The following is a 57,671-nucleotide window of genomic DNA, read 5'->3' as shown; positions in this document are numbered from 1 at the left end:
TTCTGGATAAGCTTTTTGTAATTCTTTTAACATATTTGTAGCTATAATTTCTTTTTCATCCTTGAATCTTATGCCGATTACTGCGTTCACTTCCACTAGTTTCTCCCCCTTCTTTTTTTAAAAGTTTTATGTTTGTACACTTGTCCTATATTTCTATTTAAACAAACTGAAAGGAAAAAGAGAATTATTTTCTATTGAAAAAATATAAACATTTTATAAAGAATTTTAAAAATAAAGAAAACAGGCTAATTAAGAGGGCCTGTTTGTTAAAATTTTAATTGATTTTTATGTTTGTCTGTAAACTTTTTGAATACATCCGAAAGTAGCATTAATCCAATTAACCCAAAAATTAAGTAAGATAAGTTAAGGTAAAGAGCTGGATCAATTCGTATATGGTCTCCGCCGGCAGCTATTTTTATAATTTGGTAGGACTCAAAACCAACCTTTACAGTTACCAATACGAAAATTGCGATGATTACTTTCCAGAGTAATTTCATGAAACCCCCTCCAGTTATTGCAAAAAAATTATTTATACTTTATGTTTTTTTATTGAAAAATGGGTATAGAAAAGAAGAAAAACTTACATTACTATACCAAACTTTTAAAATAGATACAATACGAATAAGTTACCAATGACAAAAGTTGTAATATAACAGAAATGCGAATATTTAATCTATCGTAAAGCACTTTACATTATATTTTATAGAAATTAAAATAAAAAAGTCGCCTTTTGTCGCACATAATACTTAGAAAACTGTAACATACATACTTATACAAAAGGAGTTTACCTATGAAAAAACTATCATTAACGACACAAATACTAATCGGTCTTGGGTTAGGTATTCTAGTTGGATTAGTATTAAACCTATATGCACCAGGTCTGTTTAGTCGACTTGATCCACTCTTATTTACACCACTAGGACAAATCTTTTTAAATCTTATCACAATGTTAGTTGTCCCAATTGTTTTAATATCCATTACTTTAGGTGTAATCAATTTAGGGGATACGAAGAAATTAGGTAGAATTGGATTTAAAACCATTTTATTTTTCTTAATTACAACAAGTATTGCGATTACGATAGGGTTAACATTAGCTTCTCTTGTAAAACCAGGGGAATTTGGAACATTTGATACATCTGCATTAGAGTACGAAGGAACAAGAGAAGCGCCAGCAGTTGTGGACACTTTATTAAACATCATCCCGAAAAACCCGATAACTGCTATGGCAGAAGGAAATTTACTTCAAATCATTGCTTTTTCAGTGTTATTAGGTCTTGCTTTGAACGTTTTAGGGGATAAGGTAGCTGGTATAAGAAAACTATTCGAACAAGCGAACGAAGTTGTTATGTATCTTGTTCATTTAATTATTAAAACAGCACCATATGGAGCATTTGGTTTAATCGCATCTGCTATCGGTAAGATGGGCTTTGATGCTTTTAAAGCGATGTTTGCTTATTTCCTTGTTGTTGCTGCAGCACTGATCATTCACTTATTTGTAACTTATGGTGGAGCTGTTGCCATACTTGGAAAAACGAATCCGCTTCACTTCTTTAAAAAATTCTTACCAGCTATGAGTGTGGCATTCAGTACTTCAAGCAGTAATGCTACATTACCGATATCGATGGACATTGCACAAGAGCGTTTAGGTGTGCCAAAACATATTAGTAGCTTTGTTCAACCACTAGGTGCAACAATCAACATGGATGGTACAGCTATCATGCAAGGTGTAGCAACTGTGTTCATTGCTCAAGTATTTGCTGAAAGTCTAACTTTGTTTGAACTAATTACAGTTGTCGGGGTAGCTGTAGTAGCGAGTATAGGGACTGCAGGAGTACCAGGCGTAGGTCTAATCTTATTAGCAATGGTATTAGGCTCAGTAGGTTTACCTGTTGAAGGAATTGCATTAATTCTCGGGGTAGATCGATTACTTGATATGGCACGTACAGCAGTTAACATAACTGGTGATGCATCATGTGCATATATCGTTGCAAAATCAGAAGGCGAAGACATGACAGTAACAGAAAATCCTAATACCAATAACTTATAAAAAGCACTATATAAAGCACACAGAATCACACTAAAAAGGTTGCGATAACATAAATCGCAACCTTTTTGTTCTTTCGACAAAATTCGGGTGGTGCCTGGCACTTCTGTTATTCTTCTGTTATTTAATATGTACTTTCAGTTTTGGTTTTCTTTGTTTTTCCTCTTTTAATAAGTCGCGAATTTCCGTCAAGACGATCACTTCCTCAGAAGGTTTATTAGAAGAATCTTTCTTTTCCTTTGATCGTAATTTTTGGAGAAATCGAATACATAAAAATATAGAAAAAGCTATAATTAAAAAGTCTACAATTGTTTGTAAGAACAACCCATACTTCACAACAGCCTGACCAATTATTATTCTTTGGTTCGTTAAATTGATTCCACCTAACAATACCCCAAATAAAGGCATCATTATATCATTAACTAAAGAAGATACAATATTCCCGAAAGCACTACCAATGACAACTCCAAATGCCAAATCGATAACGTTCCCTTTTACAGCAAATTGTTTGAAATCTCTAAACATAATTAGTTAGCTCCTATAGCAGTATTCTTTATTCGATTGTATGAGATGAATGTCATATTTATGAGGACATGTTTAATAGGATAGAGTAGTGGGAAAAGAAAAGTAAGAGATGAGGGAGGAATGGATTGTGAAGAAACGTCTTAAGAAAAAAATAGAGAAACGACTTGCCTTATTTAAAGAAAACGCCGACAACCGAGCTATAGGTCATACACAGCGTCTTGTCGCTGCACGTCAACGTACACAAAGTAATACACATAGAAAAGAACAACGTAGCTAAAAGGGAGCGATTTGGATGAGTGATGGAACATTAAGAAAAAAGAACCAAAACCTAATGGAAAAGGCAAAGTATGCTCAAGATGGGACAGGTTTAAAGAAAGATGCTAAAAGTGTCCGCCGTATTAACCGTCACTTAGAACGTGAAAGAAGCAGGAAAGAAAAAAAGAATTTACAACCTGCGTTTGAAGTGTATGTAAATGACCATTCATTTCGAGTAACTGGTGTAACCAGCGAAGAAGAAGCAATCGATAAGTTATCGAAATGGAGCGCATTTCATAACATGGTGAACAAGATGAAAGAAAATGATCTTGAAGTGAAAATCGAAGCGAAGAAAATTCAATAGGCTCAGTCTAAAAAGCAAATGGTTAATATATACCATTTGCTTTTTAGTTGTTGAGATGAGATGCTGTTCTTTTTCTAAAACGACTATATTTTGAAGGTAGAGAGAACGAGATGTCCATAATACAAAATTTACGGACAACTTTCACGAAAAGAAAGAACGTGATGTTCTTAATAAACATTTAATGGACATTTGTCCAGAAAACATAGAACGAAATGTACATAATACTATTATTCAATGAGTCACGAAAACAAAAAAACCATCCTCAACTAGTGAAGATGGCAGCTGACTAAATTATATACCACATCGGAACATTCAACAAAAATAAAATAAGCCTTTTTAGTAAGATGCGGGATTAACCTCTATAAGAGTTAAACACATTGGAAAGAAGAAATTCTTCTTGTATCAATTCCAAAATACACCCAGCGGAAAGCAAACCAACGGTAACCAGCAACTGACGTTCTACCGATAAAAGTTGGATAGAACCAGAACGATTCCCCGTTTGTTAAACGGATGAATGTAAAGCGAAATAAACATCTATTTAATGCACCAGGGTCTACAGCAAATGTTTGCGGTCCTCCAGCAGAAAAAGATGCACTTGGTGGAGGAGGTGTTGCTGGAGGTGGACCAGGTGGTTGTTGCGGTCCTCCCATGCTTCCTCCTGATCCAGGAGGCATACCACCAGGTCCAAACGTACCACCAGATCCAGGAGGCATACCACCAGATCCAGGAGGCATACCACCAGGCCCCACAGGCGGAGGGAAGATTGGTGGGAATCCAATTAATTGACGATAATAATACATAACAATTGCTCCTTTCAAGCAACAAAGTCCATCAGATAATGGTTCTTACTAAAGTATGCATATTGATTAAAATAGGTGATTGTCTATTGTCATATTCGAATTCGACAATACTCAGGTGTCACTGACACGCTTTTTTAATGAAATTCATTTTGCTGTCAGTAAAAGAGGAATATGAACTTCATAAGGTCGATGAAGTTCAAATGGGTGAGAAAAAAGAAAAGAATGAACTTCATAAGCTCGATGAAGTTCAAATCGGCAAAAGAAAGAGAAGAGAATGAACTTCATAAGCTCGATAAAGTTCAAATTAGCCATAAAAAAAGAAGGAAATGAACTTCATAATCGAAATTCATTTCCCTCCAAAAAAGTAAGAATTAATTATTTTGCTACTAATACCGGACATTTGGCGGAATTTGTCACTTTATCACTTACACTACCTAAAATGAGCTTTTTAAGTCCACCATGGCCGCTACTGCCAATAATTATTAAGTCAATATCACTCGTTTCTTCATACTGGCAAATGGTTTTAGCTGGATCTCCTTCTATTACTTCTATAGGTGCTTCTACTCCTGCGTTGGCAAGCATCGCTTCCACTTCGTTCAATAATTCTTCTGTTTCGCTTTCATATGAGTAAGGAACGTGATTTTCTTCCGGTACTCTCTCCTGTGCAGTTGGTGTATACATGTTTAACCCTTCAATCCCATACCCAGCTGCTGGTAAAGATGAAGTTTTTTCCGTACGAATAGGTGTAACAGGTTCTGTTTTTTCAAGCACGTGTAAAATAGTTAAATCAGAACCTAATCTTCGCTTCATATCTAGTCCCATTTGAAGAGCTTTGTAACTTCCTTTTGATCCGTCATAAGGAATTAATATTTTTTGCATAATAATTTCTCCTTTCACTTGAGTGAGTTTCATAATGTACAATTACTAAATGAAAAACGAATATTAAACCTATTCTTTATTATAATTTACGTTTTTATATCGAACGTTTTTTATTATAATAAAGGGGACATTCGTTTTTCATTAAACGAACAGTAATTATGAAAATGATTCACTTAATAAAATAAATAGTATTTACAAATCAATACCCTTATTGAAAAGCACAAAACATCCCATTTTTACACTAAATAGGTTAAATATTCATGCAGATAGGGTATTAATCTTGTAGTAAAATAAACTAGCGTTTTACACGGAGAAAGGAAAAACTCCCCATAAAACTCCAACTCCCAACGAATTATATAGGTGTAGGATTGTATCTTCAGGAGGCAATATGACAAATAGATCTGAATACAAGAAGAGAAAAATGAAAAAGAATTATGGAAAAGTGACTTTGTTAGTTACTAGCTTGTTAATCTTAAACGTATTTATTTTTATGCAATTTTATATAAAAACAAGAGATGTTAGTGCGTTAACAGAGCCACTCCCAACGGCAACAGTTATTTATGATCGTGAAGGTGAACAAGTAAGTGTATTCCGCCCTAATAAAGTGGAAGGAATAGCTACAGAAGAAATACCAGACATTATGAAACTTGCAGTCGTCGCGGTAGAAGACCAAAGGTTTTATGAGCACGACGGTTTTGATATTGTTGGTACAGGAAGAGCGATGTTTACCAACCTAAAAGCAAGAAGAGTTGTTCAAGGTGGTAGTACTCTAACGCAACAAATGGTGAAAAATGTTTTCCTAACGCATGACCAAACATTTAAAAGAAAACTTGATGAATATTTCTTAGCTAAAAAAGTAGAACAACAGTATTCGAAAAATGAAATATTAGGAATATATTTGAATCAAGTGTATTTTGGTGAAGGTGCCTGGGGAATAAAGAGAGCAGCTGAAATTTATTACGGGAAAGAGCCAAAAGATCTTACGTTAAACGAAGTGGCAACACTTGCTGGATTACTGCCAGCCCCATCTGTGCTTAATCCGATTAAAAATGAAGAAAGAGCCAAAAACCGTAGAAACGTAGTTTTGCAGTTAATGTATGAACAGCAATTTATTTCAAGACAACAACTAGAAGAGACACGAGAAGAACCTATCGAACTTAATCCGAAAAGCAGTTCTTTGTTTAATGTACAATATCCATCCTATATGACCCATGTAATTCAAGAAGCTGTTACTATGTACGGTATATCAGAAAGCGAAGTCTTATCTGGTGGTTATCATATTTACACAGCATTAGATCAGCCAACACAATCAGCACTCGAAAATATTTATGCTGAACCATCTAATTTCCCAAAAGGTTCAGCTGATGAAATACCTCAAAGTAGCGGAATAATCATTCATCCGGAAACAGGGGGAATATTAGCTTTAATTGGTGGTAGAGAAAATAAATTTCAAGACTATAACCGAGTGTCTAGACTAACTAGGCAGCCAGGTTCAACTATTAAACCATTATTAGTTTATACTCCAGCTTTAGAAAATGGATATGACATGTTCGATATGTTAAATGATTCACCTGTTGAATTTGGAAACTATAAACCTCAAAACTTTTCTAGAACTTTCAAAGGGGAAGTTTCCATGTATGATGCAGTGTTGAATTCATATAATGTTCCAGCAGTATCTGTTTTACATGAAATGGGTCTAAGTACTGCGATAAATATGGCCAAAAAACTATATTTGCCGATTACAGAAAATGACCATAATCTAGCAGCACTTGCCCTAGGTGGTTTAGATAAAGGGGTAACTCTTCAACAAATGGCAGAAGCGTATACGATTTATCCAAACAAAGGGGAAATCATTGAATCACATACAATTAAGAAAATTGTTGACCGTAACGGTGACGAAGTAGCTACCTTTGATGGAGAAAAAGAACGAGTAGCATCAGAAGAAGTAGTGCAAAAAATGACGTATATGTTAAAAGGCGTAGTCGATAACGGAACAGGTAGAAACGCTCAAATTGCAGGAAGAGAAGTAGCTGGTAAAACTGGGTCTACGCAAGTTGTTGGTGCCCAAGTCAACGGTACATCGAACCAGTGGTTTATTGGCTATACGCCCGAATTAGTAGGGGCTTTTTGGATCGGTTATGATCGTCTATCACCTGATCAGTACATTCCAGCTGTTCAAGGCGCGGGGAATCCTGCTGCAAAACTATTCCAACAAGCTATGAGTGAAGCATTAATAGATTTACCAAAATCCTCTTTCGGTTTACCAGCATATAAGCAGCCAAAACCGAAAAGTGTGGAACCTTCTTCACAGGCAAAACCGAAAAAGGAAGAGAAAAAGCCTAAAAAAGAAGAGAAGAAACGTGGCAAAGAGAAAGCGCCAGGACAAAAAAAGAAACGCAGAGATGAATAATGTTCTCTGCGTTTCTTTATTTTTAGTATTCTATTTTAAAGGTTAGTGTTGATAATTTAATACTAATACCTGTTGATTTCCGTGCAAGGATGAGACTCCTCGAAAAGTTTGAAGCGGCTCGTTCAGCTCCGACAAGCATAAGACAGGGGCAGCTTGAGGGTGCTTTTCCCCTCGAGATGACCATGGCTAGACTTACGGAGCTAGCCGCTGAAACTAGACACGCCCGCGGAAAGCGAAGCCTTGCACGGAAATCAGCAGCGAACTAATACAGCCCTTTACTAAAACCTCCTGAACCATTCCACCTCATCCTCTAGACCGATATGCAAAAATTCCTCCGACCGTTACTTTCTACCCCAATTACTATATATGATATACATAAATAAGGGGTAACGTTAGGAGAGAAAACAATGCAAAATATCATTCAGATCTTCAAAAAAGAAAATTACTCAAAACTCTTTTTTGCTTCGTTTACATCTACTTTAGGAAGTATTATTGGAATTGCAGCATTCATGCTCTATTTATTAGACCGGTTCAGCGAGCAACCTGCCTACGCCGCTCTAACAGAAATGATGTATTCTTTGCCCACCCTAGCGGTGTTTTTTCTAGTAGGAGTATTAGCAGATAGACTAGATCGTCAAAAAATTGCAGCTTACTCAGACTATATATGTGCGGTATTAACGTTAGCATTATTTGGTGCTATATACCTTGATTCCATTCCATTAGTCTTCGCAATCCTTTTTTTACGTAGTGCGGTTTCGAAGTTTTTTCATCCTGCACAAGGAGCGATTATTCAAGGTATTTTATCAAAAGATGAATATACAGTTGCAGCAGGTTTAAACCAAATGACTAGTAGTATCTTTATGTTATTTGGAAATGCACTCGGAATATGGATTTATTGGACGATAGGATTAGAAGGAGCAATTATCGTTGGGGCAGTCACTTTCACTATTAGTGGATTACTCATTAACGCATGTAAAATTTCAGAAGAAGTTAGATTGCCTAATGGTAAACACTCCATGAAAGACATAAATATAAAGTTTGTATTAAAGGATTTTAAAGCAGGATTGACGTATATTTTACAACACAAACTTTTATTAAATATTATCGTTGGATTTTTTGTTTTCGGTATTGTAAATGGTGGTTTAACGGTTATGCCGGCTTATATTTTAAAATATAAAATATCTCCAGATAATTATGAGCAATTGATGATGTATCTTGGAATAGCTTTTGGACTATCTATCCTTCTAGGTAGTATTATTGCATCTATTTTTGTAAAAAAAATGAAATTATATCAAATGATTATCGTTGGTTTATTCATAACAGCACTATTTATTTCACTAACAGCTTATTCAACAAATTTCATAGTTTATTGTTCTTTAAGTGTTATAGTAGGATTAATTCTACCATTCATTAATATAGGAATAGGTGGCTGGTTACCAAGAATAGTTGACCCAAAAATGATGGGGCGGGTCCAAGGATGGATTAGTCCTCTTATGATGTTATCGCAAACTATTACATTAGGCTTTATTGCAGTAGCATTTCCGAAAATTTTATCTATCGAAGGACTACATTTAATTGTAGGTGGCTGTATGTTATTCGTTGCGATTTACTACAGCTTTACGTTACCAAAATACGCAAAAGAAGAAGAAACAGAAGAATTGCTACAACTACAAAAAGTTCCTTCCGCATAAAACTATTAGACAAGGAATAATGATTATAAAGATAGTGAGTTGATGTACGCTACAGGTGTGAGACTCCTGCGGGAAAAGTGTGACAAGTGAGACCCTGGAAGCGCTAGAGCGCTGAGGAGGCTCACGAGTCCACCCGCGGAAAGCGAGCACCTGTAGCGTACATCAACTGCTAGAACCCTTATCAGTTATTATAAAAGGAGACATACATGGAAAAAATAAAATCGCTACTATTATGGATCGTCACAGTAGGTCAGTTAGTAGGGGTAGGGCTATTCTTTGTAAACATCGTAGTAGCCATTTACTTTTATGCTTTTATTGTAATAGCTTTCATAACGTTAATGATATTATTAATCATAGAAAGAGTTAAAGAAAAGAAGGAGGATGACGAAAATGATTATCGTGACTACTGATTTTGTACCTGGAAAAGAAGTGAAAGAATTAAAAGGTTTTGTAAAAGGAAGTACTGTCCAATCAAAGCATGTTGGTAGAGACATTATGGCTGGACTAAAAACACTTGTAGGTGGAGAAATTAAAGGATATACCGACATGATGACGGAAGCTCGTCAAAAGGCAATTGGCAGAATGGTAGAAGATGCCCAAGCTAAAGGAGCAAATGCTATTATTGCAGTTCGTCTAGAAACATCGAACGTGATGCCAAATGCATCTGAAATCATTGCATATGGAACAGCAGTAACAGTAGAGTAAGTTTCAAGTGTATTATATTAATTCAATTGAGTGAGTTTCATAAAGTACAATTACTAAACGAAAAACGAATAGTAAACCTATTCTTTCATATAATTTACGTTTTATATCGAACGTTATTTAATTATAGGCTGTGTTAAAGCTTAGTGTTGATATTTATATACTTACCTGTTGATTTCCGTGCAAGGCTGAGACTCCTGCGGGAGAAGCGGGAAGCGGGAGACCCCACAGGCGCTTGCGCCGAGGAGTAGGTTTTTTCACGGCAGTGAAAATAACCTTCCTTTTTACCGCCCGCGGAAAGCGAAGCCTTGCACGGAAATCAACAGCAACCTTTAACATAGCCTAATTAAAAAAACGGAACATTCGTTTTTCACTAAACGAACAGTAATTATGAAATCGATTAAATTAAAAAAGTTTTGACAAATTTGTGAAAACTGTTATGATAATTATCAGAAAACAACATATAGTTTTAAAGGGCAAATTTTTTGTCCTTAACGATCAACCACTAGGGGTGCCTTCTTAAGGCTGAGATTAGAGTGTAACTCTAAGACTCTTAGAACCTGATCTCGTTAATACGAGCGTAGGGAAGTGGACGGATGAATGTTTGTACTACATAAAAGTGCGAGCAAACACGAATTTCTGTGTATTCAACCACCTTCTTTGCGCAAATGCGTAACGTAGGTGGTTTTTTATTTGCCGAAAATAGGCTAGGGAAACTAGAAAGTAGTCGTGCGCGCAACTACTTCTCAAGTTGAACTTCCATGTTAGTAGGCAACATTTATTTTTAGGAGGAATGAGAAATGAAATTTTCAGAACAAATTAGGCAAGAAGCAGACCATATTTGGGAAGCAAGCTTTAACCATCCGTTTGTAACAGGACTTGCTGATGGTCGTTTATCGCTAGAGTCATTCAAATATTATGTGATGCAAGATGCGTACTACTTAAGTCATTTCGCGAGAGTGCAAGCATATGCAGGTGCAAAAGCATTTGATTTATATACAACTTCCAGATTAGCAGCACACGCTCAAGGAACATATGAGGCAGAATTATCCCTACACGAAAACTTCTCAAAACGTCTAGGTATTACGGAGGATGAGAGAAAAAAATTTAAACCAGCACCAACGGCATACGCTTATACATCTCATATGTATCGGGCTGTATTATCTGGTGGTATTGGCGAGGTAATTGCTGCACTATTACCATGCTATTGGTTATATTACGAGATTGGTGAAAGATTAAGGGGCTCAACTCCTGAGGAACCAATTTACCAAGAGTGGATTGCAGCTTATGGTGGCGACTGGTTCCGCCAATTAGTAGAAGAGCAGATTGCAAGATTAGATGAATTAGCAGAAAAAGCATCTGTTGAAGAGCGTGAAAGAATGAAAGAACACTTTATGTTGAGCAGTCAATATGAGTATAGCTTTTGGGAAATGGCTTACACATTAGAGCAGTGGCCAGTTCGACCTAACAAAGTAAACGCGTAAGAGAGAGGACAAAGAAGATGAAAAATAAAGGCTTAAAACTAACCGATATTTTAGTAACTATCTTAATCGCAATTGTGTTCGGGATTATTTATAAACTATGGGGAACTGTCTATGACTTTGTCGGATTAACAGGTATGCAAGTACAGGAACTTACGTATGGAATGTGGTTTATCGCTGCAACAGTTGCCTATTTGATTATAAGAAAAGCTGGAGTAGCGTTTTTAGCGGAAGTTGCTGCTGCATCTGGTGAATTTATTGTTGGCTCTCAATTTGGTGTAGAAGTGTTAGTTTACGGAGTACTTCAAGGTTTATTTGCTGAGCTAGTGTTTATGGCATTCCGTTACAAACGTTTCGACTTACTAGTCGTTTCTCTTGCTGGAATTGGCTCTGCATTTGGCTCTTTTGTGATGGATATTTACAGAGGTTATCTATTCGATCTAGAAGCATGGAATTTAATGCTAAAGGTTACATTCCGCCTAATTGGCTCTGTCTTGTTCGCTGGCGTCCTAGCTTATGTCATTGTAAAAGCTCTAGAAAAGACAGGAGTTACAAACTTACTTCGCCCTGCAAGCAAAGAAGATTACGATTCTTTAAGTAAATAACTATAATAAAGTTTTGTGTTGATATTTAATTACGTTATAGCTGTTGATTTTCTTGCAGGGGGAGACTCCTCGAAAATGCATACGCATTTTCTTACGAAGGATGTATCGCTCTGTAGCCTTCCTTGTCCAGCGGGAGACGGGAGACCCCACAGGCGCTTGCGCCGAGGGAGTAGGTTTTTTCACGATAGTGAAAATAACCTTCCTTTTTACCGCCCGCGGAAAGCGAAGCCTTGCACGGAAATAAACAGCGGTCTTTCATAACATAGCCAAGTAAATAAATTGACTCAAATAAAGGAGTTATCATGATAAAAGCAAAAAACATACGATTGAAATATCCAGGTGGAGAAAGACTTTTTAATGACCTTTCCTTTACATGTGATGAAGGTGAAAAAATACTACTCCTAGGACCATCAGGATGTGGAAAGTCAACGCTTTTACAAGTATTGTCTGGTTTAATACCTGAAGCAATCGACGTACCTATGATTGCAGAAGAATTACAATTACCTGAATCTTGGGGCTATGTGTTCCAAGACCCAGATACACAATTTTGTATGCCATATGTCGATGAGGAACTTGCATTTGTGTTAGAAAATTTAGCTGTTCCTCGGGAGCAGATGGATGAAAAAATAACAGAGCTAATTCAGATAGTTGGCTTACACTTACAGTCACCACATACGAAAATTAATGAACTTTCTGGTGGTATGAAGCAAAGATTAGCGATAGCATCCGTTTTGGCTATGCAACCAGATGTATTGTTTTTAGATGAGCCAACCGCCATGCTCGACCCACAAGGAACAAAAGAATTATGGGAAACGATGAAAAAGGTTGGACAGGACAAAACGGTTATTATAGTAGAACACAAGCTAGATCATTTATTAGATTTTGTAAATAGAGTGGTCATATTTCAAGAAGATGGTACGATACTAGCGGATGGGAAAACAGATGTGATTTTTCATGATTATAAAGAAAAATTAAAAGAATTTGGTATATGGTACCCAGGTGTGTGGAAAGAATTTGCTGAAAACAATTCAAAACCAACTGCTAAGCCATTCCAAAAGGATGTACTAGTTTCGATCGATCAGCTACTAGGATTTAGAGGAAAAGTAGAAAAGATTAAAGTGGAACAAGCAAACATTCATAAAGGTGAATGGATCACGATTATTGGAGAGAATGGCGCTGGAAAAAGCACGTTGTTAGAATCTATCATGGGTTTATTGAAAACACAAGGGGATTGTATTATTCATTCAAATAACTCCAATCCGCAAGGTGGGTTAGCTTTTGTTTTTCAAAACCCGGAGTTTCAGTTTGTTACAAATACTGTGACTGAAGAGATTGCTTACACGTTAAAGATAAATAAAATAGCAGAGGGTGAAACAAAAGCGATAGTTGAGCAATTACTTAGTGAATTTCACTTAAAACATGTAGAAAATAATCATCCATATTCTTTATCAACGGGGCAAAAGAGAAGGTTAAGTGTTGCTTCATCTGTCGTCCATCATCCACAAATACTTTTGTTAGACGAACCGACCTTTGGGCAAGACAGCAAAAATACGTTTTCTATGCTTAAGTGGTTGCAAGAATTAAAAGAGCAAGGTGTTAGTATCGTTATGGTCACGCATGACGAACACATTGTGGAACATTTTGCTGACACTGTATGGGTTGTGGAGAATGGTGTGCTGTCAACGCAACTTCGTAAAGAGGAATATGTCAAAAAGCAAGAAAGGAGAGAACAACATGCAATGGTCGTTGGAAGTTAAAGAAACTTGGTTGCATCGAGTAAATCCAAGTTTCAAATTACTAGGTATGTTGCTATTGTTTTTCTTGGTGGTGTTCATACACAACATTAACATACTACTAAACATGACAATCTTCATGTTAGTTCTTTACTTTTTTGCTACAGGACATTTAACAAAAGTAAAACTTTTACTACTCATTCCTTTCCTATTAATATATCTTTCGGCTATGGCTCCAATGGCGATGTTCGGTAAGGGAGATACAACGTGGCTAAAATTTGGTTTAATACATGTCACGGAAGAAAGTTTTTATAGAGGGATACATTTAGGGTTACGCGCAACTGTATTTGGCGTTTTAGGGTTGCTTTTTGCCCTTACTACAAAACCAGTATTATTGTTTTATTCATTAATGCAGCAGTGTAAGCTACCACCTAAATATGCTTACAGTTTCTTAGCGGCAGTAAGGTTAATTCCCATTATGATAGAAGAGTTTTTAACATTACGTAAAGCGTTGGTCGTTAGAGGTGTAGAGAGTAAAAAAGGAGTAAAGGCAATGTTCTCCAAGTTGCAATTTTATAGTATCCCTTTACTATCACAAAGCATTCGTAGGGCACACAGAATTGCGGTTGCCATGGAAGCAAAAAGATTTTCAAAACAAAAAAAACGTACTTTTTACTACAACGTAACTTTATCAAAAAATGATCTTTTATATGTGTCGACATTTTTTATATTAATTTTTACTTCTTATTATTTGGCAGTTGCTTATCCTTATTTTTCAGTAACCGATGTTCGGTATTAACAGATGGATTGTTTTGAAAAGTAATAGATTTATGGTATACTAAGGTCACAATCTCATAAACATTATCACTAGGGGAGTCTATTGACTGAGATGGAAAGAACGATTTCCAGACCCTTTGAACCTGATCTAGTTAGCACTAGCGTAGGGAAGTGGCCGGACCTTTTCATCTAATCATTTCGATAAGAAGAAATATGTAAAATAAACCACTCACTACGCTAAAAAAGTAGAGAGTGGTTTTTTGTGTTTTAACAACGATGGTAATACTTATTCTAGCATTCTTTTCAGAGGAACCTGTACCAGAATTAATGAAGTTAAAGACGTAATTAAGTTTTTGTTATATGTTTAGTTGATGTTGGCGGAAGGTGTGAGACTCCTAGAAAATGCTTCCGCATTTTCTTCGTGCGATGTAACGCTCCCGCAACCTTCTTTGTCCTGCGGGATAAGCGGAACACGGGAGACCCCACAGGCGCCGTGCGCCGAGGAGGCTCCCGAGACCACCCGCGGAAAACGAGCACCTTCCGCCAACATCAACATTTAGTACTCTTGAAGAGGTAACATTTGAATTTAAAGGAGTAAAGTATGCAACTACATGTCATTTCTGATGGAAAAAAGCAAGTAGACGAACTTGTAAATATCTTTACTAGTATCCATCCACACGTCGATTACATGCACCTAAGAGAAAAGCATAAAACAGCATCCGAGCTTGTGTCCATTGTGGAAAAACTACTCGCACAAGGCGTACCATCACAAAAAATAATCATCAATGACCGATTAGATGTTGCCCATTCCATGAATCTCAAAGGTGCTCAGCTAGCTTATCACAGTGTAGATATTAAACTAGCTAGAAAAGCGTTTCCCAATCTACTGTTAGGATGTTCTATTCATTCATTAGAAGAAGCTATATATGCTGAGCAAAACGGAGCAGATTACCTTCTGTTTGGCCACATATATGAAACAACGTCTAAACAAGGGAAAATTCCAAAAGGATTAGCTCAACTAAAAAAGATAATAAACAATGTGTCCATACCAGTTATTTCTATCGGTGGAATTATACCAGAAAATGTGAAAGATATTCACGACTTAGGCGGTAGTGGTGTGGCGATTATGAGTGGAATAGTAAGTGCTGAAGATGTTGTAGAAGCAGCGAAAACATATCAAACTAGTACGCTAGTAAGATAGGAGGTACATCATGAATAAAAAGTATGACATCATCATTATTGGTGGCGGAGTAAACGGTTGTGCTGCTGCATTTAATTTAAGCAAGTTAGGCTATAAAGTACTTCTTTTAGAAAAAGACCAAATTGGTTCCAAAGCATCCAACGCTGCAGCTGGTATGCTCGGAGCTCAAGTGGAATTAACGGAGGCTGGCCCATTATTTGAATTAGCTCGGTCGAGTAGAAGTAAATTCCCAGCTCTTCAAGAAGAACTAAAAGAATTTAGTGGCATTGATATTGAACTTGTTCAAAAAGGAATGCTGAAAGTTGCCAGAACTGATAAAGAAGTAGTACACCTCAAACAAATAATCGAGGACCAACGTAATCTTGGTGAAGAAACAAGCTGGCTAACAAAAGAAGAAGTTTTAGATAAGGAAAAATCTTTAAGTGACAATGTACTTGGTGCGATGACTATTCCGAATGATGGACATGTAAACCCTATCCATTTAACAGCTGCTTTTTGCAAAAGCGCAATAGCCCTAGGAGCAGATGTAAAGGAATATGTAGAAGCTTACGAATTTCATAGAGAAGGTTCCAAGATAACAGGTGTCGTTACGAATGATGGTGAGTTTAACTCAGAACATGTCATTGTTACTACAGGTGCATGGAGTAAGAGACTTTTAGAACAGTCAGGATTGACAATAAATGCTCATCCTGTAAAGGGAGAATGTATATCTGTCTTAGCAGATAAACCAATCATATCGAGTACGATTTTTGCTACTGGTTGCTACGTTGTACCGAAAAGTGGAAACAGGCTAATAATTGGTGCAACGATGATTCCTAATACATTTTCAGAAAAAGTATCTGTTGGAGGAATGCTTTCACTAATGGAAAAAGCAACTTCGCTTATTCCAGACATTGCTAAGGCAACTTTTGAAAAAAGTTGGGCTGGTATTAGGCCGCAAACAGGTGATGAACTACCATTCTTAGGATTGCATCCACAATTTTCAAATATGATCATCGCAACAGGTCATTACCGAAATGGTATTTTACTAGCACCAATAACTGGGGAAACGATAGCGAATATCGTTAAGGGACATGAACTACCCAAGTATATGGAAGCTTTTAAATTAAATAGATTAACAGTTACTACATAAAGGAGGGGAGCAAATGAAGAAACTTTCTATTAATGGAGAAATAATGGAGCTTCCAAGTGAAGTAACAACTGTAAAACAGCTGCTTGCTCATTTTAAGCTAGATCAAAAAGTAGTTATAGTGGAAAAAAACAAAGAGATTTTACAAAAAGATTCACATGAAATGGAACATGTAAACGATGGAGATCAAATAGAATTAGTACATTTTGTTGGAGGCGGATGATTATGTTAAAAATTGGACCATACGAATTTAAGTCACGTTTATTATTAGGAACTGGGAAGTACCCAAACTTTGATATTCAAAAAGAAGCGGTGGCAGTATCAGAAGCAGATATTTTAACATTTGCTGTTCGTCGAATGAATATTTTTGAAGCAAGCCAACCGAACTTTTTAGAAAAACTAGACTTAGATAGATATACACTTTTACCAAATACGGCTGGAGCTAAAACGGCAGAAGAAGCAGTGCGAATTGCTAAACTAGCAAAAGCATCAGGATTATGCGACATGATTAAAGTCGAAGTTATTGGGTGCTGGAAAACATTGTTACCGGATCCAGTTGAAACATTAAAAGCAACAGAAGAATTAATAAAAGAAGGATTCATCGTTTTACCTTACACTTCAGATGACGTTGTGTTAGCACGAAAATTAGAAGAGTTAGGTTCACATGCCATTATGCCAGGTGCATCTCCAATCGGTTCAGGGCAAGGAATTGTGAATCCGTTAAACTTAAGATTCATCATTGAACAGGCAAATGTACCAGTTATTGTTGATGCTGGAATTGGCTCACCTGCAGATGCTGCTTATGCAATGGAATTAGGAGCAGATGGTGTGTTACTAAATACAGCAGTTTCAGCAGCAAACGATCCAGTGAAAATGGCACATGCTATGAAGCTAGGAATTGAAGCAGGAAGATTAGGTTATGAAGCTGGACGCATGGAGAAAAAACGTTATGCAACAGCGAGTAGCCCAACAGAAGGAATGAGTGTGAGCTAAAATGGAACGTTATTCCCGTCAAATCTTGTTCACACCAATAGGAGAGCAAGGACAAAGAAATATGAGGGAAAAGCATGTATTAGTAATAGGAGCTGGTGCACTCGGTACGGGAAATGCCGAGGCGCTAGTTCGTGCTGGAATTGGAAAGCTCTCGATCGTGGACAGAGACTATGTCGAGTGGAGTAATCTGCAAAGACAGCAATTATATAGTGAAGAAGATGCAAAGGCAAAACTACCGAAAGCGATGGCAGCAAAATCTAGACTAGCAGCAATAAATAGTGAAGTAATAATAGAAGCTCATGTGCTAGATGCTACACCGGATGTAATGGAACAGCTTGCGGATGGAGTGGATTTAATTATTGATGCCACCGATAACTTTGATATCCGCTTTATTATAAATGATATTGCGCATAAGTATAATATTCCTTGGATATATGGTGCTTGTGTTGGAAGCTATGGCCTCTCTTATACAATTATTCCTGGTGAAACTCCTTGTTTACAATGCTTATTAAAAGCAATGCCACTAGGAGGAGCAACATGCGATACAGTTGGAATTATTTCTCCAGCTGTACAAATGGTAGTAGCTCATCAAGTTAGTGAAGCAATGAAATTACTAACTGGTGATAAGGATGCGCTAAGAAATAAGCTAGTATCGTTTGATCTATGGAAAAATCAGTATGTTGCATTAAATGTTTCCGCAATGAAAAGCATTGATTGTCATACATGTGGAGAAACACCTACTTATCCTTATTTAGATTTTGAAAATCAAACGAAAACGGCCGTGCTTTGTGGTAGGGATACTGTTCAAATTCGCCCTGCTAGAGCCGTACAACGTAATTTGGAAGAAGTAGAAAAGGTACTTGCTTCACAAAATGTAAAGGTCGAGCAAAATCCATTTTTATTATCATGTGAACTAGAAGGTCATCGAATTGTACTATTTCAAGACGGCCGCGCTCTCGTTCATGGTACAAAAGAAATAGCCAAAGCAAAAACGCTTTATCATCGTTATTTTGGTGGATAAGAGGAGGAGGTACATGATGGTTTATAAAGCATTAACAATAGCTGGCTCTGATAGTGGTGGTGGAGCAGGTATTCAAGCAGACTTAAAGACTTTTCAAGAGCTAGAAGTGTTCGGGATGTCTGCAATAACTGCTGTTACTGCCCAGAATACTTTAGGTGTTCAAGGTGTTTATCCTCTTCCAATTGAAGCGGTATTAGAGCAAATGAATTCACTAAATGAAGATTTAAAACCGAATGCGTTAAAAACTGGTATGTTATTTAGCAGCGAACTAATTGAAGCTGTTGCTGGCAAGATTAATGAGTTTAACTGGGGTAATGTAGTAGTGGATCCTGTAATGATTGCAAAAGGCGGTGCTCGTCTTTTACAACAAGAAGCGATAAACTCTTTGCGTGACTCATTAATACCTTTAGCTACTTTTATTACGCCAAATATTCCTGAAGCAGAAGTGATAACAGAAATGACACTTGATACTATTGAACAAAGGAAAAAAGCGGCAAAACTTTTACACAAGCTCGGATCAGATTATGTTGTTGTAAAAGGTGGCCATGGTGAAGAAGATGAGTTAGTAGATTTATTTTATGATGGGAATGAGTTTCTTGAGTTAAGAAGTACTCGGATTCATACAAATCATACACATGGAACAGGGTGTACATTTGCAGCAGCCATTACAGCGGAACTTGCAAAAGGAAAGTCTGCCGAGCAAGCAATGAAAACGGCAAAAGAATTTATTCATGCGGCGATAAAGAATGAACTAGGCATTGGCGGTGGCCATGGCCCTACAAACCATTGGGCTTACAAAAAAACGAAGGTGTTATTATGAACGTAACAAAACAACATATGCAAGTTTATTTTGTCATGGGAAGTACCAATTGCTTAAAATCCCCAACAGAGGTTTTGAAGGAAGCTATAGATGGAGGAATTACTTTTTTTCAATTTAGAGAAAAAGGGGAAGGCTCAAAAGTTGGCGAAGAGAAGTTCCAGTTAGCCAAGCAATTAATGGATATTTGTCGAGCGAACCAAGTGCCTTTTGTTGTAAATGATGATATTGATTTAGCTATGCGACTTAACGCTGATGGAGTTCACATTGGACAAGAAGATGGGAATATTGAAGAAGTCCGAAAGTTGATTGGAAATAAAATCTTAGGTGTGTCCACTCATAATGTGGAAGAGGCACAAGAAGCTCAAAAAAAAGGTGCAGATTATATAGGAGTTGGTCCTATGTTTTTCACTTCAACGAAAGAAGATATTGAAGAGGTTAAAGGGCCGAGCGTTATTTCTTCTATTAGAAAAGCAGGAGTAGAGCTACCAATCGTAGGTATCGGTGGAATCTCAACAGAAAACGCTGAAGAAGTTGTTCAAGCTGGGGCAGACGGGGTAGCCGTTATTTCCGCTATATCTAAAGCACTCTCTCCTAATAAAGCAGTTATGGAATTAAAGAAAAAAGTAGCAAAATAACCTAGAGTTATTTTGCTACTTTTATTTGATTTCTTCCATTATTTTTTGCAAGATATAAAGCATCGTCAGCTAATTGATAAAGTCTAAAGTCATCTTTATACCTTGTATTGTATTGAGCAATTCCGAAAGACAGTGTAATGTGGATCTGTTTCCCGTTTTGCAGACGGAATGGAGTAGATTCAATCTTATTTCTGATTTCTTCCATTTTAATGAAGACATCTTTTCGATCATGCCCAATTTGTAAAATCGAAAACTCTTCCCCACCGTTGCGAGATACGATACCATCGTTTACTTCCTCTTTTAATATAGAAGATAAATGTTTTAATACTTCGTCTCCAGCCATATGGCCATATGTATCATTAATTTTTTTAAAATGGTCTAGATCTAATAATGTTAAAACAAACGGAATATTTTCTTCTTTTGCTCTTTGTATATATTGAGTATAAAACTTATGAAATGCTCTAACATTGTATAACTGTGTTAAAGCATCTTTTTTTGCATGTTCTTTATATTTGAAATATAACTCTGTACTTAACCGAATGCTTCTGGCAAACGAAAAAGCAAAAAGCCCACCAATTATAGCAGATAATATGTGTAAGATTGCTGCATCCAAAACTGCTAAATAGTTAGGGGACACAATGTAAAGGGCGATGGAAAAGATAGCTTGGCTATATAAAATTAATAATAACCAAACTTTCCACATTTTCCATTTCACAAACTGTCCAATTAACCCTGAACCAACGCCAATAAGTAACATCATAAATAATGCCACGTGAGAAGAAAAATTAACATCTATTAAATATCTACCAATAATAATGATGATAGACCCTACTAAAGGCGGAATTATTCCCCCATAAAAAGCTACTAATATAATAGGGATATGCCTTAAGTCTAGAATCGTAATCTCGTTAACACTAATTCCATATCGCATAAGAATTATGCCTAGAAAACCTGCAATTACACCATCTATCAACTTGAATTTTATTGGAGATTCAATAGAGAGCCTATTATTCTTAAAGAGAATATGCCAGAAATAGATAAACGTAATTAAAATAGTTATATTGACAAATAAATCACTTATCATTTTGAGTATCCCTTTTTCCTATAATTTTATAGAATGAATGCACGGGTCGTGTTGGGATAAAAGTAAAAAGCCCCGTTTATCAAAATTATACCATAACATTTTTTGAAAAAAGGGGGAATTGCTTACTTTTTTGAGAAAGATAATAAATGATGTATGGTATGATTAGTACAGATTTTTTACATATTAAAGAAAGAGGTATGTGCTCATGAGAAAGATGGCTTTAGAGAATCTAGAAATTAGTTCTAGTAGATTAATTCTTGGATGTATGGGACTAGGTGGGGGATGGGATAACTCTTCCATTACGAAAGAACATATAAAAATAGCAGAAGAAGCGGTAGAGATGGCTCTTTCTACAGGAATTACGATGTTTGACCATGCAGATATTTATACTCGTGGAAAAGCGGAGAGAGTTTTTGGTGAAGTGTTAAAAATTCGTCCTAACTTAAGAGAGCAAATCGAAATACAAAGCAAATGTGGCATTCGTTTTGACGATGACAAAGGTCCTGGTAGATATGATTTTTCCAAAGGGTATATCGTTGATTCAGTAGACGGTATATTAAATAGATTGAACACTGATTACCTAGATATATTTTTATTACATAGACCTGATCCATTATTGGAACCAGAAGAAGTTGCAGAAGCATTCCATCAGTTACGTAATTCTGGGAAAGTGAACCATTTCGGTGTATCAAACATGAATAAATCGCAAATGCAATTACTTGAAGCATACATCGATCAACCTTTAGTTGTGAATCAATTAGAGATGAGCTTAAATAAGTTGGATTGGGTAGATCAAGGAGTACATGTAAACCAAAAGGCTGGGGAATCCACTCATTTTGCAGATGGTTTAATAGAGCACTGTATGTTACACAATGTACAAATTCAAGCATGGTCACCTTTAGCTAAGGGCATTTTCTCAGGAAACAAGATGGATAATATGTCTGATGCAGAAAAAAACACTGCTTTATTAGTAGAAAAAATGGCTGATGAAAAAGAAACATCAAAAGAAGCGATTGTACTTGGATGGTTAATGCGCCACCCTGCAAAAGTTCAGCCAGTCATCGGAACGAGCAACCCTATTCGTATTAAAAACTGTGCAGAAGCCGTTCGTCAATCGGTACTAATGACAAGAGAAGAATGGTACTCACTTTATGTGACTGCAAGAGGGAACAGATTACCATAGAAAAGATAAACCACATCGAGAATTAGATGTGGTTTATTTTTTCTTGAAACTATTATGCTTACCAATCGTATATAAAAACAAAGTGATTTTTTATTCTCTGAAACGAGGTGGCTATTTTGGAACTAATATTTATTGGTCTGATAGCTGTTGTATTTGTATTTGTTATTATAAAATTTTTCTCGAAAAAGAAAAGATATCCGAAATTATCAAAAGAAAATATTCCTTCCAACCTAGGAGTACTAACTAGTGCTCCAGCTGAAAAATTGATTAAACACTTAGAAACAGCACTGGACAAAACATATGTAGAAGATGTGAGGATGCGGTTTTTAGATGAAAATCGTAAAGTGACGGAAGAAGAGTTTGAATGGAGACTATTTGAATTAAAGCGTTATTTTTTGCTTACTAACATTTTAAAAATGACTCCTATGTTCAGTAAAGATATTGATGCTGTATGGCATGAGATGATTATGTTCACACATAAATATGAAAAGTTCTCTAAAGCTTACTTAGGAGTGATGCTACATCATTATCCTAATGTACAATCAAAAGAAGCTGCTCCTCAAGAAAGAGCATTTTTCGATTGGGTATTTTCTAACCTTTTCGAGGTTACGGCTTTTAGTTGGAAAGCTTGGGGAGACTTTTTTCACGGGCCGCTTTCTCCGCAATTGGTACATGAGTTTAAGACGACTTCTAACCAAATGTTAAAAGATAAATATTTTAATGTAAACGAGAAAAATGAAGAGTTGATCGATCACTTGATAGACTCTTTAAGGAAGCAAGCACTAGACTCAGAGAAAGATAAAAGTAACGCAAATTTTGTAAAAAGTAACACTTTTGGAAACTTAACTTCTTCTTCACAAATTATGGTGTTTTACTCTGTATATCAATTTGAAAACTATTGGCTTCACGCGAAAGAATATCTGTATTCGCGAGTTTCCAATTCTACTAGTGGCTGCTCGTATGCCGTATTTTGTGGATCAGCAAGTAGTAATGCAAATAATAACGATGCTGATTCGAGTAGCGGAGGGGACGCTAGTTGCAGTGGGGGAGGATGTTCTTCCTAAGTAGATAGATTATGTAGAGGTCTCCACCTTTTCTGGCTATTATGAAATTAATTCAACTAAATAGCATATAAAAAAGCACAGATTCCAATTTAAAATCTGTGCACTTCCTATTCATTATTCTAATTTCTTGTTAAACTAGCGCTTTACTGTTTGTTAATTAGGTTCATTATAATCTTCTTTAATTAACCCAAAAACAAAATGGTCGACATACCTATCATATAGAAATTCAGAACTCCTTATACAACCTTCTCTTTTGAAGCCAAGTCTTTCGGGAATAGCCTGGCTTTTTAGATTTTCAGTTGCTGCACGGATTTCAATTCTATTTAAGTTCAATTCATTAAAACAGTATTCAATAACCGATTTACAAGCACTGGTCATTAATCCTACACCCTGAAATTCTTCGCCCAACCAATATCCAAGTGAGGTTGATTTATTTGCCCAGTTTATCCCGTGTAAACCTATTACTCCTGCTAATTCACCTTTATACCAAATTCCAGCTTGAAATCCATTATTATTACCTAATTGCTTAATGGTACCTTCAATAAATTCTTTTGAATCTCTTACGTTTTTTGTGAAATCCACCCAAGGCAACCATTCCCTAAGGTAATCTCTTGATTTATCGGTTAACAAGAATAGGTTTTCAGCATGCCTTGGTTCTAGCAAACGCAACTCAGAAGTATCATTAAGTTTAAAATAAAACATATATTCTCCTCACTCATTTATGTTTGTATGGTTAAAGAAAACTCCCCATTAGTTCAATAACCTATATGTTATTTAATGTACTACTTATGTTAAAATTAGTCCTTTTAGCGTCCTGTTTTCAATGTCAGATAAAATGAAAGCCCTGTTGAATCTAAAAAGTTTATTATTACTCTTATTTAAAAGTTTGCTTTACTACCCCTTTGCCGCTATTAACAGTAACTTCCGCATAAGCCCCATTAATAAAGGTCACCTGTGGAGGTACGTGTCCACAATCTATATCATAGAGAATGGGAATGTTTAGCTCCTCTTCTAGTTCAGCATATACATCTTCTACTGTATAGTTATCAACCGGATCATTTGCTGGACTACGACCAAACATGATAGCTGAAGCATTTTGAAACCAGCCGGCAAGCTTCATCTGCACAAGAGATCTACGTAAATCAGTTGTGCTTAATTCACAGTTTTCTAGATACCAAATAATTGAATCCCCATTAATATGTTCTTTTGAGAAAGAATTAACATCTCCAAATGGAGTACCAATTAAATGCCTAATAACATCAACACATCCCCCTAATAACCTACCTTGAACGGAAATGGATGAGTCTTTTAACGTTTTCCATTCTGTATTTTCCGTCAAATGAAATACACATGGTGAAGGATTTTCATGTTGCCATTCTTTTTGATATTTTTCTGACGAAGATTGTTCCACAGACTCACCTACATTTGTTGTTAATGCATGGAACCATTTAGCAGTAGTTTTATCCCAATATTCACCTCTTAAGTCGACTAAGTTTGTACCATGAGCAGTTGCAATTCCTGTCTTCAATGTTATCGCAAGTAATAGAACACTAGTATCAGAGTAACCGAGAATCCATTTTGGTTTCATCTTTTGAAAGTCTATGTAAGCTAGAATTTCAATTAATAGTTCTCCACCCCAAGGAGGTATTATCATATCAATAGTGTCAGATTGAAGCATTTCATTAAGTTCGAGAGCACGCACTTTTGCACTTGCAGATTTTGCTTTCGTTTGGGTCCAATTCGTTTTTCCGCACTTTACTTGGAAGCCTTCCTGTTCCATTTTTTCACATGCATCTTTGAGGACAGTATGCAAAGATTCGGGTACACCAGATGAAGGTGCTGTTACACCTATCGTTGCTCCTTTTTTCAACACAGGATATTTCATTTCCAATTCACATCCTTAAAATCTTTTTTCGAGTGTAACAGAGTAAAAACATGGAAGCAACAAAATAATGAAAATAGTTAAATCATATCTAGGGGTTCCTTTACTCTTACAAAAATAGCCAAAATTTGCTACTATAATAGTAACAATATACGAATATAGTAGGACACATAAGGGGGAGATATTTTGAAGCGAATAATTTATTTGGCAGCAATACTAGTTACTATGAGCCTATTATTAATAGCGTGTAACAAGGAAGAAGAAAAAAAGGCGAATCCTTATGAAAGATTAAGCGAGTACATAACAGGGTGGAAATCATACGAATTTCAACAATTGTATGAAGAATATTTAACCGTTGAAACGAAAGAGGAGTATCCTTTTGAAGAATACGGTGATCGATACGAACATCTATATAATGTACTAGATGTATACAACCTGGAGCTTACAATTGCAGATTATGAAATAGTGTGGGAGGCAGCAGAAGAAGAGGAAGAGATAAGCGAAATTCGCATTCCTCTGAATCTTTCTTTTGACACATTAGCTGGTAGAGTGGAGTATAGCCTTGATGTACCATTAGTGAAAGAAGTCCGAATGGAAGGTGCCGAAGAGGAAGCTGTTGAAAAAGAAAACTGGTACGTAAGGTGGGATACTAACTTTATTTTGCCTGGATTAGAAAGAGAGGATAAAGTTCAATATGCTACACTTTCAGGTGCAAGAGGTAAAATTTTAGATGAAGAAGGATATCCTCTGGCAACAAATACAGATGTTTATGATGTAGGAGTTGTTTTAGAAAGATTTGATGAACAGTCTTTGCCAGCACTATCCAAGATATTAAATGTAAGCGAAGAATTTATTATAAGACAATATTCTCAAAGCTGGGTAAAACCAGACCAACACGTACCAATAAGAAAATTCTTATTAGAGGATGTTGACATAGTAACTGAAGCACAGGCTATCCCAGGAGTAAGTGTCCTAAAAACTATTGAACGAGTGTACCCATTTGGAGAATCAGCAGCTCATTTAATAGGCTATGTTCGCCCTATAACGTCCGAACAACTTGAGGCGAATAAAGACAAAGGCTATTCCACCTCAAGCTGGATTGGTCAGCGTGGATTAGAACAACTTCTTGAAGAACGTTTACGTCCAAAGGATGGAAAGAGAATATACATTCGTAAGCCTGACAATAGCACAAGAGACATCGCTAAAACAGCAGCTCAAAATGGTGAAACAATAACAATAACGATTAACGGATCAGTTCAACAAAAACTTTACGAACAAATGAACGATGAAGTTGGAACAGCTTCTGTCGTGGAACCTGAAACAGGAAAAGTACGAGGTTTAGTAAGCGTTCCTTCATTTGATCCTAATGAGTATGTAATGAGTTTATCGAATGCTTATCATCAATCGTTAGTGGACAACCCGAAACAACCAATTTTAAATAGATTTCATGCATCCTATTCACCTGGTTCCACCATGAAGTTATTAACAACCATAATTGGATTAAACACAAATTCAGTTGATACAGAAAAAGCTGTAGCCATTCCTTCGGGTGGATGGCAAAAAGACGCTTCGTGGGGAAGTTATCGTGTGACTAGGGTAAATGATTCCATACCTTCCGTTGATTTAGAAACAGCAATGGTCGTTTCAGATAATATCTATTTTGCGATGTTAGGTTTAGATATTGGTAGTAACAATATGGTAGAAGGTCTAAATAAATTAGGTTTTGGTGAGGCTCTTCCGTTTTCCTATTCTTTAACAGCATCACAAATTTCCAATTCAGGCACAATGGACAGTGAAGTTATACTTGCCGATTCCTCTTATGGTCAAGGGCAAGTGCTTGTTACGATGACACATTTAGCTAGTTTGTATGCTTCTGTTGTTAACGACGGAGTAATGATGAAGCCACTGCTTTTAGAAGAAGAACAATCAGCAGTATGGGTAGATGATGTTGTAAGTAAAGAGAATGCACAAATCTTACAACAATATTTACGAAAAGTGGTAACAGAAGGTACAGCTAGAAGTGCTAATATACCTAACTTTGCATTAGCAGGAAAAACGGGAACAGCAGAATTGAAAACAGATGGGCAAGGTACAAAAGGTAAAGAAAATGGCCTCTTTGTTTCCTATGACCAAAACAAACCAAACTTAGTAACAGCAATAATTATTGAAGGTGTAGAAGAAAAAGGCGGAAGCGGTCACGTTGTTAACCTAACAACAAACTTCTACCGAGCATTAGAAGAAAATAACTAAACCCAAAACGTCTTATTTCACTATGAAATAAGACGTTTTTTCTTTTTGGTGAGAGTATTAATCATTAGGAAAAACAGTAATCATTATTTATCAAAGAAAGTTTAGTATGAGCAAAAAGGTATTAAAAACAAACCAGTTGATGATAGCACGAGGTGCGAGACTCCTGCGGGAAAAGTGTGTCAAGGGAGACCCCACAGGCGCTTGCCGCCGAGGAGTAGGTTTTTTCACGACAGTGAAAATAACCTTCCTTTTTACCGCCCGCGGAAAGCGTAGCCTTGCACGGAAATCAACAGCGGTAATTAAAAGAACTCAATAAATAAAAGGTAAATTTTTTCAAAATTAGTAATTGACAATATATTACGAACGGTGGTAAGGTAAAAAAGTGGAATTAAATACTAATTTTATTATGAAAAAGGAGGGTTCGAGAGATGATTAAAATGGATAAGATGTTCAACAGAATAACAGTACAATTTAATAATTCTCGTGACCTGACTGCAATAGGAATAGTTCGTTAAACTATATAATCGTATAGTTTCTCTAAACTTACCTATTACACTACTTTCAACTAATTTAGTTATCGTAAGCACAGGTCACGTTAATAGAACGTGATGTGTGCTTTTTTATTTGCATTTGCAAAACCTTGGCATGCCGACTTACGTTCGGTGTGTCTTTTTTTATGTGAATTCATTTCCATTTGTTACCTATGGGATAAACCCATTTGTATATAAAACAAATATTAGGAGGCATGCAGTATGAACAGTTTATTTGTAATTAGGTTGATGTATGAAGGAGCGACAGACTCTGGGTAGTTATACAAAATTGAACAATCGGTTTAACAAACCGAAAGGAGTACGATAATATGTTTTCGGTATTTAGTAAATTAAGTTGGTTTTTTAAAGAACATTGGAAACGTTATACATTCGCAATCATGTTACTAATTTTTGCTGGTTTACTCGAAGTAATCCCACCAAGAATGATCGGTATTGCGATTGATGAAATACATGTAGGGACATTAACAAAAGAAAAACTAATGACTTACGTTGGCTTCTTGTTTGTGCTTGCGTTTATCATTTACGGTCTTACGTATGTATGGATGTCCAAATTATTTGGAGGCTCATTTTTAGTCGAAAGGTCCTTAAGGTCAAAGTTAATTGGCCACTTATTAAAAATGACCCCCACTTTTTATGAAAAAAATAGAACGGGTGACTTAATGGCTCGTTCGACAAATGATTTGAGAGCAATTTCTGTTACAGCTGGTTTTGGTGTTTTAACACTAATTGATTCAAGCATATTTATGATTATTATTCTATGTACAATGGGATTCTTAATTAGTTGGAAATTGACCCTAGCGGCGATTCTTCCACTTCCAATTATGGCGCTAGCGATGAATATTTATGGTAAGAAAATTCATCAGCGCTTCACGGAAGCTCAAGATGCTTTTGGAGACATGAATGATAAGGTATTAGAATCTATTGCTGGAGTACGTGTTGTCCGTGCATACGTACAAGAAAGAGCAGATCAAGCTCGCTTTCATAACATGACAGATGACGTGTACAAGAAAAATGTAAAAGTAGCGATAATTGACTCACTTTTTGAACCGACAATCAAATTGCTAGTAGGTGCTAGTTATTTAATAGGACTCGGATATGGTGCATACTTAGTTTTCCATAAAACGATCACGCTTGGAGAATTAGTTTCATTCAACGTGTATCTCGGAATGTTAATCTGGCCAATGTTTGCAATTGGGGAACTAATTAACATCATGCAACGCGGAAATGCATCACTTGATCGTGTAAATACGACATTAGATTATGAGCCAGATGTAAAAAATGATGCAAACCCAACTAAGGTAGATTCTCCAAATGAGATAGAGTTTCAACATGTGACATTCCGTTACCCTTCTTCGCAAGTAGATAATTTGAAAAACGTTTCTTTCCATATGAGAAAGGGAGAAACATTAGGTATTGTCGGCAAAACGGGAAGCGGGAAAACGACTTTAGTGAAGCAACTTTTAAGAGAATATCCATTAGGTAAAGGGGAAATAAAAATCTCAGGTACACCTTTAAATAAAATTACCCTTGAAAACATGCAAGGTTGGATTGGATATGTGCCACAAGATCATATTTTATTTTCAAGAACAGTTCGCGAAAATATTTTGTTCGGAAAAGAAAATGGTAGTGAAGCAGATTTAAATAAGGCAATTGAACTATCAGCCTTTACGAAAGATTTAGAAATGTTACCAGAAGGTCTGGAAACATTAGTTGGAGAGAAAGGTGTTTCGTTATCCGGTGGGCAAAAACAACGTATATCTATTGCGCGTGCACTCATCGCCAATCCAGAAATTTTAATTTTAGACGATTCATTATCAGCAGTCGATGCGAAAACAGAAGCAACGATTATTGGTAATATTCGAAAAGAACGTAGTGAAAAAACGACGATTATTACAACACATAGATTATCAGCTGTACAACATGCAGACTGGATTGTCGTACTAGACGACGGAAAAATAGTGGAATCTGGTTTACATGAGCAGCTAATGGCACATGGCGGTTGGTACAAGGAGCAGTTTGATCGCCAACAACTGTCTGTCGAGAGCGGGGTGTTATCATGACAGAAAAAAAGACAGGTAAAAGACTGTTAAACTATGCTTTAACGCAAAAGAAAGTCATTATTATTGCGTTAATCATGCTTTCCATAGCAGTAGCAGCAGAGTTAACAGGTCCATTTATTGCAAAAAGAATGATTGACCAACATATTATGGGGATTGAAAAAGAGTGGATTCCTATTGAAAACGAAGTGAAAGACAGTGTCTTGTATGATGGGCAATTATATATCCGTGAAGATAGAGCAACCGATGCAGTACTAGCAACGGAAGATAGAGTTCGAATTGTGCAAGTATCTAGAGAGTTTTACTATGTACCATCTTCCATTTCCTTTGAAGGGGAAAGAACGATACAAGAAGGGAATTTAGTTGTTACAAGAGGGGAAGAGCGTGCGGAGTACCAAGCGACACCTCTTTCTAGTCAAGAGTTATTAGCCTTTTATGAACCTGAAGTAAAATATTTAATTTATTTAGTTGGATTTTACTTTGCATTACTTGTTGTAGCAGCATTTTTCCAATATGGGCAAAGTTATTATTTACAAACTTCTGCAAACCGTATTATTCAAAAAATGCGAGAAGATGTATTTTCTCAAATTCAAAAATTACCGATTCAATACTTTGACCATCTACCAGCTGGGAAAGTAGTATCACGTATTACAAATGATACAGAAACAATTAAAGAGTTGTACGTAACCGTATTGGCTACTTTTTTTGCTAGTGTTATTTACATTACAGGTATTTATATTGCACTATTTTTACTGGATGCACAGTTAGCATTCATTTGCTTAGCGTTAATACCTATCTTAGTTGTTTGGTTTATTTTCTATCGAAAATTCGCATCATTATATAACCATAAAATTCGTTCATTGTTAAGTGATATTAATGGATATATTAACGAATCTATTCAAGGGATGCCGATTATTCAAGCATTCCGACGCCAAAAACGTTCAACGGAAGAGTTCGAAAAACTAAACGAAGAGCACTTTGCGTATCAAAATAAGCTATTAAGCTTAAATTCATTAACATCTCATAATTTAGTTGGGGTACTACGAAACATTTCATTCGTAGTATTGATTTGGTATTTTGGTGGAGCTTCCCTTGGTGTTGGGACTGTTTTATCACTAGGAGTACTTTACGCTTTCGTTGATTATTTAGGAAGACTTTTCGGACCGATTACTGGTATGGTAAACCAATTAGCGAACTTAGAGCAAGCTAGGGTCTCATCTGCTCGAGTATTTGAGTTAATGGATGAAGTAGGAATCGAGGTTTCGGACGAAAAATATCCTCGCTATGATGGAAATGTCGTATTTGAAAACGTATCGTTCGGTTATAAAGAAGGCGAATACGTGTTGAAAAATATTGACTTTAAAGCAGACAAAGGTGAAACAGTCGCACTTGTTGGTCATACAGGAAGTGGTAAAAGTTCGATTATGAACTTACTGTTCCGTTTTTACGATATACAAGAAGGTAGCATAAAAATTGATGGTGTAAATATTAACACCCTTCCGAAGCAAGCAATTCGCCAGCACATGGGAATTGTTCTGCAAGATCCTTTTCTTTTTACAGGGACAATTGCTTCTAACGTAAGTCTTGATGATCCAACCATTTCAAGAGAAAAAGTGGAAAAAGCACTACGAGACGTTGGTGCTTGGGACTTTATTTCGAGCTTACCAAAAGGATTAGATGAACCAGTTATTGAAAAAGGTAGTACGTTATCTTCAGGACAAAGACAGTTAATCTCTTTTGCAAGAGCACTCGCATTTGACCCTGCGATTCTAATTTTAGATGAGGCAACGGCAAGTATCGATACAGAAACAGAAGCTGTTATTCAAGCTGCATTAGAAGTGTTGAAAAAAGGAAGAACTACCTTTATTATTGCACACAGACTATCTACTATTAAAAATGCGGACCAAATATTAGTATTAGATCGCGGGACGATTGTAGAAAAAGGAAGCCATGATGAATTGATGCAAGAATCGGGACGATATTACCAAATGTACGAACTTCAACAAGGAAAAGGTACATTGGCTGGATAATTTGTAAAGGGTGGGGCTATAGACTTTTTGTCTTAGCCCCATCTTTTATTCATAGCTTTAGTAATTATTGGGTAACATAAACTGAAGTAAATACTCCTTTAGCGGAGGGGAAATTCTTTGGATTTTGGCCTAATATTAACATTAATTATTTTGTTCATATTGTCTGCTTTTTTTTCATCAGCAGAAACTGCTTTTTCAAGTGTAAACAAAATTCGATTGCGTAATTATGAGTCTGAAGGACGTAGAGGGAGTAAAAAGGCTGTTTTTATTGTGGAGAATTTTGATAAAGCACTTTCCACCATTTTGGTCGGGAATAACATTGTCAATATAGCAGCGGCTTCTATTTCAACGAAGGTTGCTACTGACCTTTTTGGCGATGGCAAAGGAATTTTTATTAGTACCATTGTTGTGACAATATTAGTATTAGTTTTCGGAGAGATACTTCCAAAGTCGCTGGCTAAAGAAAATGCAGAAACGTACTCCCTTTTCATAGCAGGAATATTATTTTTGCTAATGAAAATACTTGCACCAATTACATTCCTTTTTGTAAAGTTAAAACAATTTGTAACAAGAGCCTTCAAAGGAAACGATTCACCGTCTGTTACAGAGGAAGAACTAATTACGATGGTGAATATTAGCCAGGAAGAAGGAGTCATTGACTTTAATGAAAGGGAATTAGTCACAAGGTCGTTGGAATTTGATGACATTATGGTTGGAGAAGTATTGAAACCAAGAATAGATATTGTGGCCGTAGAAGTAACACAGTCCATAGAAAAAGTTAGAGACGTATTTCTAGAAGAACGGTATTCTCGAATTCCTGTTTATGAAGAAAATATTGATAATATTATCGGTATTTTGTCAGAAAGGGAATTTTTAAGTCATCTCGTTCGGTTTGGAGATGTGACCATTAAGTCTATTTTACGCGAACCTTTATTCGTTGTAGAATCAATGAAGATAGCAACATTGTTACCTGAGTTGCAGAAAAATAAAGTGCATATGGCAATTGTAATCGATGAATTTGGTGGTACATCAGGCCTAATTACGTTAGAGGATATTTTAGAAGAAATCGTCGGTGAAATATGGGACGAGCATGATGAGAAAATAAAAAATTTCACCAAAATTACGGAGAGTAAATATGAATTCAACGCAGATTATCCTCTAGAAGATTTTTTCAAGGAGCTAGGAATGGATTTTAATAAAGTAACCTCCTCTAGTCATACAATTGGTGGCTGGATCTATGAAGAGTTAGAACATATTCCGGCTATTGGAGAAATAGTGGAATTTGAGAATTTAATCGTTACTGTTAAGAACGTAGAAGGCAGAAGAATTAGAAAAATCACGGTAGAAATTGGGGATTATTAATAAATCATAAAGGCTTTCTTACAACTTTGGGTGTAAGGAGCCTTAATTTTTGGTTTGGATTATGAGGGGATTTTGGATTCGTCTAACATTTAAACACATGCATGAAAACAGCCCTGGACAAATGTCCAGGACCGTAAGCCATTCATATTAAGTTGGTAATACTAATTAGTAGCTTCCGCCGCCTAATTGTTGTTCAGCCATTTGAACTAAACGCTTTGTGATTTCTCCACCTACTGAACCGTTAGCACGTGCAGTAGTGTCTGCACCAAGGTTTACACCAAATTCAGAAGCGATTTCGTACTTCATTTGGTCGATAGCTGCTTGAGCTCCTGGTGCTACTAATTGATTTGACGAATTTCTAGATGATTGGTTTGGCATGTTAGATTCATCTCCTCACAAAAATTATGGTTTTTGGCTGGACCAACTGGATTTGCACCAGTTAAGCACTGTTGAGTGCTGCCTGCTCGGCGAGGTCCATTGATAGAAGTTGGTTGCTGTTTGGTGCTGCTTAAGTTGTTACTTGTATTATAGGAAAATCTCTTTTTTCTTATTCAAAAAAACTAAGGTAAATAGTGGGAATTTCAAAAAGGATAAGAATGAAGGTGAAAGGGAAAATAATGATAGTACATAACATCGGAGGGATAGTCATGGGGATGTGTCCACTTTGCAACGGATTTGATGCAACACAACAAACTTGTACACAATGCGGTAGTGTTTTAGAGGAAGTAGGAAAGGTAACAGACTTTTTAGATGACTATAGTGCGTACATGGATATTGACGTTCTAAAACTTGTAGATGGGGATATGAATTCTTACGAGAACAGTGATTGCTTACATCTATTTAATTGTCCGGTTTGTAAAAAAGAGACGATATATACGGTTAAGGAATAATAGTGAATAGTGGTTAGGAAAGAAAGTAAATAATGAAAATATAAAAAACCCCGAAGAATTTAGATTCTTTGGGGTTTTGATATGATATGAGCTAACCACTAGTAACTAGCCACTAATCACTATTTATTACGAATACGCAATTCTGTTTCTAAGTCGAAGAAGTGAGCTTTATTCATATCAATCGCTAAGTCGATGTTCATTTCAGGTTTCACGTCTGTACGAGAGTCTACACGAGCAACAAACTCTTGACCAGCGATTTGTGAGTAAAGCATGGACTCTGCACCTAGTAATTCTGCTACTTCGATTTTCGCAGTAATTTTCGTTCCAGCAGAAGACTCGATGAATACTGGCTCATCGTGGAAATCTTCAGGACGAATTCCAAGTACGATTTCTTTACCAACATAACCGTTGTCACGTAACATTTTCATTTTTCCTTCAGGGATGGAAATTTTTTGCTCTCCTAGAAGGAAAGAACCATCTTCTAATTTACCATTGAAGAAGTTCATTGCTGGAGAACCGATGAATCCGCCTACAAAGATGTTTTCAGGATTTTCGTATACTTCTTTAGGTGAACCAACTTGTTGAATAATACCATCTTTCATAACAACAAGACGTGTAGCCATTGTCATAGCTTCTGTTTGGTCATGTGTTACGTAAATTGTAGTAGTTTTTAAACGTTGATGTAATTTAGAAATTTCGGCACGCATTTGTACACGTAATTTAGCATCAAGGTTAGATAAAGGCTCATCCATTAAGAATACTTTTGCATCACGAACGATCGCACGACCTAAAGCAACACGCTGACGTTGACCACCAGATAATGCTTTTGGTTTACGTTCTAAGTATTGTTCTAATCCTAAGATTGCTGCCGCTTCTTTTACACGACGATCGATTTCTTCTTTTGGAGTTTTACGTAATTTTAATCCAAATGCCATGTTATCATATACGCTCATGTGAGGGTATAGTGCATAGTTTTGGAATACCATCGCGATATCGCGGTCTTTAGGAGCAACGTCATTCATACGCTTTCCATCAATTTCAAAGTCACCTTTAGAAATTTCCTCAAGTCCAGCAATCATACGTAAAGTTGTAGATTTCCCACAACCTGATGGACCAACGAATACAATAAACTCTTTATCTTTAATGTGTAAGTTGAAATCTTCAACAGCGGTTACATCACCTTCATAAACTTTATAAATATTTTGTAATTTTAGTTCAGCCATTTTAAAAGGCCTCCTTTTGTAATCGTTTTCTTTTCTTACTTCTTAGTCTACCGAAAGCGCTTTAATAGGACAATGTACAACATGCACAAAAAAAGAGTAACTTGTTTGTGCAAGTTACCCAACTTCTTTTTCATATTCAACTAAAAGTATTGCTAAGTAGGCTACAAATGCCCCTTGAAAGTTTCTAATATCGATGCCTGTTCGTTCTACGAATTTATCGATTCTATATTGTAAACTGTTTCGATGCATATATAATTTTTTTGCAGTTAATGAAACATTTAAGTTATTTTCGATAAACGTTTTGACACTAATAAGAAGTTCTTTTTCTTCTGGAAAAGAAGTTAAAAAAGACTGCTTCATTTCATTTACGGTTGCTTTGCTTAGTTCGTGAATCATTACATATGGTATCGCTTTTTCCAACCGTATATGTTTTGTCTTCGATTCGAATTTTTGAGCAATGGAAAAGCATTTAGTCTCCCATTGAAAAAGCTGAGGAAGTTTATTCGTAAATGGATGATAAGAGCCGATAAACAATTTTACATCCGCATAGAAGTCCGCTGCTGTCATTTCAATTATATCTGTATATGTATTTGGCTCTTGTACTGTCGATTGCTTTTCGATAATAACGCCCGAAACGTCATCTTGCCATATAATCTCGATCGTTGATTCTTCAAAGAATGATTGTATGGCTTCTTTCCACTCCGCAGCTTGAGAAAAAGCCTTCGTATAATGAAACTGTACAAAACGAAAAGAATCATTTTCTTGATAAAATAACTCTTGCGCTAACATGTCGACATTCAAGTCCACTTCATTATTAAAAAGGAATTGATACCACCAATTCTCTATTTCAGACATTTGTGTTTCATCATGTTCAATGCGAGTTAAAAATGTATTTAACCAAATGACATCTCTATCTTTAAGTGCATCCCGAACAATACCGATATATTCACTTGATGAGCTTTCAAACCACTCAAACTTTAAAAAGTTACTAGGGGATTCTGCTATTACTACTTGATCTTTAAATATTTTCCTTAAACCTTCTATCATCATAATCCCTCACACAAAATAGCATTTCCACTATTATAACAGGTTCTAAACATATAAGAAAAAACAAATGCCAGGCATTTGTAACAGGAATGTTACAAGTGCCTGGCACTTTTAATCCTTTTGTAATATTAGTTCTCGTTTGGTTTGTCTTCTTTGATTAGTTCGCGTGCTTCTTCAATGTTTGTGTATTCTTCTCTTTCAAAGACTGTTCCGCCTGCCATTCCCTCGTTGATCATGCGGTCGATGTCCATATAATATTGATCTCTACCTTCGTAAGTAACATCGTTCGTTGGTTGTTGTTTTTTATCATTTTTCAAGAAAAATCCCTCCTGCAAATAGTATGCACAGGAAGGAAATAGTTCATGATTCAATTTTTTCGTAAAGTATCTGATGCATTATCATTATATTGGGATTTCTATATTGATGATCAAAATTAAATTATTATTACTTATTCATACACATGAAACAACATTAGTTCATGGATTTGCGATCGGATTTGAACTTCGGCTTCAGGTGAAAAGGTATAATCGCCTTGCCATTCTATATCACCATTTTTTAAGTATTTAGCACGAACAGTTTTACCTTGGAAGAAAAAAGATATTTTCCAGCCAGGAAGTTGTTTATTTGGATACAATGGTTCAAATTGAAAGTGAGTGATCATGATGCTTCCTCCTTAAAATAGGAATGTTAGTTTGTAATATGTTTCGCCTTCACTAAGCTACTTTCCTTCTTGAAAAATTTGGCGTTATCATAAAAAACTTTAATTAAATTTTCTGTTCCTGCCTTTTTTATATCGACTTCATCAAAATCCATAGGCTTAGCATTTATTTCAAATAAGCAAAAGCTTCCATCCGATCTTACACCAATGTCTGCTGAGAACTCCCCAATTAAAGATCGCTCATAAGTTGATAAATCGGCTCCAACGTTCGAAATTAATTTACGGAGTTTATCAACATTTATTTCGATAGGTAGTTGTTGAATGTAGCCAATTTCCCCGCCATTTGGCACGTGAGTTGTAACTTGTTGGCCACAAGCAATTCTTACACCAACCCCTGAAATTTCATGTTTTCCGTTTATAAAATGTGCAAGAATTCTTAAGTCGAATTTTCTATCATCCATTTTAAGTGTTTCAATTGTTTGTTGAATGATATATTCATCCAATTTCAATTCTTTCTGAAGAAAATTAAATGCTTTTTCCATAGTAGGAAACATAATGGTTTTCGATATCGTTTTAAGTATAATAGTACTCCCATAAAGGGATAATGAAAAAATCCCTTTTCCTTTTGCACTTAACCGTTTTTTTATGTAAACGGATTTATATGTTGAAAGAAGTTCGTAAAAGTTTTGCTCTGTTAGCAAAGAAGTAGAAGGGAGGTATGGTAAAAGGTGTTGGTTTTCTCTCAAACACAAAAACGTACTAAACTTGTCAAAGTAATTTAAATTAAAAAAGGTAATATCCTTTTCCTTACACCATTCCATCACCTTACTTATGTTACCTTCTTTATACATTCGGTTGTAAAGAACTTGGAGAGGAGGAACCTTCAACTTTACCCATTTTTCATATTGAGGATGATAACAGTAACCTTGCTGAGTGAAATTGTTTTCAAAAAATTCTTCTGTCACAACTACTGAAAACCCACCAATACGAAACAACTCTTTTTGTAATCTCTCTAACAGTTTTATGTTTCCAGAAAAACTTTGACCTTCACTTTTGTTCACCATTATACCAACAACAGGACCGACAATATTTCCATTTGCTACAGAAACTGTAAAAGGGAGAAATGTTTTCTTTCTCCTGCTAACAACAGTAATATCCTCCCTTTCTCCAAAAGAAAGGGAGGGAAGGTCCTTTTCAACCTGAACCCATGTTTGACTCTGCCAATCATAATAAATAGTTACTTTCATAGAAAAATTTCCTCGGGATTCTCTAAAGATTTTTCTGTTAAATAAATGGCATATTCTATGGAAAGTTTTCGAGTGAGAAAATCTTCTTTTCTTAATTTTGGATGATAAAAGATTGCCCTGCCAGGTTTGGAATTAGCTTCAAAAAGCCAAACGTTTCCTACTTTATTATCGATTCCAAAATCAAATCCAATCTCCCCAATAAATCCTGGTAAATGACGATCAATGGCTTCACTTAACATCAAGGCACTTTGAGTCAATTTCTCTTTTATTGAAGTTGCTTCTTCGCTTCTAGTAAAAATCTCTTCCAATGTTCGAACAACTCCACCGTTGTTCGCATGGGTCGTTACACTGCCTTTTCCACTTAGTTTTGCTGCCATCGCACTAACATGCCATTTTCCATTGTCATCTTTATTCGTGTGAACACGAAAATCCACCGTTGATTCATCTACTTTTATTAATGGAATTCCTTGTTGAACAATATAACTTTTTATATCTCTGTTTTTTAACACATAACCTAACATTTTTTCTAATGAAGTAAAACGTTGTAATCTATTTTTCTGCTCATCATCTTTATAGCGACAATAATATTGTTCTTCTTCTTTGTTGTATATGATTTTGAAAACACCAAGTCCTAAACTCCCGCTTGATGGCTTTAAATAGAGAAAAGGATATTTAGAAAGTAATTCTTCTAATAAAGTAATGGACATGTTATTATACGTTTCTGGTAAGAATCTAGATAAATTTTCTTCTAACGTTAATTTTTGATGTATTTCCCACTTGTTAAAAAATCCAGGATTATACCACGGAATCATATATTGTTTTTGCATCTTTTCTCTAGTTTCCTTCAAGAGACGATGCTGTTCTGTCCGACGGTTTGGAAGACGATCATACACGACATGTGGAAATGGAAACTGTTTTTTGCACCAACCTTTTTCTGTAAACATAAAGCCTTCAATTGTACCATCTTCCCAGTTAATATGATTCGCTCCAAAAATAAAAGCATATGCGCCAACTTTCTTTTCCATGGAAAGTAATTTAGAAAAGAATAAGGATCTCTCACCAATCGGCCTTAACATGGAACTTGTGAATCCAGCTGTAAAAATCCCGATTAATGGTCCAAGATGAATAGCACCATTATGAATGAAGTAATGAATATTTCCTTCAAAAGGTATCATAAGTTTTTCATACAGTTCTTGATTGACATATATACACGATTTCGCATGGTAATTTACGGTCACTGGGTATTCCAATGTACCGAACGCGACCGAATGGATGGAGTATTTCTCGAAATCAGTAGGTAAAGTAATTCCATTACCTTTTACATCTTCCTTATATTTTAATTGTATTTGCGCTCGCATCAACTTTTCACTCCGTTTCTGTCCACTCTTTACTTATGGCTCTGTTAAAGACCGCTGTTGATTTCCGCGCAAGTCTCCGCTTTCCGCGGGCGTGGCTGGAGCCTCCTCGGCTTCGCCTGTGGGGTCTCCAGTCCCCCGCTACTCCCGCAGGACAAGGAATGCTCCGGAGCGATACATCGCACGAAGAAAATGCGTATGCATTTTCGAGGAGTCTCCGACTTGCGCGGAAATCAACTGCTAGAAAAGTATCAGAAATCAACACTTACATTTTTCACAGACTTATTTTTCAAGAAAACACTATAACGTGCTGGAGCTTCGTACGTTTGTTGTTTTATTTGTTCACTTGCTGTTATTTCTATCATTTTATGCCCAGGTTTGGAGTTAATATCTAAAATCCACGGTTTTAAGTTACAATCTATTGCTAAATCAAGACCTATCTCAAAAAGAGGATGAAATTTTTTATCGAGTGTATTAACTAGAGTTTCAACAAGGTAGGAAATAGTTTCTTCAAGGGCTATTTGTTCAATGGTGGAGAATTTTTTTATCCATTCTTTGTATGTTACAATTTCTCCTCCAGTAGCAAGATTTGCTGTGATTTTACCAACACGGCCATGTCTGATCGCTTTGAAACGTTCTAGCCACTCACCGTCTGATCCTTTCTGAAGAAGAATTCTTAAATCAAATGGTTCCTTTTTAGCCGTTAGTAATGACAGAAACGGTTGTATAATGAAATTTGTTTCTTTCGACTGTATCCACTTATTAAATTTTTGAAGTGTATGAAATGTAAAGTGTCGTTCACCATCTCTCGTCACTTCCATACAATCCAATCCATCATGACTAGATTGCTTCGCTTTTATAATCCCAAAACCTTGTGATCCGTTTATAGGCTTTAAAATGACTTCTTTATACATAGAAACCATCTTTTTAAACGTTGAAATGGTGTAACTCCTTGTCGGTAAAAAATATGGTTGAAGCTCCTCATCTGAATGTAGCTGTTGAATGACATCCCACTTATTCGGTAAACCACAACCTAGAAACGTAATATTCCGATTGTTTTTCAACCAGGTTATTTTTTCAATATAAGATTTGCTTTGTAAAGACGATGGATAATATAGGCGATCATAAATAAAAGAAGGAAGTGGGAACTGACTTTTTTTCCAAGAACGAGTCTCTCTACAAAATAAGTAACCAAACACTTCGTTTTTCCCTAAAAATATTTTTGCTGGGGAAAATGAATAGACTTGAACGTCGTATTTTATGCTGTGAATGGCAATGTTCGTCATGTACGAGCTTTTCGTCGGATTAGAAAATGTAAGAATGCCTAGTGTAATGGTCATTCACTCACTCCTTTTTCGAATGTGATGAATTATGTCTCATCCGCTTTGCTCATTAAATATAAGCAATATAAAATAATAGCTTTAGCAGATGGTCGAACAGATTCATTCTCAGAGCGTGGATCCATATTTTTGGAAGGCTTTGTATTTACTTCAATTAGCCACGGCTGGCCACTTTTATCCACTGTAATATCTATGCCAAGCTCCGCAAAAATACCATCAGAAATGGAACTAATCTCATTACAAACATCAAGTGCGATAGAACGCATCGCTTTTTGTAGATGTTTTGCTTCTTTTTTATCAAACAGTTGAACTAGCGCTTGTTGGACTGTTAGCATTTCTCCGCCTTGTGCTAGGTTTGAAACGAACTGTCCAGCTTTAGAAACTCTAGCAACAGCGGAAGTAACTTGCCAAGTGTCATTTTCTCTCCTATGACATAAAAAACGAAAATCCACGGGTCGACCTTCTAACTCGATTAAATCGATTCCTGTTTGAACAATAAAGTTTCTTTTTTTTGTATATGGCTGCAGTCGGGAGACAATATCATGTATATGTTCATACTTAGCTGTAACATTACGCTGTAGGGACGAATAGGAAAGTTCCCAATTATCCCCATCCTCAGCGCGAGTAATTTTAAAAATTTGCTTTCCTTGACTTCCATTCATTGGTTTAATAAATAGTGTGTTCGTTTTTTCTAATAGATTTTTGACATTCTCAAAAGAATACTCCATTGAAGTGGGAAGAAAAGGGTGTAAATGATCGGCTTGTAATAAGTGAGAATGAACTTCCCATTTGTTTAAAAAATGCTCATTAAAAATAGGGATGTTATGCTTTTGTAGTTCTTCTATAAAAGAAATAAAGCTTATGTTCTGTTCATTTTTTCTAACGTGCAATCTATTGTGAATCACATTCGGAAATGGGACAGATCGCTTTAACCAAGTTTTGTTGTCTGAGAGAATATATCCATCGAGAAAAGTATTGCCGCCATGAATATACTCTTTTAAAGTAAAAACATAAAAAATCACGCCAATTTCGTCTGCAAAAATAGCTAGTTCTCTGCTAAAATATTCAATAGACTTTAAATGTATTGGGGGCTCTTCCTTTATTTCTGTTAGCAGGCCAATAACGGGACCAATTACTAATGTATTGAGATTCGGTTGAAAGCTTACTAATAAATCTCTGTCCTCTTCATCGGCTAAAAATAATGATTGAAGGATGGAACGGTCCACTTTTACATAAGGGTTATCAACCTTTATAATTTCTAGAAAAGCCGTTATTTTTACGCGACTACACTGAATGACGATGATGGGTGAATCTAACGGTATTTGTAACTTTTTCGCTAATTTTTTGCTTAATCGTATCGTCGGGTTGTTACTTTTTGGTTCCGTTGGAATAATAGTGGCTCTATAAAATTTCATGAAAGTCCCTCGTTTTTTAGAAGTAAGAAAAGTCTAAACGTATAGGCTTAAGCCCTTTTGTACAGTTATTTTATGTACTTCTTGAAAATCGGTGAAAATAAACAAAGTAAAATGTTATAAGAAAAGAGGTATATCGGTACATGAACACGTTTTTATTGTTTTTAATGATGATTTCTATCGGCGCATTTATTGGGGGATTAACAAACTCATTAGCCATTCGCATGCTTTTTCGCCCATATAATCCAATTTATATAGGAAAAAGAAGATTGCCATTTACACCTGGATTAATACCAAAAAGACGAGATGAACTTGCAATTCAGTTAGGGAAGCTAGTCATGGAACATTTACTAACGGCTGAAAGTATGAAGCGCCGTCTCATTCAAAAAGGTTTTCAGCAAGAAATTCTTCAATGGATGATGAAACAAACGGAGACATTTTTGTCATCAGAAAAAACGGTTAAGGAAACATTTCAGAGCTTTGGAGTAGAAAATCCAAAACAAATGCTTCAAGAAAATGCGAATGATTGGTTACAAAAGAAATATGAAACAGCTCTGAAGGAATTTGGAGATCTGCCGATTGAAAGTATTATCCCTGAAGAACTCCTAAATAAAATGGAAGAACATATCCCTCAAGTATCAGAATACATTTTACAAAAAGGGACGGACTACTTTGAAAGCGAGCAAGGAAAAGCTCAACTATCTAAAATGATACAAGACTTTATCCAAACACGGGGGATGCTTGGAAATATGGTGCAAATGTTTCTAGGTAATTATAGTCTCGCCGATAAAGTACAGCCAGAAGTTATAAAATTTTTGAAACATGATGGAACAAAAGATGTATTACAAAAAGTTCTTCTTACCGAATGGAATAAAGTGAAAGCTTTAACGGTAGCAGAAGTAGAGGCAAAATTATCGAAACAGGCTTTAGTAAATTCGGGCATTCAGTTGTTAGAAAAAATGGTAGACCTGGATAAACAGTTAAACAAGTCTATTTCTGAAGTAACGCAGCCAATTAAACAACCCTTGTTACATAATGTATTGCCTACAGTGGTCGATAGTGGGACGACAATCTTGTTAAATCAACTAGAAAATTTATTATCTAAGCTACAATTAGAACAAATTGTGAAAGAACAAGTGGAATCATTTTCTCTTCCAAAGTTAGAGCAAATTGTATTATCTGTCTCAAGTAGAGAGTTAAAAATGATTACGTATTTAGGTGCTTTACTAGGTGGAATGATTGGCTTTGTTCAAGGGTTAATGGTATTTATGCTATAGGTATAGTTAGCTAGTTGACGTAGCTGTCATAATGGTTATCGTTTGAATGAGAAGATTTGGTTTGTTATACTGTTCACTATCATGCCTTTTAGGGCAAAATGGAAGGACTGAATGTATTGTCTAACGTATATAACGTAGCAAACGAATTAGAAAAAGCAATCCGCACGAGTGAGGAATTCACAAACTTAAAGAAATATTACGAAGAAGTTTTTGCAGACGAGTCAACAAAAACAATGTTTGAAAACTTCCGCAACATTCAACTGTCGCTTCAACAAAAACAAATGTCAGGTCAAGAAATTACACAAGAAGAAGTGGAGCAGGCGCAACAAACAGTTCAACTTGTTCAACAAAACGAAAAAATTGCAAAGCTTATGGAAGCGGAGCAAGGCATGAGCATGATGGTTGGGGAACTTAACAAAATCATCATGAAGCCATTAGAAGAGTTATACAGCAACGTTGAAGGAAACTAATTACGTAAATGAAACGAGCCAATGAAGCATATGATGCTAATTGGCTCGTTTTTACTATAGAATTGGGAACTAACAGTTGATGATAGCACGAGATGCGAGACTCCTGCGGGAGAGTGTGTCAAGGGAGACCCCACAGGCCCATCAGGCCGAGGAGGCTCCCGAGACCACCCGCGGAAAGCGAGCATCTCGTGCTATCATCAACTTAATTATAATAAAACATCTAAAGTACATACTAGCCTTTTCATCTTTCATGTTATGAAACATTTCCTAACAAAAATAGTCATCCTCTAAACTTGTCCAATGTTCTATTCCCTCCTATTTTTTCATACTCATAAAAATAAGTACAAACAACCTAGATTTAAGGAGGCACCTCCATGATATATCGCTTATTGGCTATTAATATTGACAAGACATTATTAAAGTCCAATGGTAAATTGGCAAAAGAAACAAAAGAAGCAGTAGAATATGTAAAAAATAAGGGAATATACGTTACCCTTGTTACGGGAAGGAATTTTTACTCTGCTCAAAAAGTAGCAAAAGCACTAAAGCTTGATTCCTTTCTCGTAACGCACGGCGGTTCATTTATCGCTTCGAAGCAAGAACAGGCTTTGCATGTAAAAAGAATCACAGAAGAAAAAACGTTCAACCTAGTGCAAGTTTTAGAAAACTTTGATTGCACAGTTAGATTAATGCATGAGCGTTACTCGATCGGTAACCGCCTACGTGGTGCAAACAATTTAATGTCTAGAGCAGTGCTCGGTTCGAATGACCCTCTCATTTACCCAGTTCAATTTGTAGAATCGTTAGGTGATACTTTAACAGATAACCCTATCGCGCCACCAAAGATAGAAGTATATTTTAATAGTGAGGAAGAACAAAAGGCAGTATATAATACATTAACAGTTGCATTTGATGATATTGCACTTATGAATCACGATAAAAAAATAGAGATTTTACCTGCAGGTGGTACGAAATTTGATGGCTTACAAACATTAGGCGAAGTGTTGAAGATCTCATGGAATGAAATGGTTTATATAGGCGATGCAGAAGATGACATTCCATTGTTAGACGTTGTCGGCCTTGGAGTGGCAATGTGGAATGCACCTCCTAAAGTAAAAAGTGCAGCAGATTGGATCACACGTTCAAATGATGAGCAAGGTGTTGCTTATATGATAAAAGAACATTTCCGAAAGCAACAAAGATTAGCATTTTTAAAGAGTTTTAAGGTTTAATAGGTTCATAATGGAGTCTGCTAGCTTTTTGGTGGCAGACTTTTTGTTATGGTTCAATTTAAAATAGGTAGTTTATTCTAAAGGCTATGTTAAATGTTAGTGTTGATTTTTGTTACTTAACTAGCAGTTGACTTCCGCGCAAGTCGGAGACTCCTCGAAAATGCATACGCATTTTCTTCGTGCGATGTATCGCTCCGGAGCATTCCTTGTCCTGCGGGAGTAGCGGGGGCCTGGAGACCCCACAGGCGAAGCCGAGGAGGCTCCAGCCATTTCGAAAAGTAAAAGCGGCTCGTTCAGCTCCGAAAAGGATAAGACAAGGGCAGTATGAGGGGGCATTTTTCCCTCAGGATGGCCATGGCTTATCCTAGAGGAGCTAGCCGCTTGACCTAGACACGCCCGCGGAAAGCGGAGACTTGCGCGGAAATCAACAGCGGTCTTTAACAAAACCTTTCTAAAATAACAAATCAGACAAATAACATGTTCACTGGTAAAACTACCCCAACATTGAATAAAAGCCCGTTATTTTGTAAACTGAAAGAAGTTTATAAACGAAAGGTGATTGTTTTGAAGATAAATATACAAGGGCTACAAGATGATAGATTTCAACGCCCACTCGAACTTATTTCTAACTTATTCTTTGAAGAAAGTGAAGTATCATTATCTTCAACAAATGAAGAAGACTACAATCTAGTTTTTTCCATAAATCTAAACGAGACAGAATTGATGTGTGTAGTATCAGGATTGCTTGAGGTAAATGGTCATGGTCAAATATTTAAGAGTACACACCAAAAAGACCTTACTTTATTTAATGATGATAAAGAACGCTTTAAACAAGTTAAATATACAGTTTTTCATGTATTTTTAACATTATTACAAGACTATACTGGCATCATTCAAAAATGGGGAATTCTTACTGGAATCCGTCCAACAAAGCTTTTACACTCCAAATTACAAAAAGGTGAAAAGAAAGAAGATGTCCATAAATTATTAAAAGAAGAATATTTGATAAGTGATGAAAAGATTCAATTAATGCAACAAATCGTAGATCGTCAGCTTTCCGTTGTGCCTGACCTTTATGATTTAGGAAAAGAAGTTAGTATTTACATCGGGATTCCATTTTGTCCAACAAAGTGCGCTTACTGTACGTTTCCTGCTTATGCAATAAACGGGAAACAAGGAAAAGTTGACTCTTTCTTAGGTGGATTACACCATGAAATTGAAGTAGTAGGTAACTGGTTAAGAGAAAAAGGGATCAAAATTACAACAGTATATTACGGTGGTGGTACACCTACAAGTATTACAGCAGAGGAAATGGACATGTTGTATGAGCAAATGTACAAGGCTTTCCCTAATATGGAAAAAGTACGTGAAGTAACCGTAGAGGCAGGTCGTCCTGATACAATCACACCAGAAAAATTGAAAGTTCTACAAAAATGGAACATTGATCGTATTAGTATTAATCCGCAATCTTATATTCAAGAAACATTAAAAGCGATTGGACGCCATCATACGGTTGAAGAAACTATTGATAAATTCCACTTAGCTAGAGAAATGAATATGAATAACATTAATATGGACTTAATTATTGGGTTACCAGGTGAAGGTGTGCCTGAATTCCAACATACGTTAAACGAAACGGAAAAATTAATGCCAGAATCACTAACTGTTCATACATTATCGTTTAAACGTGCTTCAGAAATGACAAAAAATAAGCAGAAATACAAAGTAGCAGACCGTGAAGAAATTAGTAAAATGATGGATATGGCAACAGAATGGACGAACGACCACGGATATGTACCATATTACTTGTATCGCCAAAAGAATATATTAGGCAACTTAGAAAACGTTGGCTATGCACTGCCAGGTCAAGACAGTATTTACAACATCATGATCATGGAAGAAAAGCAGTCGATCATTGGACTAGGATGTGGGGCATCTAGTAAATTTGTCGACCCTAATACAGGCAAAATTCAACGTTTTGCGAATCCAAAAGACCCTAAGTCATACAATGATGGATATTTACATTACACAGATGAGAAAATAAAGATAATGGAAGAGCTTTTCTCTAAATAGCCAAAAAAATCCCGCTGGAATTATTTTCAGCGGGATCATTTTTCCTCATTGTTGTTCTTCTTCAAATACCGACCTAAAAAATCCACTAAAAAGAAAACAGAAACTAGTCCTATCACAAGTACATATACATTGTCATATTCAGTACCACTCGATATGTATGATAAAACATAGAAAGCAAAAAAGAAGATTAGAGCATATATAATTACTTTTTTTAACATTGTATGGTTGCTCCTTACCTATAAAGTATTATGAACTGAGTGAGTTTCATAATGTACAATTACTAAACGAAAAACGAATATTAAACCTATTCTTTCATATAATTTACGTTTATATCGAACGTAATTTAATTATATAATAAACGGAACATTCGTTTTTCACTAAACGAACAGTAATTATGAAATTGATTCAACTAATCTAATTATACACTCTAATACAGTAATGTTAACGTAAATAAAACTATTTTTCTACTTTTTACCATGTTATAATAAAATGAATTATAATTCATTTTTGTGTTGATCAAACAGAAGGGGGGATGCAAAGTGAAGAATACATATAAAACTATCCAGTTAGAAGAAGTAAATGGTGTCATTACATTGACTCTAAATCGTCCAGAAAGTCACAATGCAATGAATGTAGAGATGTTAATAGAACTCAATAGCGTGATGGAAGAAATTAAAGAAAGTAAGGCGAAAATTCTTTTATTAAAAGGTAACGGACCTGTTTTTAGTGCGGGTGGTGATATTAAAATGATGTTACAAGATGACCCTAAACTTTTTGAAACAGTTATGAACTCCATTACGAACATCGTTTTAACATTATACACTTTACCGAAAATAACGATTAGTGCCCTTCACGGAGCAGCAGCTGGACTAGGCTTAAGTTTAGCGCTAGCAAGTGACTACGTGTACGCTCAACCTTCTACGAAAATAGCAATGAATTTTATAAAAATTGGTCTCATTCCTGATGGTGCAGGTCATTTCTTTTTAAAGAATAGATTAGGAGAAATCATGGCCAAACACCTCATCTGGGAAGGGAAAACCGTTACTGGATCAGAAGCAAAAAATCTTGGTTTAGTGGACATCGTAGAAGAAAAACTAGAGCAAGCAATATTGAGTAAACTACAACAATTAAAGTCTTCTCCATTACAAGCAATGATTGAAACGAAGTCAATCTACACGCAAGCTTCCTCAACTGAGCTTAAAACTGTACTGCAATTAGAAAAGAGTGGCCAGAGCAGAATGCGCCAAACAAATGATCATCAAGAAGGTATCAGAGCTTTTTTAGAAAAAAGGGTTCCGAATTTTAATGGAGAATAAATAATAGTAACGCAACCTTTTAAGGGGAGAGAAAATGAATAGAAATACATCGGTTATTATTACTCTATTATTTCTAATTTTGTTGGGGAGTTCTGTTACATATATTGTTGTAACGAACTCAAACAAAAATGTACTAGAAGCCCGAAGATTAGAAATGATTAATTATCTTGATATGAATTTTGAGAAGTTTGCCCCTGAACTTGCTGACTTTGTAGATGAAAACAAAACCATAATTACGTCTGTTATTTCTCCAGGTGGCTTAGTTAACTTTGAATGCTTTTTAGTAAGAAACGAAGAGCCGTTTGGGATCTATAAAGTACTATATGACATAAAAAATCAGATAGTTATTACAAAAGAATTAGAAGTAACGAACCCTAAATATGTGGATGAGTGGCGAGAGTTTCAAAAGAAACATTAGATAATCAGCATAATCCTAAAAAAATAAAGAGGTTGGGATAGAACAAATTTTCTCACTCCAAAGACGAACGATTATATGTAATGGATTACCAATGGATAATTACATTTTGTATGCAGCAAATGATTGGAGCGCAAGCCTTCGCTTTCCGCGGGCGGTAAAAAGGTAGGTTATTTTCACTGTCGTGAAAAACCTACTCCTCGGCACGAGCGCCTGTGGGGTCTCACTTACACGCTTTCCCGCAGGAGTCTTCGGCTTGCGCTCCAATCATCTGTCGGAAAGTATAAAAATGTACATTTTCATTTTTGGAAACGAGAAAAAATCCGACATATCCCTCGGATTTTCATGGGTAATGTTCGGATTTCTAATTAGTTAACACAGTTTTGACCCATCCTCTTCTTTATCGATGAAATAATACTAACTTTCCGCTAGAGTTTGTGCAACGGTGTGTTGTTTCTAAATACTTCAATTCCCCTAATCGTTTTTCCCCAAGTTCTTTCGCTTCTTTTTCTGAAGAAGCTTCAAAGCTCTCGTCTAATAGCTTTTCTCCATCTTTGCTGAAAACCGTTAACGTATATTTTCCCACTTCGATCATCCCCTTATGAATAGTCATTCATTTACTACTATCATACTACTTATAAAGAAAATGTTAAAGTTTTATATATATATGGAACTTTATGCCACAAGAATCGTATAATTATAGGCAGACCTATAAGGAGGTACAATATAATGGCATTAAAATTGCAACAGGTCACGAAAAAGTTCGGGGCACATACTGCTGTGAACAACTTATCTATTGAAATACCAGAAAGTGAGATGTTTGGATTTCTAGGTGCGAACGGAGCTGGTAAAACAACAACGTTCCGAATGGTGCTTGGACTTTTAGAACCAACGGCAGGAAAAATTACGTGGGCAGAAAATAAAATTACATATAATGAAAGTCATTTAGTCGGATATTTGCCAGAAGAAAGAGGACTTTATCCAAAACTTACAGTTAAGGACCAATTAATTTACTTAGGTAGATTAAGAGGAATGCAAAAAGCAGATATTTTGAAACAAATGGATTACTGGTTAGAAAGATTTAAAGTACCAGAATACGCGAACAAAAAAGTGGAGGAACTCTCCAAAGGTAACCAACAAAAAATTCAATTTATCGCGTCTACTATTCATAAACCAAAGCTATTAATCTTAGACGAACCGTTCAGTGGATTGGACCCATTAAATGTTGAATTACTGAAAGATGCTGTGACGGACTTAAAAAATGAAGGAACTTCTATTGTGTTTTCTAGTCATCGAATGGAACATGTAGAAGAGCTTTGTGAACATTTATGTATTATGCATCATGGTAGTCCAGTTGTTCATGGTAATTTACGAGATATAAAGCGTTCATTTGGAAAGAAGAATGTTACCATCCATGCTGATATAGATCTTTCTTATTTAGAAACGTTCTCTGGTGTTGTAAGAGCAAAGAAAACAGTAGAAGGTATAAAATTGCAAGTAGAGGATGAAAAGATCTCCCAAAGGGTGTTTGAGAGCTTACAAGGTAAAGGCTTTGTTCGAAAGTTCCAATTAGAAGAGCCTTCGTTAAATGATATCTTTATTGAAAAAGTAGGTGACTCCTATGAATAAGTTTTTCATTATTGTTATGCAAACATATATGAGTAAGCTAAGGTCCAAGTCATTTCTTATATCAACAGCCATAACAGCATTACTTATTATCGGATTAACAAATATGCAAACGATCCTTGAAACATTCGAACGAAACGATGAAAAACTAATCGCTGTCTTAGATAATGACGGTTCTTTTTATACCCAGTTAGAAGCACAATTCCAAGGTGAAGAACAGAGGGTTAATTTTGAGAAAATAGATGGCGATCCAAGTAGTGTTGAAGAAAAAGTGCTAGAAGGAACGTACGATGGAGTTTTGATCATCGATGAGGATCAAGAAGGATTACCAGTCGGTACGTTTAAAGCTAGATCCATTTCCGACCATGGAACAATTTTTAGAATAGAACAGGCACTTCAACAAGTAAAGGTGGAGCTTGCTACTGCTAAAATTGGGTTAACGCAAGAGCAAATTGCCACATTATATGCCCCAGTACCATTTGAAGTTGTACCGTTAGAAGAATCTGCAAAATCAGCAGAAGAACTAAACCAAGCTAGAGGCATTGTTTACGTATTACTATTTGTTATGTATTTCTCCGTTATCATGTATTCAAGTATGATTGCAACAGAAGTGGCAACGGAAAAAACGTCACGTGTAATGGAAATACTGATTTCCTCGGCATCTCCTATTAAGCATATGTTTGGGAAAATATTAGGTATTGCTTTATTAAGTATTACCCAACTTTTATTATGGTTTGTTATTGGTTATTTCTCATTAAATAGAAACTTACAAGATATGACAGGAGGAGTGTTTGAATACTTTGGAGTTGGTGACTTAGCTGTTTCCACTTTCGTGTATGCCATCATCTTCTTCCTATTAGGATACTTCTTATTTGCGACATTAGCAGCATTTTTGGGTTCATTAGTTAGTAGAATTGAAGATATTCAACAAATGATTGCACCGATGACCATACTAATTGTTGCAGCTTTTATGATTGCAATGTTCGGATTAAATAATCCAGATAATTCATTTATTCAAGTGATGTCCTTTATTCCGTTTTTCTCTCCAATGATAATGTTTTTACGAGTAGGTATGCTAAACCTTCCGTTTTGGGAAATTGGGTTGTCCATTGGTATTTTAGTTGGTACGATTATTTTATTAGCAATGTTCGGATCAAAAGTGTATCGTGGTGGAGTATTAATGTACGGAAAATCCTCATCCTTTAAAGACATTAAAAAAGCATTGCAACTAACCAAAAAAGACTAACAGATTTAGGAGAGCTACAAAATGGACTTAATTCCAATATTGTCGTGTATGTTTTTATTTTTCCTAACGCTCTACTTCGTTATTAAGGCAGCAGTCAAGAACGGAATGAATGAATCAAAGGAATTAAGAAAACTAAACATCGAATTACAAGATATAAAAAAACAAGTTAAATTTTCACATCAAAATGAACAAAAGCATTATGTAAATAAGAAAATATAAATTCTTTGAGGCTGTCCAGAAAGTACTTTCTGAATGGCCTCTTTTTACAATAAAAGCCGTGTCGGATATGTGACCGCTTTCCGCGGGGGAGGCGGTGAGCCTCCTCGAGCCCAAGGGCTCTGTGGGGTCTCACCAGCCTGCCCTCTCCCGCAGGAGTCGGCCACATATCCGACACTTTATTTAATTCACTTACTATATTTAGTTACAAATACTTTTAGATAGCTATTTTTTCAATTTATCATCATAACCCAAACCGAACGTGCATTCGATTTGAAATCGTGATAAAATAAAAGAAAAAGTGAAAGGGTGCAATATATGGAAAAAATCCGATTTATTCATGCTGCCGACTTGCATTTAGATAGCCCTTTTATAGGCCTACATACATTGCCACAGCCAATCCTCCAACGAATTAGACACAGCACTTTTCAAGCGTTTCAAACAATCATCGATAACGCAATAAAATATAATATAGACTTCCTATTAATAGCAGGAGATTTGTTTGATGGAGAAAATAGAAGTTTATTCGCACAGGCAAAGCTAAGAGAAGGATTTCAGCGCTTAGAAGAACAAGATATTCCAGTGTACATCATTCATGGAAACCACGACCCTGTTCTAAAAGACACTAAAACTTTCCGCTACCCAAATAATGTTCATATATTTTCAACTACTGTTGAAACAAAACCATTTTACAAAAATGGCACACAAATTGCTAACATATATGGGTTTAGCTATCCAACAAAGCACGTCACGTCTAATATGACTTCTTTTTATAACAAAGAAAATAACGATGTGCCATACCATATCGGAATGCTTCACGGTAACCTTGACGGTAACACTGACCATGATCCTTATGCACCATTTACGATGAACGAACTGCTAGAAAAAGACTTTCATTATTGGGCTCTAGGTCATATTCATAAACGACAAATTTTACATGAGCGCCCTTCTATTGTCTACCCAGGAAATATTCAAGGAAGGCATAAAAAAGAACGAGGCGAAAAAGGGATATATTTAGTTGAATTACAACAAGAAAGTGAAACATTATCCTTCATTCAAACATCGAATGTTCTTTGGGACACTATAACATTCAATATTACTACATTAGCTAGCATGGATGAAATCATAAATAATTTAAAAAAACTAATAGAAGAATTACGTTGTAAAGAAAAAGGGTTACTCATTCAGTTAGAATTGGTTGGTCAAAATCAACTTCATCATGAACTACAGAATGCTCAAGTATTAGAGGACTTACTATTTCTCCTAAATGAAAAAGAAGAATCTACGTTCGACTTTGTTTATGTATACGATATTTTACTTAAAACAAGTAATGTAATTAACAAAAAGGAATTAGAAGAAGTTCCGTTTTATCGTGATTTCTTTCATGTAGTAGAGCGTACAGATGACGTTCAAGTTGCACTATCTTCTCTTTACCACCATAACGAGGCACGTAAAGTATTACAAAAGCTTACGGAAAAAGAGTTAGAAGAAGTTAAAAGAGAGGCTGAGCAACTCTTATTAGAAGAACTACTCCATGATAGGAGGTAATGTAAGATGAAGATTAAAAGTTTACATATATATGGATTTGGAAAATTACAAAACGTTAAAGTTGACCTATTTTCTCCAACAGTACAAGTATTTTACGGAGAAAATGAGGCTGGTAAATCGACTATTATGGCTTTCATACATGCCATTTTATTTGGTTTTCCAACAAAAAACCAAGCAGAGCTTAGGTACGAACCTAAAACTGGATTTCAATATGGCGGTTATTTAACCGTAGAAACAAAGGAACAGGGAATAGTGAAAATAGAAAGAGTTAATGGTAGATCCACAGGTGAAGTGACTGTATATTTTGAAGACGGGACCACTTCCACCTCTACTGAAACTATCGTAAATGGAATGGAAAAGTCTTTATTTAAAGGAGTCTTTTCATTCAACATAATGGACATTCAAAATGTAAAACTTACAAATTTAGACGAACTTGGTAGTTATTTATTTTCATCTGGCATGATAGGAACAGATCAACTTCAAAAACTAGGACAAAAATTAGAAAAAGAAACTGATGCACTTTTTAAACCAGGTGGTAGAAAGCCAATACTTAATGAAATGTTATCTACGTTAAAAGATAAAAAAGCACAGTTGGTATTGTGGGAAGAGAAGATAGGGGAATATGAACGACTGCAAAGTAATGTTGAGAAATTAAACAGTCAAATCGAAAATCTGACGCATAAGCAAAAGCAATTGCAAATACAAAAACAACTAACAGATCAAATGATTTCAATCACTCCTTTATACACAGAATTAATTCAGTACGATTCAAAATTACAGACGCTCCCTATGTATAAACCATTTCCAATCAATGGTGTGACAAGGCTAGAAAGTCTCCAAAAAGAATGGACTTTTTTTGAATCAAAAATAAACACTCTAACGGAACAAATGAATGAAATTAATTCAAAGTTAGATAATATACCAGAGACACAGTTGCAAGAAAAATTAAAAGCATTGGAGTCTATCACGGATTTACAGTTGAATTATGAGCAATTAGAACAAGCTTTAGAACAGCTTACTATTACCGAGCATAATCTTAAAAGTAAAATTCAACAGATTAAAGAAAGCATTGGTTGGGAGAATAAGTTGGATAGTGAGATTTTATGTTTCCAAACGACACTTCAAACAAAAATGCAACTACGTGAATTAGTGTTTGAAGAAAAGCAGTTGGAAGAAGAAAAAGTAAGAGTAGATAAACAATTTTCTACAGCGAAAGAAGAGTTAGAGAATAGTGAGTTTAATATAAAGCAGTTAAAAGCAGAACTGCTACCAGAGCAAGAGAAAAATAGGTTAAACAACTTAATTAACGAAAATAAACGTAGCTCAATAGAGAACGAAATTCGCGCACAGGAAAAGATACTCGAACAATTGAAGAAACAAAGAGCTCAACAAGAACAAGCTGAAAAAGTTTCTAAAAAAAGTACCGTGATTCTGTTTAGCGTTTTATCAGTTGTTTGTGCTGGATTAGCCATATATGGATTTTCAATTGGTAATATTGGACTCTCGTTAATTGCTATTTTTTGTTTAGGGGGCACATTCCTTTTTACTTTTAGTAAGAAATCGAAAAACTCCTCCGTAGAATGGAAAGAAGAAGAAAAAAATATTTTAGCTGAACTTTCAAAACTTAAAAAAGAATTGTCTGAGCAACGTACATCTTTAGATGAAATAAACAAAGTGCAAAAGTTATTAATAGAAAACGAGCAAGTAGAAAAGATGCTCGTCAAAGAAATGGTACTTCTACGCCAGCATGAACGAAGTTATGAAAAAACGGTTTCACTTTATGAAGCTTGGGAACAAAAGAAATTTTTAATAGATGAAAAGTGGAAAAACCTAAACGAAATAATTGATTTATCTGAATTTCAAATTTCTTTTATGGAAGAGGCATTTGAAGAAATAAGTGCGTTGAAAAAATACTTATTGGAGCTAGAGGAAGTATCAATAGACAAAAAACTACACGAAAATGAATTAAACGATTTAGTTTTAAAGATACAATCAAATAATAAAAAACTAGGTTTTGATTATAATAACCTAAATCATTGTTTCTACTTAGCGAGAAATGAGCAGGAACAATTAAAAAATTTAATACAAACAATGAAACATCTAAAAGAAAAACTTGTCCCATTAGCAGAAGAAAAACGATTACTAATTCAACAACAAGTAGAAGTAGTAAAGCAAATGGACCAGCTTTACGTATCAGCAAACGTAAGTACAGAAGAGAAGTTTCGAGAGAAAGCAGAACAAAATGCTATTGGTGTCGACCTAGAACAAAGACGTGATATGTTACAAGCGCAAATTACACAATTAGAAAAGCTATACGAAGTGAGTAAAGAAGATTGGCTGAAAGTAAACGATTGGAACTACGAGCTCATATTAGTTAAGGAGGACATTCATTCAATAGAAAATCAACTACAAGAAAGGTACAAAGAAAAAGCAACTTACCTTGAGACAATAAAGGTACTAGAAGCTGGTACAACCTACGCAATGGTAAAACAAGATTATGAAAATGAAAAAGCATTATTTGAACGACTAGCAAAAAAGTGGTCCGTATTTGAGACTGCTAAACATCTACTAAACAAAACGATGAACTACTATCAAGAAGTAAAGTTACCACAAGTATTAGAAAAAGCCACTAAGTACTTCAATTTATTAACAGGTGGAAAGTATGTAAAAGTGATGACATTATCATCAGAGAAAACGTTAGTAGTGGAGCATAAGGATGGAATGGTTTTTTTACCAAAAGAATTAAGTCAGGCGACTATTGAGCAATTGTATATTGCATTAAGATTTGCCGTTGCTGCAGCATGGAGCAATGAAAAAGCGCTTCCTTTTATTATCGATGATACTTTTGTAAATTTTGACTCCAATAGAACAGATCTAGCTATGAAGCTGTTAGAAGAGATTACGAATGAAGGAAACCAAATTATTTTCTTCACATGTCATCATTTCATTAAAGAAAAACTTAGTATGAAGAAAGGTGCAATTGTCTACGTTATGGAAGAATCAACAATGTTTGCCACGTAATATGGCAAGTGATATTCTTAACTGAGTAAGTTATCATGTACTACTACTAACTGACTTGTACGAATGGAGTATTTTTATATGACAGATCAACACACGAGTAAATCTCGTTCAAAGACACCATTAATTTTATTAAGCTTCAATTTGTTTATTGTAATGATTGGTATCGGGTTAGTCATACCTATCTTACCTTTTTATATCGACATGTTTGGAGCGACCGCTAGAACGCTTGGTTTTTTGGTTGCTGTCTATGCCTTTATGCAGTTCCTTTTTGCACCAATGTGGGGAAGGGTGTCTGATAAAATTGGTAGAAAACCTTTAATTACACTTGGCCTTTTTGGGTTCGCGGTAGCGGAATTTATATTTGCATTCGCCACTGGAATATGGATGTTGTTCGTTTCTCGAATATTAGCTGGTCTTTTTGGTGCAGCGTTAATGCCTACTGCTATGGCTTACGTTTCAGATGTAACAAGTGAAGAAAAGCGCGGACAAGGAATGGGTATTCTTGGTGCAGCCATGGGGCTTGGAATTGTA

General features: G+C 35.8%; 56 protein-coding genes and 2 riboswitches (2 of these 58 cut by a window edge). Of the genes, 37 read left to right on the top strand and 19 right to left on the bottom strand.

Annotation, left to right across the window (positions count from 1 at the left end; all coding sequences use genetic code 11):
• A protein-coding gene (locus CDZ92_RS11110) for an STAS domain-containing protein (RefSeq protein WP_096155307.1) crosses the window boundary here: on the bottom strand, positions 1-96 show its 5' end (the start). The gene continues 741 nt to the left of window position 1, outside the view; the window shows 96 of its 837 coding nt (coding positions 1-96); it begins with the start codon at positions 94-96; the stop codon falls past the left edge of the window.
• 170 nt (positions 97-266) lie between these two features.
• Entirely contained in the window at positions 267-497 is a 231-nt protein-coding gene (locus CDZ92_RS11105; protein WP_096155306.1) for a hypothetical protein, read from the bottom strand.
• 293 nt (positions 498-790) lie between these two features.
• Between CDZ92_RS11105 and CDZ92_RS11100 the strand changes: the two genes are divergently transcribed.
• Positions 791-2,047 carry a dicarboxylate/amino acid:cation symporter gene (locus tag CDZ92_RS11100; protein WP_096155305.1) on the top strand — a complete coding sequence of 419 codons (1,257 nt, stop codon included), beginning with the start codon at positions 791-793 and terminating at the stop codon, positions 2,045-2,047.
• 117 nt (positions 2,048-2,164) lie between these two features.
• On the opposite strand, the gene mscL is transcribed toward CDZ92_RS11100, so the two are convergent.
• A complete protein-coding gene (gene mscL, locus CDZ92_RS11095) occupies positions 2,165-2,569 on the bottom strand; it encodes a large-conductance mechanosensitive channel protein MscL (RefSeq protein ID WP_096155304.1) in 405 nt (134 codons plus the stop codon).
• Between the two features lie 127 nt (positions 2,570-2,696).
• Here mscL and CDZ92_RS20005 point away from each other — a divergent pair, with 127 nt between their 5' ends.
• Together CDZ92_RS20005 and CDZ92_RS11090 are read left to right on the top strand one after the other, a co-directional pair.
• Complete coding sequence (locus tag CDZ92_RS20005; protein ID WP_157842756.1) at positions 2,697-2,846, top strand: hypothetical protein; 150 nt, start codon at positions 2,697-2,699, stop codon at positions 2,844-2,846.
• A 15-nt stretch (positions 2,847-2,861) separates the two neighbouring features.
• Positions 2,862-3,188 (top strand): hypothetical protein, encoded by a 327-nt coding sequence (locus CDZ92_RS11090; RefSeq protein WP_096155303.1) that lies wholly within the window; start codon positions 2,862-2,864, stop codon positions 3,186-3,188.
• A gap of 368 nt (positions 3,189-3,556) precedes the next feature.
• Here CDZ92_RS11090 and CDZ92_RS11085 read toward each other — a convergent pair whose 3' ends face one another.
• Positions 3,557-3,988, bottom strand: coding sequence for a hypothetical protein (locus CDZ92_RS11085; RefSeq protein ID WP_096155302.1), 432 nt, complete (start codon positions 3,986-3,988; stop codon positions 3,557-3,559).
• 375 nt (positions 3,989-4,363) lie between these two features.
• Positions 4,364-4,867: a universal stress protein gene (locus CDZ92_RS11080; protein WP_176483755.1), complete on the bottom strand. Its 504-nt coding sequence runs from the start codon at positions 4,865-4,867 to the stop codon at positions 4,364-4,366.
• A gap of 388 nt (positions 4,868-5,255) precedes the next feature.
• Here CDZ92_RS11080 and CDZ92_RS11075 point away from each other — a divergent pair, with 388 nt between their 5' ends.
• The 15 genes from CDZ92_RS11075 (at position 5,256) to thiE (ending at position 20,065) form a co-directional block, all read left to right on the top strand.
• Positions 5,256-7,277, top strand: coding sequence for a transglycosylase domain-containing protein (locus CDZ92_RS11075; RefSeq protein WP_096155300.1), 2,022 nt, complete (start codon positions 5,256-5,258; stop codon positions 7,275-7,277).
• A gap of 407 nt (positions 7,278-7,684) precedes the next feature.
• Positions 7,685-8,968 carry an MFS transporter gene (locus CDZ92_RS11070; RefSeq protein ID WP_096155299.1) on the top strand — a complete coding sequence of 428 codons (1,284 nt, stop codon included), beginning with the start codon at positions 7,685-7,687 and terminating at the stop codon, positions 8,966-8,968.
• 206 nt (positions 8,969-9,174) lie between these two features.
• On the top strand, positions 9,175-9,378 hold the full coding sequence (locus CDZ92_RS11065; protein ID WP_096155298.1) for a hypothetical protein: 204 nt from the start codon (positions 9,175-9,177) through the stop codon (positions 9,376-9,378).
• On the top strand, positions 9,359-9,673 hold the full coding sequence (locus CDZ92_RS11060; RefSeq protein ID WP_096155297.1) for a YbjQ family protein: 315 nt from the start codon (positions 9,359-9,361) through the stop codon (positions 9,671-9,673). Before CDZ92_RS11065 ends, CDZ92_RS11060 begins: the two co-directional genes overlap by 20 nt.
• A gap of 494 nt (positions 9,674-10,167) precedes the next feature.
• Positions 10,168-10,274: riboswitch (TPP riboswitch) on the top strand.
• A gap of 196 nt (positions 10,275-10,470) precedes the next feature.
• Positions 10,471-11,154: a thiaminase II gene (gene tenA / locus CDZ92_RS11055; RefSeq protein WP_096155296.1), complete on the top strand. Its 684-nt coding sequence runs from the start codon at positions 10,471-10,473 to the stop codon at positions 11,152-11,154.
• Positions 11,155-11,171: 17 nt separating this feature from the next.
• Positions 11,172-11,756, top strand: coding sequence for an ECF transporter S component (locus CDZ92_RS11050; protein WP_096155295.1), 585 nt, complete (start codon positions 11,172-11,174; stop codon positions 11,754-11,756).
• Between the two features lie 302 nt (positions 11,757-12,058).
• Entirely contained in the window at positions 12,059-13,513 is a 1,455-nt protein-coding gene (locus CDZ92_RS11045) for an ABC transporter ATP-binding protein (RefSeq protein ID WP_096155294.1), read from the top strand.
• Complete coding sequence (locus CDZ92_RS11040; RefSeq protein WP_096155293.1) at positions 13,491-14,288, top strand: energy-coupling factor transporter transmembrane component T family protein; 798 nt, start codon at positions 13,491-13,493, stop codon at positions 14,286-14,288. Before CDZ92_RS11045 ends, CDZ92_RS11040 begins: the two co-directional genes overlap by 23 nt.
• Positions 14,289-14,348: 60 nt before the next feature.
• Positions 14,349-14,453, top strand: a riboswitch (TPP riboswitch).
• Between the two features lie 414 nt (positions 14,454-14,867).
• Positions 14,868-15,467: a thiazole tautomerase TenI gene (tenI, locus tag CDZ92_RS11035; RefSeq protein ID WP_096155292.1), complete on the top strand. Its 600-nt coding sequence runs from the start codon at positions 14,868-14,870 to the stop codon at positions 15,465-15,467.
• 10 nt (positions 15,468-15,477) lie between these two features.
• Entirely contained in the window at positions 15,478-16,599 is a 1,122-nt protein-coding gene (gene thiO, locus CDZ92_RS11030; protein ID WP_096155291.1) for a glycine oxidase ThiO, read from the top strand.
• Between the two features lie 13 nt (positions 16,600-16,612).
• Positions 16,613-16,819 carry a sulfur carrier protein ThiS gene (gene thiS / locus CDZ92_RS11025; RefSeq protein WP_096155290.1) on the top strand — a complete coding sequence of 69 codons (207 nt, stop codon included), beginning with the start codon at positions 16,613-16,615 and terminating at the stop codon, positions 16,817-16,819.
• A complete protein-coding gene (locus CDZ92_RS11020) occupies positions 16,816-17,589 on the top strand; it encodes a thiazole synthase (protein ID WP_176483754.1) in 774 nt (257 codons plus the stop codon). Before thiS ends, CDZ92_RS11020 begins: the two co-directional genes overlap by 4 nt.
• Before the next feature lies 1 nt (position 17,590).
• On the top strand, positions 17,591-18,610 hold the full coding sequence (locus tag CDZ92_RS11015) for a thiazole biosynthesis adenylyltransferase ThiF (RefSeq protein WP_096155288.1): 1,020 nt from the start codon (positions 17,591-17,593) through the stop codon (positions 18,608-18,610).
• Positions 18,611-18,626: 16 nt separating this feature from the next.
• Positions 18,627-19,430: a bifunctional hydroxymethylpyrimidine kinase/phosphomethylpyrimidine kinase gene (gene thiD, locus CDZ92_RS11010; RefSeq protein WP_096155287.1), complete on the top strand. Its 804-nt coding sequence runs from the start codon at positions 18,627-18,629 to the stop codon at positions 19,428-19,430.
• Complete coding sequence (gene thiE, locus CDZ92_RS11005) at positions 19,427-20,065, top strand: thiamine phosphate synthase (RefSeq protein WP_096155286.1); 639 nt, start codon at positions 19,427-19,429, stop codon at positions 20,063-20,065. Before thiD ends, thiE begins: the two co-directional genes overlap by 4 nt.
• A gap of 7 nt (positions 20,066-20,072) precedes the next feature.
• Here thiE and CDZ92_RS11000 read toward each other — a convergent pair whose 3' ends face one another.
• Positions 20,073-21,149: a diguanylate cyclase gene (locus tag CDZ92_RS11000; protein WP_096155285.1), complete on the bottom strand. Its 1,077-nt coding sequence runs from the start codon at positions 21,147-21,149 to the stop codon at positions 20,073-20,075.
• Between the two features lie 205 nt (positions 21,150-21,354).
• Between CDZ92_RS11000 and CDZ92_RS10995 the strand changes: the two genes are divergently transcribed.
• Both CDZ92_RS10995 and CDZ92_RS10990 read left to right on the top strand, forming a co-directional pair.
• Positions 21,355-22,332, top strand: a complete 978-nt coding sequence (locus tag CDZ92_RS10995) for an aldo/keto reductase (RefSeq protein ID WP_096155284.1) — start codon at positions 21,355-21,357, stop codon at positions 22,330-22,332.
• A 116-nt stretch (positions 22,333-22,448) separates the two neighbouring features.
• Positions 22,449-23,396, top strand: a complete 948-nt coding sequence (locus tag CDZ92_RS10990; protein ID WP_096155283.1) for a hypothetical protein — start codon at positions 22,449-22,451, stop codon at positions 23,394-23,396.
• A gap of 153 nt (positions 23,397-23,549) precedes the next feature.
• Here CDZ92_RS10990 and CDZ92_RS10985 read toward each other — a convergent pair whose 3' ends face one another.
• Positions 23,550-24,098 (bottom strand): GNAT family N-acetyltransferase, encoded by a 549-nt coding sequence (locus CDZ92_RS10985; protein ID WP_096155282.1) that lies wholly within the window; start codon positions 24,096-24,098, stop codon positions 23,550-23,552.
• A 172-nt stretch (positions 24,099-24,270) separates the two neighbouring features.
• Complete coding sequence (locus CDZ92_RS10980) at positions 24,271-25,281, bottom strand: S66 family peptidase (RefSeq protein ID WP_096155281.1); 1,011 nt, start codon at positions 25,279-25,281, stop codon at positions 24,271-24,273.
• 183 nt (positions 25,282-25,464) lie between these two features.
• On the opposite strand from CDZ92_RS10980, the gene CDZ92_RS10975 reads away from it, so the two are divergent.
• From CDZ92_RS10975 to CDZ92_RS10960, 4 genes are all read left to right on the top strand, one after another.
• Entirely contained in the window at positions 25,465-27,528 is a 2,064-nt protein-coding gene (locus CDZ92_RS10975) for a penicillin-binding transpeptidase domain-containing protein (RefSeq protein WP_096155280.1), read from the top strand.
• An 859-nt stretch (positions 27,529-28,387) separates the two neighbouring features.
• Positions 28,388-30,139 (top strand): ABC transporter ATP-binding protein, encoded by a 1,752-nt coding sequence (locus CDZ92_RS10970; protein ID WP_096155279.1) that lies wholly within the window; start codon positions 28,388-28,390, stop codon positions 30,137-30,139.
• Complete coding sequence (locus tag CDZ92_RS10965) at positions 30,136-32,166, top strand: ABC transporter ATP-binding protein (protein WP_096155278.1); 2,031 nt, start codon at positions 30,136-30,138, stop codon at positions 32,164-32,166. Before CDZ92_RS10970 ends, CDZ92_RS10965 begins: the two co-directional genes overlap by 4 nt.
• Positions 32,167-32,283: 117 nt before the next feature.
• Positions 32,284-33,528, top strand: a complete 1,245-nt coding sequence (locus CDZ92_RS10960) for a hemolysin family protein (protein ID WP_227521523.1) — start codon at positions 32,284-32,286, stop codon at positions 33,526-33,528.
• Between the two features lie 165 nt (positions 33,529-33,693).
• On the opposite strand, the gene CDZ92_RS10955 is transcribed toward CDZ92_RS10960, so the two are convergent.
• Positions 33,694-33,906, bottom strand: a complete 213-nt coding sequence (locus CDZ92_RS10955; RefSeq protein ID WP_096155277.1) for an alpha/beta-type small acid-soluble spore protein — start codon at positions 33,904-33,906, stop codon at positions 33,694-33,696.
• 269 nt (positions 33,907-34,175) lie between these two features.
• Here CDZ92_RS10955 and CDZ92_RS10950 point away from each other — a divergent pair, with 269 nt between their 5' ends.
• Positions 34,176-34,418, top strand: a complete 243-nt coding sequence (locus tag CDZ92_RS10950) for a hypothetical protein (protein ID WP_096155276.1) — start codon at positions 34,176-34,178, stop codon at positions 34,416-34,418.
• Between the two features lie 119 nt (positions 34,419-34,537).
• On the opposite strand, the gene CDZ92_RS10945 is transcribed toward CDZ92_RS10950, so the two are convergent.
• From CDZ92_RS10945 to CDZ92_RS10910, 8 genes are all read right to left on the bottom strand, one after another.
• Positions 34,538-35,641, bottom strand: coding sequence for an ABC transporter ATP-binding protein (locus CDZ92_RS10945; protein WP_096155275.1), 1,104 nt, complete (start codon positions 35,639-35,641; stop codon positions 34,538-34,540).
• A 114-nt stretch (positions 35,642-35,755) separates the two neighbouring features.
• Positions 35,756-36,691, bottom strand: coding sequence for a PucR family transcriptional regulator (locus CDZ92_RS10940; RefSeq protein ID WP_096155274.1), 936 nt, complete (start codon positions 36,689-36,691; stop codon positions 35,756-35,758).
• Positions 36,692-36,816: 125 nt separating this feature from the next.
• Positions 36,817-37,005: a hypothetical protein gene (locus tag CDZ92_RS10935; protein ID WP_096155273.1), complete on the bottom strand. Its 189-nt coding sequence runs from the start codon at positions 37,003-37,005 to the stop codon at positions 36,817-36,819.
• A 131-nt stretch (positions 37,006-37,136) separates the two neighbouring features.
• The gene (locus CDZ92_RS10930) at positions 37,137-37,349 is read right to left on the bottom strand and encodes a DUF5342 family protein (protein WP_096155272.1); all 213 of its coding nucleotides are present in this window, start codon (positions 37,347-37,349) and stop codon (positions 37,137-37,139) included.
• A gap of 26 nt (positions 37,350-37,375) precedes the next feature.
• On the bottom strand, positions 37,376-38,593 hold the full coding sequence (locus CDZ92_RS10925; RefSeq protein WP_096155271.1) for a YheC/YheD family protein: 1,218 nt from the start codon (positions 38,591-38,593) through the stop codon (positions 37,376-37,378).
• A complete protein-coding gene (locus CDZ92_RS10920) occupies positions 38,590-39,951 on the bottom strand; it encodes a YheC/YheD family endospore coat-associated protein (protein ID WP_096155270.1) in 1,362 nt (453 codons plus the stop codon). The genes CDZ92_RS10925 and CDZ92_RS10920 overlap by 4 nt, the downstream gene beginning before the upstream one ends.
• A 248-nt stretch (positions 39,952-40,199) precedes the next feature.
• Complete coding sequence (locus tag CDZ92_RS10915; RefSeq protein ID WP_096155269.1) at positions 40,200-41,288, bottom strand: YheC/YheD family endospore coat-associated protein; 1,089 nt, start codon at positions 41,286-41,288, stop codon at positions 40,200-40,202.
• 29 nt (positions 41,289-41,317) lie between these two features.
• Entirely contained in the window at positions 41,318-42,703 is a 1,386-nt protein-coding gene (locus CDZ92_RS10910; RefSeq protein ID WP_096155268.1) for a YheC/YheD family endospore coat-associated protein, read from the bottom strand.
• Positions 42,704-42,843: 140 nt separating this feature from the next.
• Here CDZ92_RS10910 and CDZ92_RS10905 point away from each other — a divergent pair, with 140 nt between their 5' ends.
• The 4 genes from CDZ92_RS10905 (at position 42,844) to CDZ92_RS10890 (ending at position 47,752) form a co-directional block, all read left to right on the top strand.
• The gene (locus tag CDZ92_RS10905) at positions 42,844-43,977 is read left to right on the top strand and encodes a DUF445 domain-containing protein (RefSeq protein ID WP_096155267.1); all 1,134 of its coding nucleotides are present in this window, start codon (positions 42,844-42,846) and stop codon (positions 43,975-43,977) included.
• Between the two features lie 116 nt (positions 43,978-44,093).
• Positions 44,094-44,447, top strand: coding sequence for a YlbF family regulator (locus CDZ92_RS10900; RefSeq protein WP_406564900.1), 354 nt, complete (start codon positions 44,094-44,096; stop codon positions 44,445-44,447).
• A 374-nt stretch (positions 44,448-44,821) separates the two neighbouring features.
• Positions 44,822-45,679, top strand: coding sequence for a Cof-type HAD-IIB family hydrolase (locus CDZ92_RS10895; protein ID WP_096155265.1), 858 nt, complete (start codon positions 44,822-44,824; stop codon positions 45,677-45,679).
• A gap of 564 nt (positions 45,680-46,243) precedes the next feature.
• Complete coding sequence (locus tag CDZ92_RS10890; protein WP_096155264.1) at positions 46,244-47,752, top strand: coproporphyrinogen III oxidase; 1,509 nt, start codon at positions 46,244-46,246, stop codon at positions 47,750-47,752.
• Positions 47,753-47,787: 35 nt separating this feature from the next.
• Here CDZ92_RS10890 and CDZ92_RS10885 read toward each other — a convergent pair whose 3' ends face one another.
• Positions 47,788-47,970: a hypothetical protein gene (locus tag CDZ92_RS10885; RefSeq protein ID WP_096155263.1), complete on the bottom strand. Its 183-nt coding sequence runs from the start codon at positions 47,968-47,970 to the stop codon at positions 47,788-47,790.
• A 321-nt stretch (positions 47,971-48,291) separates the two neighbouring features.
• On the opposite strand from CDZ92_RS10885, the gene CDZ92_RS10880 reads away from it, so the two are divergent.
• Together CDZ92_RS10880 and CDZ92_RS10875 are read left to right on the top strand one after the other, a co-directional pair.
• Positions 48,292-49,068, top strand: coding sequence for an enoyl-CoA hydratase (locus CDZ92_RS10880; protein WP_227521521.1), 777 nt, complete (start codon positions 48,292-48,294; stop codon positions 49,066-49,068).
• A 34-nt stretch (positions 49,069-49,102) separates the two neighbouring features.
• Positions 49,103-49,486: a hypothetical protein gene (locus tag CDZ92_RS10875; RefSeq protein ID WP_096155262.1), complete on the top strand. Its 384-nt coding sequence runs from the start codon at positions 49,103-49,105 to the stop codon at positions 49,484-49,486.
• Positions 49,487-49,883: 397 nt separating this feature from the next.
• Here CDZ92_RS10875 and CDZ92_RS10870 read toward each other — a convergent pair whose 3' ends face one another.
• Positions 49,884-50,069 carry a YhzD family protein gene (locus CDZ92_RS10870; RefSeq protein WP_096155261.1) on the bottom strand — a complete coding sequence of 62 codons (186 nt, stop codon included), beginning with the start codon at positions 50,067-50,069 and terminating at the stop codon, positions 49,884-49,886.
• 143 nt (positions 50,070-50,212) lie between these two features.
• On the opposite strand from CDZ92_RS10870, the gene CDZ92_RS10865 reads away from it, so the two are divergent.
• From CDZ92_RS10865 to CDZ92_RS10840, 6 genes are all read left to right on the top strand, one after another.
• A complete protein-coding gene (locus tag CDZ92_RS10865; RefSeq protein ID WP_096155260.1) occupies positions 50,213-51,112 on the top strand; it encodes an ABC transporter ATP-binding protein in 900 nt (299 codons plus the stop codon).
• Complete coding sequence (locus CDZ92_RS10860) at positions 51,105-52,355, top strand: ABC transporter permease (protein WP_096155259.1); 1,251 nt, start codon at positions 51,105-51,107, stop codon at positions 52,353-52,355. The genes CDZ92_RS10865 and CDZ92_RS10860 overlap by 8 nt, the downstream gene beginning before the upstream one ends.
• A gap of 21 nt (positions 52,356-52,376) precedes the next feature.
• Positions 52,377-52,574: a DUF6019 family protein gene (locus tag CDZ92_RS10855; RefSeq protein ID WP_096155258.1), complete on the top strand. Its 198-nt coding sequence runs from the start codon at positions 52,377-52,379 to the stop codon at positions 52,572-52,574.
• Between the two features lie 315 nt (positions 52,575-52,889).
• A complete protein-coding gene (locus CDZ92_RS10850) occupies positions 52,890-54,119 on the top strand; it encodes a metallophosphoesterase family protein (protein WP_096155257.1) in 1,230 nt (409 codons plus the stop codon).
• 6 nt (positions 54,120-54,125) lie between these two features.
• Positions 54,126-57,140: an ATP-binding protein gene (locus CDZ92_RS10845; protein ID WP_096155256.1), complete on the top strand. Its 3,015-nt coding sequence runs from the start codon at positions 54,126-54,128 to the stop codon at positions 57,138-57,140.
• A 78-nt stretch (positions 57,141-57,218) separates the two neighbouring features.
• Positions 57,219-57,671 carry the 5' portion of an MFS transporter gene (locus tag CDZ92_RS10840; RefSeq protein ID WP_096155255.1) on the top strand. Its footprint extends 771 nt past the window's final position, so only the first 453 of its 1,224 coding nucleotides appear in the window; the start codon lies at positions 57,219-57,221; its stop codon lies beyond the right edge, outside the window.

The organism is Bacillus sp. FJAT-45066, assembly GCF_002335755.1.
Taxonomy (GTDB): Bacteria; Bacillota; Bacilli; order Bacillales; family Bacillaceae_I; genus Bacillus_CD; species Bacillus_CD alkalisoli.
Note: the sequence above shows the minus strand (reverse complement) of the source record. Positions and strands in the feature narration are given on the sequence as shown.

Coding starts and splice junctions, on each gene's coding strand:
- CDZ92_RS11105 (WP_096155306.1), bottom strand. CDS start 497: ATGAAATTACTCTGGAAAGTAATCATCGCAATTTTCGTATTGGTAACT.
- CDZ92_RS11100 (WP_096155305.1), top strand. CDS start 791: ATGAAAAAACTATCATTAACGACACAAATACTAATCGGTCTTGGGTTA.
- mscL (WP_096155304.1), bottom strand. CDS start 2,569: ATGTTTAGAGATTTCAAACAATTTGCTGTAAAAGGGAACGTTATCGAT.
- CDZ92_RS11090 (WP_096155303.1), top strand. CDS start 2,862: ATGAGTGATGGAACATTAAGAAAAAAGAACCAAAACCTAATGGAAAAG.
- CDZ92_RS11085 (WP_096155302.1), bottom strand. CDS start 3,988: ATGTATTATTATCGTCAATTAATTGGATTCCCACCAATCTTCCCTCCG.
- CDZ92_RS11080 (WP_176483755.1), bottom strand. CDS start 4,867: ATGCAAAAAATATTAATTCCTTATGACGGATCAAAAGGAAGTTACAAA.
- CDZ92_RS11075 (WP_096155300.1), top strand. CDS start 5,256: ATGACAAATAGATCTGAATACAAGAAGAGAAAAATGAAAAAGAATTAT.
- CDZ92_RS11070 (WP_096155299.1), top strand. CDS start 7,685: ATGCAAAATATCATTCAGATCTTCAAAAAAGAAAATTACTCAAAACTC.
- CDZ92_RS11065 (WP_096155298.1), top strand. CDS start 9,175: ATGGAAAAAATAAAATCGCTACTATTATGGATCGTCACAGTAGGTCAG.
- CDZ92_RS11060 (WP_096155297.1), top strand. CDS start 9,359: ATGATTATCGTGACTACTGATTTTGTACCTGGAAAAGAAGTGAAAGAA.
- tenA (WP_096155296.1), top strand. CDS start 10,471: ATGAAATTTTCAGAACAAATTAGGCAAGAAGCAGACCATATTTGGGAA.
- CDZ92_RS11050 (WP_096155295.1), top strand. CDS start 11,172: ATGAAAAATAAAGGCTTAAAACTAACCGATATTTTAGTAACTATCTTA.
- CDZ92_RS11045 (WP_096155294.1), top strand. CDS start 12,059: ATGATAAAAGCAAAAAACATACGATTGAAATATCCAGGTGGAGAAAGA.
- CDZ92_RS11040 (WP_096155293.1), top strand. CDS start 13,491: ATGCAATGGTCGTTGGAAGTTAAAGAAACTTGGTTGCATCGAGTAAAT.
- tenI (WP_096155292.1), top strand. CDS start 14,868: ATGCAACTACATGTCATTTCTGATGGAAAAAAGCAAGTAGACGAACTT.
- thiO (WP_096155291.1), top strand. CDS start 15,478: ATGAATAAAAAGTATGACATCATCATTATTGGTGGCGGAGTAAACGGT.
- thiS (WP_096155290.1), top strand. CDS start 16,613: ATGAAGAAACTTTCTATTAATGGAGAAATAATGGAGCTTCCAAGTGAA.
- CDZ92_RS11020 (WP_176483754.1), top strand. CDS start 16,816: ATGATTATGTTAAAAATTGGACCATACGAATTTAAGTCACGTTTATTA.
- CDZ92_RS11015 (WP_096155288.1), top strand. CDS start 17,591: ATGGAACGTTATTCCCGTCAAATCTTGTTCACACCAATAGGAGAGCAA.
- thiD (WP_096155287.1), top strand. CDS start 18,627: ATGGTTTATAAAGCATTAACAATAGCTGGCTCTGATAGTGGTGGTGGA.
- thiE (WP_096155286.1), top strand. CDS start 19,427: ATGAACGTAACAAAACAACATATGCAAGTTTATTTTGTCATGGGAAGT.
- CDZ92_RS11000 (WP_096155285.1), bottom strand. CDS start 21,149: ATGATAAGTGATTTATTTGTCAATATAACTATTTTAATTACGTTTATC.
- CDZ92_RS10995 (WP_096155284.1), top strand. CDS start 21,355: ATGAGAAAGATGGCTTTAGAGAATCTAGAAATTAGTTCTAGTAGATTA.
- CDZ92_RS10985 (WP_096155282.1), bottom strand. CDS start 24,098: ATGTTTTATTTTAAACTTAATGATACTTCTGAGTTGCGTTTGCTAGAA.
- CDZ92_RS10980 (WP_096155281.1), bottom strand. CDS start 25,281: ATGAAATATCCTGTGTTGAAAAAAGGAGCAACGATAGGTGTAACAGCA.
- CDZ92_RS10970 (WP_096155279.1), top strand. CDS start 28,388: ATGTTTTCGGTATTTAGTAAATTAAGTTGGTTTTTTAAAGAACATTGG.
- CDZ92_RS10965 (WP_096155278.1), top strand. CDS start 30,136: ATGACAGAAAAAAAGACAGGTAAAAGACTGTTAAACTATGCTTTAACG.
- CDZ92_RS10955 (WP_096155277.1), bottom strand. CDS start 33,906: ATGCCAAACCAATCATCTAGAAATTCGTCAAATCAATTAGTAGCACCA.
- CDZ92_RS10950 (WP_096155276.1), top strand. CDS start 34,176: ATGGGGATGTGTCCACTTTGCAACGGATTTGATGCAACACAACAAACT.
- CDZ92_RS10945 (WP_096155275.1), bottom strand. CDS start 35,641: ATGGCTGAACTAAAATTACAAAATATTTATAAAGTTTATGAAGGTGAT.
- CDZ92_RS10940 (WP_096155274.1), bottom strand. CDS start 36,691: ATGATGATAGAAGGTTTAAGGAAAATATTTAAAGATCAAGTAGTAATA.
- CDZ92_RS10930 (WP_096155272.1), bottom strand. CDS start 37,349: ATGATCACTCACTTTCAATTTGAACCATTGTATCCAAATAAACAACTT.
- CDZ92_RS10925 (WP_096155271.1), bottom strand. CDS start 38,593: ATGAAAGTAACTATTTATTATGATTGGCAGAGTCAAACATGGGTTCAG.
- CDZ92_RS10920 (WP_096155270.1), bottom strand. CDS start 39,951: ATGCGAGCGCAAATACAATTAAAATATAAGGAAGATGTAAAAGGTAAT.
- CDZ92_RS10915 (WP_096155269.1), bottom strand. CDS start 41,288: ATGACCATTACACTAGGCATTCTTACATTTTCTAATCCGACGAAAAGC.
- CDZ92_RS10910 (WP_096155268.1), bottom strand. CDS start 42,703: ATGAAATTTTATAGAGCCACTATTATTCCAACGGAACCAAAAAGTAAC.
- CDZ92_RS10905 (WP_096155267.1), top strand. CDS start 42,844: ATGAACACGTTTTTATTGTTTTTAATGATGATTTCTATCGGCGCATTT.
- CDZ92_RS10895 (WP_096155265.1), top strand. CDS start 44,822: ATGATATATCGCTTATTGGCTATTAATATTGACAAGACATTATTAAAG.
- CDZ92_RS10885 (WP_096155263.1), bottom strand. CDS start 47,970: ATGTTAAAAAAAGTAATTATATATGCTCTAATCTTCTTTTTTGCTTTC.
- CDZ92_RS10875 (WP_096155262.1), top strand. CDS start 49,103: ATGAATAGAAATACATCGGTTATTATTACTCTATTATTTCTAATTTTG.
- CDZ92_RS10865 (WP_096155260.1), top strand. CDS start 50,213: ATGGCATTAAAATTGCAACAGGTCACGAAAAAGTTCGGGGCACATACT.
- CDZ92_RS10860 (WP_096155259.1), top strand. CDS start 51,105: ATGAATAAGTTTTTCATTATTGTTATGCAAACATATATGAGTAAGCTA.
- CDZ92_RS10855 (WP_096155258.1), top strand. CDS start 52,377: ATGGACTTAATTCCAATATTGTCGTGTATGTTTTTATTTTTCCTAACG.
- CDZ92_RS10850 (WP_096155257.1), top strand. CDS start 52,890: ATGGAAAAAATCCGATTTATTCATGCTGCCGACTTGCATTTAGATAGC.
- CDZ92_RS10845 (WP_096155256.1), top strand. CDS start 54,126: ATGAAGATTAAAAGTTTACATATATATGGATTTGGAAAATTACAAAAC.